This is a genomic window from Fructobacillus sp. CRL 2054 (assembly GCF_028764065.1).
Lineage (GTDB): Bacteria > Bacillota > Bacilli > Lactobacillales > Lactobacillaceae > Fructobacillus.
On sequence record NZ_JACOFN010000012.1, the window covers coordinates 1 to 47,513 of the forward strand.

At 45.6% G+C, this 47,513-nt stretch carries 44 protein-coding genes, 1 tRNA gene and 1 pseudogene; 42 read left to right on the top strand and 4 right to left on the bottom strand.

What is annotated here, in order from left to right; genetic code table 11:
- Positions 1 to 131: 131 nt before the first annotated feature.
- The 12 genes from H7198_RS05690 (at position 132) to glnA (ending at position 11,209) form a co-directional block, all read left to right on the top strand.
- Entirely contained in the window at positions 132 to 770 is a 639-nt protein-coding gene (locus H7198_RS05690; RefSeq protein ID WP_274458803.1) for a DUF1542 domain-containing protein, read from the top strand.
- A gap of 23 nt (positions 771 to 793) precedes the next feature.
- Positions 794 to 1,672 carry a DUF1542 domain-containing protein gene (locus tag H7198_RS05695; protein WP_274458804.1) on the top strand — a complete coding sequence of 293 codons (879 nt, stop codon included), beginning with the start codon at positions 794 to 796 and terminating at the stop codon, positions 1,670 to 1,672.
- Positions 1,673 to 1,896: 224 nt separating this feature from the next.
- Complete coding sequence (locus H7198_RS05700; RefSeq protein ID WP_091501897.1) at positions 1,897 to 2,112, top strand: cold-shock protein; 216 nt, start codon at positions 1,897 to 1,899, stop codon at positions 2,110 to 2,112.
- A gap of 3 nt (positions 2,113 to 2,115) precedes the next feature.
- Positions 2,116 to 2,691, top strand: coding sequence for an NUDIX hydrolase (locus tag H7198_RS05705; protein WP_274458805.1), 576 nt, complete (start codon positions 2,116 to 2,118; stop codon positions 2,689 to 2,691).
- Positions 2,681 to 2,980 carry a hypothetical protein gene (locus H7198_RS05710; protein WP_274458806.1) on the top strand — a complete coding sequence of 100 codons (300 nt, stop codon included), beginning with the start codon at positions 2,681 to 2,683 and terminating at the stop codon, positions 2,978 to 2,980. The genes H7198_RS05705 and H7198_RS05710 overlap by 11 nt, the downstream gene beginning before the upstream one ends.
- A gap of 11 nt (positions 2,981 to 2,991) precedes the next feature.
- The gene (locus H7198_RS05715; RefSeq protein ID WP_274458807.1) at positions 2,992 to 3,672 is read left to right on the top strand and encodes a 5'-methylthioadenosine/adenosylhomocysteine nucleosidase; all 681 of its coding nucleotides are present in this window, start codon (positions 2,992 to 2,994) and stop codon (positions 3,670 to 3,672) included.
- Positions 3,673 to 3,695: 23 nt separating this feature from the next.
- Complete coding sequence (ytpR, locus tag H7198_RS05720; RefSeq protein ID WP_274458808.1) at positions 3,696 to 4,352, top strand: YtpR family tRNA-binding protein; 657 nt, start codon at positions 3,696 to 3,698, stop codon at positions 4,350 to 4,352.
- Between the two features lie 13 nt (positions 4,353 to 4,365).
- Positions 4,366 to 5,700: a UDP-N-acetylmuramate--L-alanine ligase gene (gene murC / locus H7198_RS05725; protein WP_274458809.1), complete on the top strand. Its 1,335-nt coding sequence runs from the start codon at positions 4,366 to 4,368 to the stop codon at positions 5,698 to 5,700.
- 77 nt (positions 5,701 to 5,777) lie between these two features.
- A complete protein-coding gene (locus tag H7198_RS05730) occupies positions 5,778 to 6,503 on the top strand; it encodes a Bax inhibitor-1/YccA family protein (RefSeq protein WP_274458810.1) in 726 nt (241 codons plus the stop codon).
- A 73-nt stretch (positions 6,504 to 6,576) separates the two neighbouring features.
- On the top strand, positions 6,577 to 9,267 hold the full coding sequence (polA, locus tag H7198_RS05735) for a DNA polymerase I (RefSeq protein ID WP_274458811.1): 2,691 nt from the start codon (positions 6,577 to 6,579) through the stop codon (positions 9,265 to 9,267).
- Between the two features lie 211 nt (positions 9,268 to 9,478).
- Positions 9,479 to 9,820, top strand: coding sequence for a MerR family transcriptional regulator (locus tag H7198_RS05740; protein WP_274458812.1), 342 nt, complete (start codon positions 9,479 to 9,481; stop codon positions 9,818 to 9,820).
- 42 nt (positions 9,821 to 9,862) lie between these two features.
- Positions 9,863 to 11,209, top strand: coding sequence for a type I glutamate--ammonia ligase (gene glnA, locus H7198_RS05745; protein ID WP_274458813.1), 1,347 nt, complete (start codon positions 9,863 to 9,865; stop codon positions 11,207 to 11,209).
- Between the two features lie 104 nt (positions 11,210 to 11,313).
- Here the strand turns inward: glnA and H7198_RS05750 are convergent, their stop codons facing one another.
- Positions 11,314 to 12,537, bottom strand: coding sequence for an MFS transporter (locus H7198_RS05750; protein ID WP_274458814.1), 1,224 nt, complete (start codon positions 12,535 to 12,537; stop codon positions 11,314 to 11,316).
- Between the two features lie 249 nt (positions 12,538 to 12,786).
- Here H7198_RS05750 and H7198_RS05755 point away from each other — a divergent pair, with 249 nt between their 5' ends.
- Positions 12,787 to 15,024: a RelA/SpoT family protein gene (locus H7198_RS05755; RefSeq protein ID WP_274458815.1), complete on the top strand. Its 2,238-nt coding sequence runs from the start codon at positions 12,787 to 12,789 to the stop codon at positions 15,022 to 15,024.
- Between the two features lie 33 nt (positions 15,025 to 15,057).
- Positions 15,058 to 15,633, top strand: coding sequence for a hypothetical protein (locus tag H7198_RS05760; protein ID WP_274458816.1), 576 nt, complete (start codon positions 15,058 to 15,060; stop codon positions 15,631 to 15,633).
- A gap of 90 nt (positions 15,634 to 15,723) precedes the next feature.
- On the opposite strand, the gene plsY is transcribed toward H7198_RS05760, so the two are convergent.
- Entirely contained in the window at positions 15,724 to 16,332 is a 609-nt protein-coding gene (plsY, locus tag H7198_RS05765) for a glycerol-3-phosphate 1-O-acyltransferase PlsY (protein WP_274458817.1), read from the bottom strand.
- A 243-nt stretch (positions 16,333 to 16,575) separates the two neighbouring features.
- Between plsY and parE the strand changes: the two are divergent.
- The 20 genes and pseudogenes from parE to H7198_RS05865 all read left to right on the top strand — a co-directional run.
- Positions 16,576 to 18,552: pseudogene (parE, locus tag H7198_RS05770) on the top strand (DNA topoisomerase IV subunit B); the annotation flags it as partial.
- A gap of 318 nt (positions 18,553 to 18,870) precedes the next feature.
- Positions 18,871 to 21,300 (top strand): DNA topoisomerase IV subunit A, encoded by a 2,430-nt coding sequence (parC, locus tag H7198_RS05775; RefSeq protein WP_274458819.1) that lies wholly within the window; start codon positions 18,871 to 18,873, stop codon positions 21,298 to 21,300.
- A 73-nt stretch (positions 21,301 to 21,373) separates the two neighbouring features.
- Positions 21,374 to 22,279, top strand: coding sequence for a manganese-dependent inorganic pyrophosphatase (locus H7198_RS05780; RefSeq protein ID WP_274458820.1), 906 nt, complete (start codon positions 21,374 to 21,376; stop codon positions 22,277 to 22,279).
- 140 nt (positions 22,280 to 22,419) lie between these two features.
- On the top strand, positions 22,420 to 22,569 hold the full coding sequence (rpmG, locus tag H7198_RS05785; RefSeq protein WP_002815032.1) for a 50S ribosomal protein L33: 150 nt from the start codon (positions 22,420 to 22,422) through the stop codon (positions 22,567 to 22,569).
- Entirely contained in the window at positions 22,569 to 22,838 is a 270-nt protein-coding gene (gene rpsN / locus H7198_RS05790; protein ID WP_274458821.1) for a 30S ribosomal protein S14, read from the top strand. Before rpmG ends, rpsN begins: the two co-directional genes overlap by 1 nt.
- A gap of 168 nt (positions 22,839 to 23,006) precedes the next feature.
- A complete protein-coding gene (gene rimP / locus H7198_RS05795) occupies positions 23,007 to 23,483 on the top strand; it encodes a ribosome maturation factor RimP (protein WP_274458822.1) in 477 nt (158 codons plus the stop codon).
- A 22-nt stretch (positions 23,484 to 23,505) separates the two neighbouring features.
- Positions 23,506 to 24,684, top strand: a complete 1,179-nt coding sequence (gene nusA / locus H7198_RS05800) for a transcription termination factor NusA (RefSeq protein WP_274458823.1) — start codon at positions 23,506 to 23,508, stop codon at positions 24,682 to 24,684.
- A gap of 17 nt (positions 24,685 to 24,701) precedes the next feature.
- Complete coding sequence (gene rnpM, locus H7198_RS05805; protein WP_274458824.1) at positions 24,702 to 25,004, top strand: RNase P modulator RnpM; 303 nt, start codon at positions 24,702 to 24,704, stop codon at positions 25,002 to 25,004.
- Positions 24,991 to 25,308, top strand: a complete 318-nt coding sequence (locus H7198_RS05810; protein ID WP_091501856.1) for a L7Ae/L30e/S12e/Gadd45 family ribosomal protein — start codon at positions 24,991 to 24,993, stop codon at positions 25,306 to 25,308. Before rnpM ends, H7198_RS05810 begins: the two co-directional genes overlap by 14 nt.
- Positions 25,308 to 27,755 carry a translation initiation factor IF-2 gene (gene infB / locus H7198_RS05815; RefSeq protein ID WP_274458825.1) on the top strand — a complete coding sequence of 816 codons (2,448 nt, stop codon included), beginning with the start codon at positions 25,308 to 25,310 and terminating at the stop codon, positions 27,753 to 27,755. Before H7198_RS05810 ends, infB begins: the two co-directional genes overlap by 1 nt.
- A 22-nt stretch (positions 27,756 to 27,777) precedes the next feature.
- Complete coding sequence (gene rbfA / locus H7198_RS05820; protein WP_091501852.1) at positions 27,778 to 28,137, top strand: 30S ribosome-binding factor RbfA; 360 nt, start codon at positions 27,778 to 27,780, stop codon at positions 28,135 to 28,137.
- A gap of 161 nt (positions 28,138 to 28,298) precedes the next feature.
- Positions 28,299 to 29,477 carry an aminotransferase class I/II-fold pyridoxal phosphate-dependent enzyme gene (locus tag H7198_RS05825; protein ID WP_274458826.1) on the top strand — a complete coding sequence of 393 codons (1,179 nt, stop codon included), beginning with the start codon at positions 28,299 to 28,301 and terminating at the stop codon, positions 29,475 to 29,477.
- Between the two features lie 123 nt (positions 29,478 to 29,600).
- A complete protein-coding gene (locus tag H7198_RS05830; protein ID WP_274458827.1) occupies positions 29,601 to 30,788 on the top strand; it encodes an aminotransferase class I/II-fold pyridoxal phosphate-dependent enzyme in 1,188 nt (395 codons plus the stop codon).
- 59 nt (positions 30,789 to 30,847) lie between these two features.
- A complete protein-coding gene (gene truB / locus H7198_RS05835) occupies positions 30,848 to 31,759 on the top strand; it encodes a tRNA pseudouridine(55) synthase TruB (RefSeq protein WP_274458828.1) in 912 nt (303 codons plus the stop codon).
- Positions 31,760 to 31,912: 153 nt separating this feature from the next.
- The gene (locus tag H7198_RS05840; protein ID WP_274458829.1) at positions 31,913 to 34,132 is read left to right on the top strand and encodes a KxYKxGKxW signal peptide domain-containing protein; all 2,220 of its coding nucleotides are present in this window, start codon (positions 31,913 to 31,915) and stop codon (positions 34,130 to 34,132) included.
- A gap of 300 nt (positions 34,133 to 34,432) precedes the next feature.
- A complete protein-coding gene (gene ribF / locus H7198_RS05845) occupies positions 34,433 to 35,389 on the top strand; it encodes a riboflavin biosynthesis protein RibF (protein WP_274458830.1) in 957 nt (318 codons plus the stop codon).
- A 188-nt stretch (positions 35,390 to 35,577) separates the two neighbouring features.
- A complete protein-coding gene (gene hrcA / locus H7198_RS05850) occupies positions 35,578 to 36,612 on the top strand; it encodes a heat-inducible transcriptional repressor HrcA (RefSeq protein WP_091501843.1) in 1,035 nt (344 codons plus the stop codon).
- Between the two features lie 12 nt (positions 36,613 to 36,624).
- On the top strand, positions 36,625 to 37,203 hold the full coding sequence (gene grpE, locus H7198_RS05855; RefSeq protein WP_274458831.1) for a nucleotide exchange factor GrpE: 579 nt from the start codon (positions 36,625 to 36,627) through the stop codon (positions 37,201 to 37,203).
- 89 nt (positions 37,204 to 37,292) lie between these two features.
- Positions 37,293 to 39,134 (top strand): molecular chaperone DnaK, encoded by a 1,842-nt coding sequence (dnaK, locus tag H7198_RS05860; protein WP_274458832.1) that lies wholly within the window; start codon positions 37,293 to 37,295, stop codon positions 39,132 to 39,134.
- An 86-nt stretch (positions 39,135 to 39,220) separates the two neighbouring features.
- Positions 39,221 to 40,129 carry a DnaJ C-terminal domain-containing protein gene (locus H7198_RS05865; protein WP_274458833.1) on the top strand — a complete coding sequence of 303 codons (909 nt, stop codon included), beginning with the start codon at positions 39,221 to 39,223 and terminating at the stop codon, positions 40,127 to 40,129.
- A gap of 118 nt (positions 40,130 to 40,247) precedes the next feature.
- On the opposite strand, the gene H7198_RS05870 is transcribed toward H7198_RS05865, so the two are convergent.
- Both H7198_RS05870 and def read right to left on the bottom strand, forming a co-directional pair.
- Entirely contained in the window at positions 40,248 to 41,327 is a 1,080-nt protein-coding gene (locus H7198_RS05870) for a 5-methyltetrahydropteroyltriglutamate--homocysteine S-methyltransferase (protein WP_274458834.1), read from the bottom strand.
- Positions 41,328 to 41,906: 579 nt separating this feature from the next.
- Positions 41,907 to 42,482: a peptide deformylase gene (gene def / locus H7198_RS05875; RefSeq protein WP_274458835.1), complete on the bottom strand. Its 576-nt coding sequence runs from the start codon at positions 42,480 to 42,482 to the stop codon at positions 41,907 to 41,909.
- Between the two features lie 208 nt (positions 42,483 to 42,690).
- Here def and H7198_RS05880 point away from each other — a divergent pair, with 208 nt between their 5' ends.
- The 8 genes from H7198_RS05880 to H7198_RS05915 all read left to right on the top strand — a co-directional run bounded on the left by H7198_RS05880 (position 42,691) and on the right by H7198_RS05915 (position 47,401).
- Positions 42,691 to 42,963 (top strand): UPF0223 family protein, encoded by a 273-nt coding sequence (locus tag H7198_RS05880; protein ID WP_274458836.1) that lies wholly within the window; start codon positions 42,691 to 42,693, stop codon positions 42,961 to 42,963.
- The gene (locus H7198_RS05885; RefSeq protein ID WP_274458837.1) at positions 42,960 to 43,757 is read left to right on the top strand and encodes an inositol monophosphatase family protein; all 798 of its coding nucleotides are present in this window, start codon (positions 42,960 to 42,962) and stop codon (positions 43,755 to 43,757) included. Before H7198_RS05880 ends, H7198_RS05885 begins: the two co-directional genes overlap by 4 nt.
- Before the next feature lie 53 nt (positions 43,758 to 43,810).
- A complete protein-coding gene (typA, locus tag H7198_RS05890; RefSeq protein ID WP_091501831.1) occupies positions 43,811 to 45,652 on the top strand; it encodes a translational GTPase TypA in 1,842 nt (613 codons plus the stop codon).
- 56 nt (positions 45,653 to 45,708) lie between these two features.
- Positions 45,709 to 45,798, top strand: a tRNA-Ser gene (locus tag H7198_RS05895).
- A 192-nt stretch (positions 45,799 to 45,990) separates the two neighbouring features.
- Positions 45,991 to 46,185, top strand: a complete 195-nt coding sequence (locus H7198_RS05900) for a hypothetical protein (protein WP_274458838.1) — start codon at positions 45,991 to 45,993, stop codon at positions 46,183 to 46,185.
- Positions 46,166 to 46,357: a hypothetical protein gene (locus tag H7198_RS05905; RefSeq protein WP_274458839.1), complete on the top strand. Its 192-nt coding sequence runs from the start codon at positions 46,166 to 46,168 to the stop codon at positions 46,355 to 46,357. Before H7198_RS05900 ends, H7198_RS05905 begins: the two co-directional genes overlap by 20 nt.
- An 84-nt stretch (positions 46,358 to 46,441) precedes the next feature.
- Positions 46,442 to 46,738 (top strand): hypothetical protein, encoded by a 297-nt coding sequence (locus H7198_RS05910; protein ID WP_274458840.1) that lies wholly within the window; start codon positions 46,442 to 46,444, stop codon positions 46,736 to 46,738.
- Positions 46,739 to 46,897: 159 nt separating this feature from the next.
- Positions 46,898 to 47,401 (top strand): BspA family leucine-rich repeat surface protein, encoded by a 504-nt coding sequence (locus H7198_RS05915; protein ID WP_274458841.1) that lies wholly within the window; start codon positions 46,898 to 46,900, stop codon positions 47,399 to 47,401.
- The last annotated feature ends 112 nt before the right edge of the window (positions 47,402 to 47,513 follow it).

Here is a 47,513-nt window from a genome sequence, read left to right on the forward strand (position 1 = left end):
AATGGCATCTTTGAATTCCTGTGAGTAACGTGGCCTTTTAGTCATGTGCTGATTTCCTTTTTAGTCTTGGGATAATTATACAGTGGACGATGCATAAAATCTGTCCATTTTATCAGCATACGAGCACTGACTTGGCGAAGGCCCAGGTCGAGCAGATTGAAAAGGATAAGGCGAAGGCAGCGATTGATAAGGCCGCTGAAGAAGCCAATGCTTTGATTGACGGCTTGAAGTGGGATGCGACAAATGCCAAGGATCAAGCTGAGAAGGCGAAGGCGCAGGCCGCCATCCAAAACGATGTCGACCAGGCCAAGCAAAAGATTCAAAACGGCAGCTTGGCGGAAGTGCCAGGTAACCGTGATGAAGGGATTGCCCAGATTCAGCGCGATGCCGCGAAGGCCGCCATTGATAAGGCAGTCGCCGAGGCCCAAGACAAGTTGGCAAAGGATAGCAATATTCCCGACGGCGATAAGTCAAAGGCGGAAGCAGCCATTAATGACGCTGGTAAGCAGGCGAATGAAAAGATTGACGGTCAGACTGATAAGGATGCCATCAACGATGCGAAGAAGAACGGTTTGAATGACGTTCAGGAGGCATCACAGGCTGCGGCGGAGAATGGTCAGAAGAAGGCCGATCCTAAGCAGGCAGTTAAGGACGCAGCGGACAAGGCCAATGAATACATTGACCAGTTGAAGTTGAATGAGGAAGACCAGGCGAAGGCCAAGGGCAACATCACGAACGATGTCAACAAGGCAATGCGGACATTGACTTAGCGGACGCCTCACAGGCCGCTGACTTGGCGAAGGCCCAGGTCGAGCAGATTGAAAAGGATAAGGCGAAGGCAGCGATTGATAAGGCCGCTGAAGAAGCCAATGCTTTGATTGACGGCTTGAAGTGGGATGCGACAAATGCCAAGGATCAAGCTGAGAAGGCGAAGGCGCAGGCCGCCATCCAAAACGATGTCGACCAGGCCAAGCAAAAGATTCAAAACGGCAGCTTGGCGGAAGTGCCAGGTAACCGTGATGAAGGGATTGCCCAGATTCAGCGCGATGCCGCGAAGGCCGCCATTGATAAGGCAGTCGCCGAGGCCCAAGACAAGTTGGCAAACAACGATAAGCTGAACGCAGATGTCAAGGAAGAACAACAAACTGCTATTGATAAAGCAGCGGACAATGCTAAGAGTGATATTAATAATGCTCAGGATAAGACTGGCATTGATAACGCGGTTGATAGTGGTAAGAATGCCATTAACGATTTGAGTAATATCATTGTTCTACCAACTACTGGAGGTGAAACTCGTAAACCAGCCGCCGTTCCAACGCCTGCCGTTTCAACTAATTCTGAAGTTGTGGCAACGCCAACGGTTGCATCTGAACCTGCACGAACAACAACGACTCAGTCAGAGACTCCAGCAACTCAGATACAGACTCAAACTGAAGTTCCTGCGGCAAGTGAAGCTACACAAGCGGAGTTGCCAAAGACGACTGAAGGAAAGAAGACAACAAAGTCTTCAAAGCCAACAAAGACAAATCAAGCAACGAAGTCAGTGAAGGAACCAGAACACGATAACGTGATCTTTAATAGTTTCCTGGGTGCAGTTGTAGCATCGCTAGCTGGATGGCGTGGATTTGTTTGGTTTGCAAAGAAAAAGGAAGAGGATGAAGAACAAAAGTAAATAAGTAGTCTAATTACTTGAATCATTCTTTTAGCACCTCCTATCAATTGATAGGGGGTGATTTTTCTATACATAAAATTAAGGGGAGCTTTTAGACAGTATCAAGGTGAGAGATTGCTCTTATTTAAAACAGTGTTCTGCCTAATATCTAATAAAATCGTGTTCAGAAGGTTCCTGGGCGACTTTTCCGGTTCCTGTAATTATTTTTTTGATATAATGAAGGTATGAAAAAAGGTACAGTAAAAATTTGGCAACAAGACCGTGGATACGGTTACATTACACCCGATGAAAAGGGTGATGACATCTACGTTCACTTTAACGGAATTGCAGGGGAAGGCTTTAAGTCCCTGCATCCAGGTGAACGAGTACAGTACGTGCTTGTACAGGGAAAGGATGCTTTCCAGGCTGCTCAAGTTTCCGAAATTAAAGAGGAGGACTAAGCCGTGGTTAAGAAGGAAGAGTTCTATTCTAACGAGGTCATGTATGAGGGACCAATCTTTAAGATTGATTCCCGTCGCGTCAAGCTCTTTGACGGTACGATTGCACAGCGTGACGTTGTGACACGTGGACCAGCTGTTGGTATTTTGCCATTAGTTGATGAAGACCATGCGGTTTTCGTTAAGCAGTGGCGTGAACCAGTGAAGGACTTCGTGTTGGAGATTCCAGCCGGTAAAGTCGATGCCCGTGATCACGGTGATGTGAAGACAGCTTGCCATGAAGCGGCAATTCGTGAATTGAATGAAGAGATTCGCGTTCATCCTGGACACTTAGAAGAGTTCGCCGATGGCTTTGAAGCCGTTGGCTTCACTGATTCTAAGATTGCCCTTTATGTTGCAACTGATTTGGAACACTTGGATGGTTCAGATCAATTGCCACGTGATGAAGGGGAATTCTTGGATGTCATCACGGTTTCATATGACGAGATGACAAAGATGTACGAGGCCGGTCAGTTGAATGATTTGAAGACTTTGGCAGCTTACTTCCACTGGACAATCCGGAGGCTAAAGAATGGCCGCTAATTTTTTCAATCGAAATAAGGAAAATCGTGAACAGCGTAGCCGAGCACGTGAACGCCGTCGAGTCGAACGTGAATACGCTAGGGAACACGAAGCCGAGATTACAGTTGTTGAACCCGCTAACCGTGCCGAAATGCGCTTAACGCACAAGGGCAAGTTTGAGCTGGGTTCTGATGGACAATTAACACAGCGTGGAAAGACCGACCGACTCTCATGGCGTTATAACCGTCTCATGATTTTGGTCGCCTTCATTACTGTTGTGATGTACACGTTGTTCTTCGCACTACCATAGGAAGGAAGCCCATGAAAGTTGGAATTATTACCCCAATGGCTGAGGAAAAGAAGGCTTTGACTGCTGCGTTGAAGGATGCACAGGTCGTTTCTTTTTCAGACCTTGAAGTTTTGGTTGGAAATTATCAGGGGCAAGAGATTTTCTTAGCCGAATCAGGTATCGGTAAAGTCGCCGCTGCTACCGCAACGACGATTTTGACGCAGGTATTTGATGTTGATGTCGTGATTAACACTGGATCAGCGGGAGCCTTGCAACCTGAATTAGCCATTGGTGATTTGGTTATCGGTCAGGAGTTAGCATACTTTGATGCCGATGTAACGGCTTTTGGTTACGACTACGGTCAGTTACCTGCACAACCCGCACGCTTTGAAGCGGACCCTGATTTGGTTGCTGCTTTTTCTGAATTGACAGATGCCAAGCAGGGATTGATTGTTACTGGTGATACTTTCGTTCAGCAGGCCAAAAAAGAAGTTATTAAGGTTCACTTCCCTGACGCCTATCTAGCTGAAATGGAAGGGGCAGCGGTTGCTCAAGTTGCCACTCGATTTGGTAAGCCATTCATCGTTTTGCGCGGCGTTTCAGATCAGGCAGACGGTGAATCAGACGTGGACTTTGATGAGTACGTTGTTCAAGCTGGACAGCGTTCAGCTGAATTGCTCTTGTCTTACCTAAAATCACTATCAAATAAGTAAACTTATTAAAAAGGACAATAACCATGATTGCAGTTTATAATCAAGCAGCAGAAGGTGACATCCTGATGCTGACTTTTGCCCCATCTACTGGGCGTCAAAACGTTGAAACAAAGGACAATGTGACGGTGGTGACAGACCCTGAATCAGGTGATTTGTTAGCTGTGAACATTGCTGGTTTAGCCGATGAATTAGGCTTAACTGATGAAGCGGGTCAAATCTTTTTGACTGACGAACAAGCAGCGATTGTCACAAAGACAATTAAGGCTGCTGGTTTCGATATTCAAGTTGAAGCGGAACCATCAAAGATGGTTGTTGGTTTGGTTGAAGAAATGACCGAACATCCAGATTCTGATCACTTGCACGTGACTAAAGTTGATGTTGGTGGCGACGAACGACTCCAAATCGTATCTGGTTCTCCTAACATGACGACAGGTATCAAAGTCGTTGTTGCACAACCTGGTTCGATGATGCCTTCTGGTGAAATTATCTGGCCTGGTGCACTGCGTGGTGTGCCATCAGCTGGAATGATTGCTTCTGGGCGTGAATTGAAGTTGGAAGGTGCACCGGATAAGCCAGGTGCATTGGTTTTGCCAGATGACTTCGGACCAGTTGGGGAAGCCTTCTCATTTGAAAAGGCAAAAGACCTATACAACGACGGTCGCATCGATACAGATTATTAAAAAGAAGGGTATTATGCCTAAGAAATATTACTTCATCGGAATCAAGGGAACGGGAATGGGTCCTCTGGCTCAAATCCTCCATGACCAAGGAAACGAAGTCGTTGGTTCTGATATTGATAAGTTTACTTATACTCAAGCGCCTTTGGAAAAGGCTGGAATTAAGATTTTATCTTTTGATGCTAAGAACATTGAGAAGTATAAGGATTACATCTTTGTACGAGGTAATGCCTTCGAAGATGACCAAGTGGAAGTGCGCGCAGCACTTGATGCCGTCGTTAAGATGATTTCTTATCCTGATGCTGTTGCGGAACAGATTGCACAAGCAACAACTATTGCTGTTGCTGGTGCGCATGGTAAGACTTCAACGACTGGTATGTTGGCCCACGTGATGAAGAACGTGGCCCGTACTTCATATTTGATTGGTGATGGAACCGGTCATGGTGTTAAGGACTCACAGTTCTTCGTTTTGGAAGCGGATGAATACCGTCGACACTTCAAGCCATACCATCCTGATTACGCCATTTTGACGAACATCGACTTTGACCATCCTGATTATTACAAGGATTTGGATGACGTTTTCTCAGCCTTTGAAGACTTTGCAAAGGGTGTGAAGAAGGGAATCGTTGCCTGGGGTGATGATCCATCTTTGCAGAAGTTAACGGTTGATGTCCCACTTTACTACTACGGTGATGTGGCAGGGCGTGATGACTTCTTGATTGACCAAATTGATAAGGAAACTGATGGTTCAAACTTCCATGTTTCATTCCGTGGTAAGGATTTGGGTAAGTTCTTTATCCCAATCTTTGGTCAGCACAACATCTTCAATGCAACGGCGGTCATTGCGGTTGCTTACCTTGAAGGTTTGGATTTGGATGGTATTCGCGAACACTTGAAGACCTATCCAGGTGTTAAGCGTCGCTTCTCTGAAAAGGTTGTCGATGGCGTGACGATCATTGATGATTACGCCCATCATCCAACTGAAATTCAGGCTACTTTAGATGCCGCTCGTCAGGAACACCCTGACAAGGAAATTGTGGCCGTCTTCCAGCCTCACACCTTTACCCGTGTGATTGCTTACAAGGATGAATTTGCCAAGGTCTTATCTAAGGCTGATAAAGTCTATTTGACGCCAATCTTTGGTTCAGCTCGTGAAGCAACTGGAACGGTAACGGCCGAAGACATCGCTAAGGAAATTCCTGGTGGCGCTACGATCATTACTGAAGACAATTTGTCACCACTCTTAAATCATGAAAACGGTGTCTTGGTCTTCATGGGGGCGGGGGACATTGAAAAGTACGAGTTCGCCTTTGAAAAGCTACTCGGACAGATTCAATCAGACCGTTCTTAATTAATTTTAATTTTCAATTAGTGTAAATTATTTAGAATATTACAAAGAGATTTATAAAATATACGAGGAGGTATATCATGAATAACTTTGATTTCAACACACGTCGCGATGTGACAGGTGCTGATGAAGGAATGAAGCTCTTCTTCCAAAAGGTTTACGGTTTCATGGCCATCGCCTTGTTGGTAACTGCTATTTCTGGATTCATCGTACAGAAGTTCTTCTTGCCACAGGTCGTAACTTTGTTCACTGGTTCATGGATTGGAACGATTGCGGTCGTTGCCATTGAATTGGTATTGGTTGGTATGATTCGTGGGGCTTCAATTAAGAACAACCCAGCGAAGGCCTTCGGCTTGCTTATGACTTTTGCGGTGGCTCAGGGATTGACGCTTGGAATTCTCTTGGCTTTCTACACGTCAGCTTCAGTTTTGGCAGCCTTTGGTTCGACCGCAGCGCTCTTCGGTGGAATGGCCGCTTACGGTTTCTTCACTAAGAAGTCACTTGCCGGAATGGGACCTATCTTGTTCGGTTTGTTGATTGGCTTGATTTTTGCCTCATTGATTAACATCTTCATGGCATCATCAGGTTTGCAACTTTTGGTTTCCTTTGCATCAGTTATCATTTTTGCTTTGTACACAGCTTACGATAACAACATGCTTCGCCAAAACTACGTACAAATGGCAGGCCAGGGAGCAGATGACTCACAATTGACAGGAATTGCTGTCGTTGGAGCCTTGATGCTTTACATGGACTTCATCAACATTTTCTACTCACTCTTGCAACTCTTCGGAGATCAGCGTGACTAATCATTAATAAAAGAAGCTCGCTTAGGCGAGCTTTTTTTATGCTAAAATCGAAGAAGATAAACAAGGGGTATTTATGAGTAAAAAGATTCTTTTAATTGATGGTAATTCGCTGGCATTTCGTGCTTTCTACGCCATGTACCAGCAGCTCGACCGAATGGTAACACCTGAAGGCCTACATACGAACGCTTTAGTTGCCTTCAATAACTTTATTGAGTCAATTGTTTTACCAATGCAACCTGATATGGCCTTGGTTGCTTGGGACGCTCGTTCCGGAAAAGAAACTTTCCGTGGCGACTTATACCCAGAATACAAGTCTGGCCGTGATAAGACGCCAGCTGAATTTAAGGAGCAGTTCCCATACTTGCACGAAATGGTGGAAGCCCATGGGCTACACAACTATGAGCAGGTTGGCTTAGAAGCCGATGACATTATTGGAACTTTGTCACGTGTTGGTCAAGCCGCTGGTGATCAGGTAATCATCATTACCGGAGATGCTGATTTGACTCAGCTGGTTACCGACGATGTGACGGTGAAGTTGACCAAGAAGGGTGTGACCCAGGTTGAGGTTTACACGCCGGACTTTATCATGGAACAGTACGGTATTACGCCGGCACAGATTATTGATAAGAAGGCGCTGACTGGCGATACTTCTGATAATTATCCTGGTGTGACGAAGATTGGTGAAAAGACTGCCTTGAAACTCTTGAAGCAGTACCATGATTTGGAAAACTTGTACGCCCATGTTGATGAAATGAAGGCTTCTAAGATGAAGGAGCACTTGATTGAGGATAAGGACGTGGCCTTCCGTGCACAAAAGTTGGCAACCATTGTGACCGATGCCAAGTTGCCAATTGGACTCACGGACATCGAATACCATGGACCAAAGGAAAAAGGACTGGTTTCACTCTTTGAGAAGTTGCACTTTAAGCAGGCCTTGAACAAGTTGCGCGCCAACTCACTCTTTGATGACGATGGCGAAGCGGCGGAAGAGGCAGAAGCCAAGCAGGGGAACTTCACGGAAGTCAAGGAGCTAACGGCTGACGTCTTGAAGAAGTTAGTCAAGGAAAAGTCTTTGGCCTTCCACATCGATACAACAGGTCCTAACTACCATACGGCTGACATGTTTGCCTTTGCATTGGGAAATGACACGGTTGGTTATTATGGATCACGCGACTTTACCCTCTTCGATAATGAAGACTTACGTCAAATTATTGAATCAAAGGATATCGCCTTGGAGCTCTTCAATGCGAAGGAGCATTGGGTGCTTTGTCACCGGTTGGGATTGAACCTTGATGGGGCGGACTTTGATTTCTTATTGGTTGCCTACCTCTTAGATACGGTTGATAACGATAATGTTCTGTCCACACTTGCAGGACGCTTTGGCCGTTACTTAGCGAGCGATGAAGAGATTTACGGTAAGGGTGCTAAGTTCGCCGTTCCAGAAGATGATAAAGTCTTGATTGACCATATCGGTCACAAGGTACAGACCATCTTTGACCTGCGTGACCAAGCCTTTGCGGATTTAGATAAGCATGAGCAGGGACATCTCTATCATGATATTGAATTGCCACTGTCCTTTGTGTTAGCAAAGATGGAAGCACAGGGCTTCACGGTGAAAGAGGATCGCTTGGCTAAGATGGGCCAGGAGATGGACGAGCAAATCGCCAATCTGAAGTCTGAAATTTATCAGATGGCTGGCGAGGAGTTTAACATTAACTCAACGAAACAGTTGGGGACCTTGCTCTTCGATAAGATGGGGCTGCCTGTTATTAAGAAGACAAAGACGGGTTACTCAACGGCTGTGGAAGTATTGGAAAAGTTGGCGCCACAAGCACCGATTGTAGAACACATCCTGGCTTACCGTCAATTAGCCAAGTTGAAGTCAACCTATGTGGATGGCTTGTTGGCCGTTGTTGACCCAGCTGACCACAAGGTTCACACGCGTTTCTTACAGACGTTGACGCAGACAGGACGGTTGTCATCTGTTGATCCAAACTTGCAGAACATTCCAATGCGTACCGAAGCCGGTCGTAAGATTCGTCACGCCTTTGTGCCAGCACACGAGGGTTGGGAAATCTTTGGCGCTGATTACTCACAGATTGAGCTCCGTGTTTTGGCCTCAATTACTGGTGACCCAGCCATGGAACACGCCTTTGTCGAAGACGAAGACATTCACGCCGAAACGGCTCGGAAAGTCTTTGGTCTAGCAGACGATGCGCCGGTGGATGCCGACCAGCGTCGTACGGCTAAGGCGGTTAACTTCGGAATTGTTTATGGAATTTCAGATTACGGTCTTTCAAAGAACTTGAACATTCCTCGTAAGGATGCCAAAAACTTCATTGAAACCTACTTCAAGGAGTTTCCAAAGATTCACCAGTGGATGGGTCAAATCAAGGAGCAGGCGCACAAGGACGGTTACGTGGAGACGATTGAGCACCGCCGTCGCTACTTACCTGATATCAACGCTAAGAACTTTAACACTCGTTCCTTTGCTGAACGAACGGCAATGAACTCACCAATTCAGGGTTCTGCTGCCGATATCATCAAGATTGCCATGATTAAAGTGAGTCGGGCCATCGAAGAGAAGGGGATGCAAGCCAACATGCTCGTGCAGGTGCACGATGAATTGGTCTTCGAGTGTCCAAAGGAAGAGTTGGAAGAACTCCGCGAAACGGTGACAAAGGTCATGGATTCAGCGGTAAAGTTAGCTATTCCTTTGAAAGTCGAATCCCACGCTGGACCAACTTGGTATGAAGCAAAATAGTTAAAAATAAAAAAGAGCCAGATTCTAGGCTCTTTTTTGCTATAAATCGTTGATTTTAAGCCATTTAACTGACTTTTTTAAAAATAAAGTTTAGAATGAAACTAGACCAATGACCATACCAATTCAGGGGGTAAGGTCAAGAAACCTGACCAATTATTATACAAAAATATAACTTTCGGCTATTATTTTTAGCAAGGGGGATGGTTGAATCGTGAAAAGTTCAGAATTACAACGAAATAAGGCTGTCTTGCCAATGTCTGTGGTACGTGAGCTTACCTTACTTTCGGATCGCCAGATTCGATATTACGAGGAACACGGGCTCGTAAAACCAAAAAGAGGAAATGGCGGTCAGCGTCGTTTCTCTTTGAACGATATTGACCAACTCTTACGGATTAAGGATCATTTGGATGCAGGTGATTCGACCAAGGATATTAAAGAGCTCTTTGATAAGGCAAACCGTCTGAAGAAGATTCGCGAGGAAGATACCGATTCTTCACTACGTCGTTCTTTGCAAGACGAATTTGCGCAAATTGCCCGTTTTAATCAACCTTAGCCAGAAACGTGCATGAAGAAGTTAAACAAATTGGGGGAAAAGATGTCAAAGCAACTAACCAAAGAAGAAATCAAGCAACGCGTTAAAGACGAAAACGTTGAATTTATTCGCGTGACTTTTACCGATGTTTTGGGAATGATTAAGAACGTCGAAGTGCCAGTTTCACAATTGGACAAGGTCTTGAACAACGATCTAATGTTCGATGGTTCATCAATCGAAGGTTTCGTTCGAATCAACGAGTCGGATATGTACTTGTATCCTGACCTTTCAACTTTCTTGATTTTCCCTTGGGCAACCGATGAACACGGTGGTAAAGTCGCCCGTTTGATTGCCGATGTTTACAACAAGGACCGTACACCATTCGCAGGTGACCCACGTATCGCCTTGAAGAACGCCGTTAAGAAGGCCGAATCTGAAGGCTTTACTGCATTCAACGTTGGTACTGAACCAGAATTCTTCCTCTTCAAGATGGATGAAAACGGCAAGCCAACGATGGAATTGAACGACCACGGTTCATACTTCGATTTGGCCCCAATGGACATGGGTGAAGACGTACGCCGTAAGATTGTTTTGACTTTGGAAAAGATGGGCTTTGAAGTTGAAGCTGCTCACCACGAAGTTGCGGAAGGTCAGCACGAAGTTGACTACAAGTACGCGGATGCCATCGATGCCGCCGACAAGATTCAAACTTTCAAGTTGGTTGTTAAGACAATCGCTCGTGAAAACGGCTACTACGCAACCTTCATGCCAAAGCCAGTTGCCGGAATCAACGGTTCTGGAATGCACGTCAACATGTCACTCTTTACCAAGGACGGCAACGCCTTTGATGGTAAGGATGATGACTACATGGGTCTTTCAACGACTGCTATGAACTTCTTGGGTGGACTTTTGAAGCACGCCCCAGCCATCACTGCCATTGCGAACCCAACGGTTAACTCATACAAGCGTTTGATTCCTGGATTCGAAGCGCCTGTTTACATCGCATGGTCAGCCTCAAACCGTTCCCCAATGGTTCGAGTACCTGCATCACGTGGTATGGCTACTCGTTTGGAATTGCGTACAGTTGATCCAACAACCAACCCATACACTTGCTTGGCTTCAATCTTGGTAGCTGGTATGGATGGAATCGATAACCACCTCGAACCAATGGCATCTGTTGACCGTAACATCTACTTGATGGACGAAAACGAACGTAAGAAGGCTGGTATCAAGAACTTGCCTGATACGCTCTTGGATGCTTTGGAAGAATTGGAACAAGATCCAACAATCATCGACGCAATCGGTTCACACATCACGGATAAGTTTATCGAAGCAAAGCGCATCGAATATGCTTCATACCGTCAATATGTTTCAAAGTGGGAACTTGATAACTACTTCATGCAATACTAAAATAATTTAACTTAAAAAGTCCTCCGAGCATGCTCGGGGGACTTTTTTGTGTGTTTTTATTTCTTTGTTAATTGTTTTGCGACGAATCAGGTAATCTGGTCGTCTTACTTAATCGTTTCCTTACGGGCCACGTTGAAGTAGAAGAGAGTACCGTTAATGACCATGACGATTGCTGAGAAGATAAAGATGGCCCGGTAATCAAAGATGGAAGCAATCAAGGTACCGGCCATTGGACCTGCAACCGCTCCGATATACATAAAGGATTGGTTGTACGAAAAGACTAGTGAAACCATTTCCTTTGGGGTGTTACGTGATAGGAGAGTTTGAACACCAGGCATCAAAGTGGCATCCGCGATTCCAACTGCGAAACGGCAGAAGATTAACCAGAAAACGGTTGAGACAAAGGCCGTTGGGAAGAAGGCGAGGACGGCCAAGATAAAGCCGGCCTGAATCATATACTTGGTTCCGATTCGGTCACCGAGTCGGCCAAACCATGGGGCGAAGATGAAAGTAGCACAACCAGGCATGGCAGCAACAACTCCCGTAATGAAGGTGATGTTTGATTGACCATGGAGTACTTCGTGAACGAAGAGAGCCACGATTGGGTTAATCGACATGTTCACCGTTTGAACAAGGGCAGTTGTAACGAAGAGGCCGAGTAGGAGGTTCTTGTTAGGGAGATCCCGGAACTTGTGGGATGGTGCCGGCTTGTTGTCTTCTGTTGTTTGTTGAGTTGCTTGCGGTGCTTCTTCTTCAACGAATAATAGGATGAAAATAAAGACAATGCCAAAGATGAAGGCCGTGATTAGGAAAATCATCCGGTAGGACATGAAGCTGGCGAGGGCACCACCGACAAGGGGGCCAATTAGGTTTCCGCCGGTGAATCCAGTTGTCACAATTCCCAGTGTTCGACCAACTTGGTCACGTGGTGCTTGAGTGGCAATCAAGGCGTTGGCGTTGGAGACGAATCCACCCAGTCCACCTTGAATGGCACGAAAGAGTAGTAATTGCCAGATGTTTTGAGCGAAACCGTTGAAGGCCATGAGAACTCCAAGACCTAAGGCGGCTCGAAGCATCATGAGCTTACGTCCTTTTTTGTCGGCTAGTTTACCCCAGAGAGGGGAAACGATGGCAGAGACCATGAAGGTTACAGCAAAGGCTGCTCCTGAGTAGAAGTTCAGTTCCTGCCTAGAAAAGTCACCCAGCGTTTTGATGTAAAGGGAAAGGAATGGGAGGATTTCGGAGAAGGCAATCCCAGTCATGAAGACAGCTATCCAAACAATCCACACGTTCCGTTTCCAATTAATTGCTTTGTTATCGTTGGTCATGTATCCCTCCTTTATATAGAATGCTATTTAAATAATATTACTCCTTTTATTTGCAATTTTCAGCTTCGTTCAACGGGTGGAGTCGGGATAGACTTTTATAGTAGATAAAGAGGCTGGGGATTGTATAATAATATGCTCATTTTAGAACATCATAAGGGACAAATTCTAACTTGTGTCCACTGTTTTCTTCTACTATAATTGAGATTAAATACATGTTAAATGGCAATCGCCGTTTTGAAAGGGGGTCCCATGACGAAGCATAAAGATTACAAGGCCAATGAGGTCTTGGAAATGGTCGGGGACTATTTACCAGAGGATCAAATTAAGGCCGTTCATGAAGCCTATAATTGGGCCAATGAACTACATAAAGAGCAGAAACGTCAATCTGGGATTCCCTACATTGCGCATCCAATCCAAGTAGCTGGTATTTTGGCCGAGCTGAAGATGGATGGCCCAACGATTGTTGCTGGCTTCTTACACGATATTGTCGAAGATACACCTGTGACTTTGGAAGACGTTAGCGACAAATTCGGCCCAATTGTGGCACGCATTGTTGATGGCGTGACCAAAATATCAAAGATTAAGTATCAGGATTCAAAGGTTCAATTGGCCGAAAACCACCGGAAGCTTCTTTTGGCGATGGCAAAAGATATCCGTGTGATTATCGTTAAGTTGGCCGATCGCTTGCATAACATGCGTACTTTGGATGCCTTGCGTCCTGATAAACAACGTCGAATTGCACAGGAGACGCTGTCAATTTACGCCCCACTGGCTGACCGTCTTGGAATTTCTGCCATTAAGTGGGAGCTAGAGGATTTGTCACTCCTTTATTTGGAGCCGGATGCTTACCATAAGATTGCTTCGATGATGGATATGAAGCGTGATGAACGCTTGGAAGTGATTCAGGAAGCCGTTGATAAGATTGAATCAAGTATCGACGAACTACATATTGAAGACGTTTCCGTATACGGACGCCCTAAGCACATTTATTCAATTTACCGTAAGCTGGTCGACAAGCATAAGTCTTTTGATGAGATTTATGATTTGTCAGCTATTCGTGTCTTGACGGAAACTATTCCAGATACCTATGCGGTTTTGGGTGCTATTCACGCCCACTGGAAGCCATTGCCAGGTCGTTTTAAGGATTACATCGCCTTGCCTAAGCCAAACGGTTATCAGTCATTGCATACGACGGTAATCGGACCAGCCGGACGTCCTTTGGAAGTACAGATTCGTACTTACAAGATGCACCAAGTCGCTGAATTTGGTGTGGCGGCGCACTGGGCTTATAAGAAGAATAAAGGTTCTGATCAACAGGCCAACGTTTCGGACCAGTCTGAACAAGTCTTGAACATGATTCAAGGAATCCTGGAGTTCCAGGAATCTGCTGAAGATGCTCAGGACTTCATGGACTCCGTTCAAACTGATCTTTTCGTGGACCGTGTCTATGCCTTTTCACCAGCGGGGGATGTTTACGAGCTAGCCGCCGGGGCTGGGCCTTTGGATATGGCCTTTGCCATTCATTCTAATGTTGGTGCACATACAACGGGAGCCAAGGCCAACGGCCGAATTGTTCCATTGGATTACCGAATCCAAAACGGTGATATCATTGAGATTTTAACTAGTCCAAACGCTCAGCCATCACGTGACTGGCTGGATCTGGTTAAGACTCGCAAGGCCCGTCATAAGATTAAGTCTTCTTTGAAGAAGCGTGACCGCGCTGACAACATTCAATCTGGTTTGGATGCTATTTCAAAGGAACTCTTTGACCAGGGCTATGATGTGAATAACTTCATCTCTGATGAACAGTTGCAAGCTGTTGCGGATACATTCCAGTCTGGAACCAAGGATGATTTGCTGGCAGCGGTTGGATACGGGGATGTGACCCGTTTGGCTGTTGTCCGTGAGTTAACCAAGTCTTACCGTGAGGAGCTTGAGGCGAAGGAAGCCGAAGAGTTACAAAAACGCCTGCTCGAAGAGGGTGGTGCCATCAAGAAGGAAAACATTCCGGTTAAGGGGAAGTCAAATAACCCTGATTCAGATGTTGTGATTGCCGGAATTGATAGTCTTTTGGTACATTTGGCCCACTGTTGTACGCCAGTTCCTGGCGACACGGTTACCGGTTACATTACGCAGGGACGTGGTGTTGCCGTTCACCGTTTTGACTGTCCAAACATTCATTCAGCGCAAAAGGCAGGAGAACGTTTGGTCGATGTTGTCTGGGCCGACCCAAACGGTCAACGTCCTGATTACACGGCTGACTTGACCATCCATGCCGAAAATGAACCTGGTATCTTGAATACCTTGTTGAAGTCTTTGAACTCAAAGACCCGCTTTATCAAAGAAATTAACGGACACGTAACCCGTGGCGGCATGGTACAAGTTCAAGCATCATTAGGTGTCTCAAACTTGGCACAGTTGAATGGCATTATTGATTCATTGTCCGCTCACCACTCGGTTTACGACGTAAAGCGTACGATTCACTAAAAATAAACAAAAAGAGAAAGCGAGGAGGACTCCGTGTCCAACACCCCAATCCGCCTGGTTTCCTTAAAAAAGGACGGCCAGGATCAGACTGTTTACTACGATGCAAAAGCACAAAGCTATTATTTGCGTCGGATGCCTAAAAAATCAGGCAATGATTTAGCACTTTTTATTACTTTTTTGATATCGGCCATCATCGGTACGATTCTCTGGATTGGTAAGTTTTTCTTTCCACTACCAACGATTACTTTAAGTAATCCATTACTTTGGTGGATTGGGTTGTTCGTCACGACCATTTTGCCTTTCTACTTTTGGTGGGCAGCTTACCGACAGGTGAAGAAGGTTCAGATTCAACCGAATGACTTTGTTTCTTATCGGCCTGAAGTGTCTGAACGACGACACATCAAACGGAAGTGGGCAATTGAGCGAGCATGGATTATCTTTGTTCTTTTGCTTTTACCACCGACTAGTCTGCTATTTTTGATTCTTTATATCTTCAAGATGAATCTGATTGATGCGGTGCTACTAACACTGCATGCGACCTTATTCTTACGACGTTTGCAGCCGGATGTTTGGCTGCGATTGAAGTTACCAGCACGAAAAATCAAATAAAGAAAAACGCTCCTGATTATTCAGGGGCGTTTTTTGTATTGAGAAGAAAAAAGGCGGCACCCGCAGGTGTCGCCCTTTTATTAATATTCGTTATTTTTTGAGCCAGTAGACTAGTCCGAAAGGAATGGTTGATTCCTGTCCCTTGAAGATTCGTCCTAGGTTTTGGCGGTGTCGGTAGAAGACAAAGCCGGTTAGGACAACTGCCACAATGGAAAGAATCAAATCGTGGTAGTAGAAGATTGACATCACGGTGGCAAATGAGAAGCCGACCATTGATGCAACGGACACCATTGAGAAGAGAACCAGGCAGGTCACAAAGACTGCACAGACCATCCAGAAGAGGGGACCGTTGTAGACGGAAAGGACACCAGCGGATGTGGCGACGGCTTTTCCACCTTTGAAACCAATCCAGATGGAGAAGGTGTGACCAAGAATGGCGAACAAACCAACTAACATGACGTTAATGTCTAATCCGAAGAAGTGGGGTAGCATCGCTGCTAAGGCACCCTTTAAGATATCAAAGGCCAAAACGAAACAACCAGGAACGGGTCCTAAAATTCGAAAGGCGTTCGTTGTACCGATGTTCCCGGAGCCTTCGGTACGAATATCTTTATGGTAGAAAATTTTACCAATCCAGTAACCGGGTACTAATGAACCGATTAGGTAGGCAAGTACAAAAACCATAATCATTTTTTCCATGGGTAAAAACTCCTTTTTGAAACAGCAGATAATATTTTACCACATGGTGGCAAGTTTGGTTCTAAAGAAGACTTTTATTTCGCTTAAAAATGGGGGAATGAATCGAAATGAGATTAAAAAAATCGGAGTAGTGACAATATTTTTTGTTGTCAGTTTTTAAATTTTAATCTATTATAAAGTAGATTGCCAAAAGTAGGGGTAGACCCCGACTTTTGGAATACGAAGATAAAAAGGATGATCACTGTGACAGAGCAAAGACATTACGATGCAGATTCGATTAAAATCCTAGAGGGGCTCGAGGCCGTACGTAAGCGACCTGGTATGTACATTGGTTCAACCGATGTCCGTGGTCTCCACCACCTGGTATATGAAATTGTCGACAACGCCGTCGATGAGGCACTTGGTGGCTATGGTGATGATATCGAAGTTACCATTGAAGAAAACAACGCCATTACGGTTTCCGATCAGGGACGTGGAATGCCAGTGGGGATGCACTCATCTGGTAAGCCAACGCCTGAAGTTATTCTGACGGTGCTCCACGCCGGTGGAAAGTTCGGACAGGGTGGTTATGCCACTTCTGGTGGACTACACGGTGTTGGTTCGTCCGTTGTTAACGCTTTGTCAGAATCATTGAAGGTTTCCATTGTCCGTGAAGGACACCGTTTTGAAGAAAGCTTTGAAAAGGGTGGAAAGCCAATTGGAACTCTTGTGGACTTGGGACCAACCAAGGACCACACTGGTACGACGGTGACTTTTAAGCCGGATGCTTCCATCTTTTCCACAACGGTCTTTAAGTTTGATACCTTAGCGGAACGTTTGCGTGAAGCGGCCTTCTTGATGTCAGGCGTGAAGTTTACCTTGACTGATAAGCGCGTGTCACCAGCCCGCCAAGAAATTTACCACTATGAGCACGGTTTGCACTCCTTCGTTGAATTTTTGAACGAAGAGAAGGAAGGCCTTGGTCCTGTTATGACTTTTGAAGGAAAGTCTGACGGCATTGTGGTCGATGTAGCGGCTCAGTATAACGATGGTTATTCAGAAACGCTTCTTTCCTTTGTTAACAACGTTCGTACGCAGGACGGTGGAACCCATGAAATGGGATTCCGTTCTGCCTGGACGAAGGCCTTCAACGAGTACGCACGCCGTGTGAACCTTTTGAAGGACAAGGATAAGAACCTGGAAGGTTCTGACGTTCGTGAAGGTTTGTCTGCGGTTATTTCCTTGCGTGTGCCAGAAGAAATTCTGCAGTTCGAAGGACAGACCAAGGATAAGCTGGGAACAACGGAAGCCCGTGGGGCGGTTGATTCCGTTGTGAACGACACGCTGGCTCGATTCTTGCTTGAAAACGGGGACTTTGGACAAAAGATTGTCCGTAAGGCACTCCGTGCTCGTGAAGCTCGCGAAGCAGCCCGTAAGGCCCGTGAGGAATCGCGAACTGGTAAGTCAAAGGGTAAGAAGGAACGTTTGCTCTCTGGTAAGCTAGCGCCCGCTCAGTCGAAGAACGCCGACAAGAACGAATTGTTCTTGGTCGAGGGTGATTCTGCCGGTGGTTCTGCTAAGCAGGGACGTGACCGTAAGTTCCAGGCAATCTTGCCTTTGCGTGGAAAAGTCTTGAACACCCAGAAGGCCAAGCTGGTCGACCTGTTGAAGAACGAAGAGCTTTCCACTCTGATTTACGCCATCGGCGCAGGGGTTGGCCCAGACTTCAATATTAAGAATGCCGCCTTTGATAAAGTCATTATCATGACCGATGCCGATGACGACGGTGCTCACATTCAAACGCTATTGCTGACTTTCTTCTATAACTACATGCGACCATTGGTCGAAGCAGGGAAGGTTTATATTGCCTTGCCACCACTTTACCGTGTGAAGTACCGCGGCAAGAAGGCGGACGACTTTGCCTGGACAAACGATGAGTTGGCCAAGGTGACGTCAGAAGCGAAGACGAAGTACGAGTTAACTCGTTTCAAGGGTCTTGGTGAAATGAACGCCACTTTGCTTTGGGAAACCACGATGGACCCAGAGTCACGAACTTTGATTCGTGTCAAAATCGGGGATGCCATGTTAGCTGAAAAGCGCGTGACAACTTTGATGGGTGATAAGGTTGATCCTCGTCGTCAGTGGATTGAAAAGAACGTTCAATTTACTCTTGAGGAAGAAGGGTCAATTTTGGATAACGTGGCCGGTGGTTCTGATTCAAAGCAGGTCTTTGACCAAGTGATGGCTGGCAAGGACCCACACGGCGAAAGCGAAATTGATGAAATCGCCCGTGTTGCTGCGAATAGTCCTGCTGCTAAGGCAGAGCGTGCCGAAGCTGAAAAGATTGCTGCTAAGAAAAAAGAAAAATCTGAAGAAAAAGTCTCAGAAAGTAAGTCTACTGATAAAAAAGTAACTACTGAGGAAAAGCCAAAGGCTGAAAAGACAGCAACTAAGTCTGATGAAGGCCAAAAGGCCAAGGACGATAGTAAAAAAGCTCCCGAAAACTTCGAGAACTTGGATTTGTTTTAATTGATTACGAAAGGATAGGGAATTGCTCACATGGCAGACCGCATTACCGAGCTTTCATTAGAAGCCGTCATGGGCGAACGCTTCGGACGCTATTCGAAGTACATTATTCAAGAGCGAGCCCTTCCTGATATTCGTGATGGACTCAAGCCTGTTCAGCGTCGTATTTTGTACGCGATGGACCAGGATTCAAACACTTATGACCACCCATACCGTAAGTCTGCCAAGGCTGTCGGTAACATCATGGGTAACTTTCACCCCCACGGTGATTCTTCAATTTACGACGCGATGGTGCGACTCTCTCAGAGTTGGAAAGTCCGTGAACCATTGATCGATATGAACGGAAACAACGGTTCGGTCGATAACGATCCGGCCGCTGCGATGCGTTATACCGAATCACGTTTGTCGAAGATTACCGGTGAAATCCTCCGTGACCTGGCGCAGGACACGGTGGAAATGGTTTTGAACTTCGATGATACGACCTACGAACCAACGGTTGTACCATCCCGTATTCCAAACCTTTTCGTGAACGGGGCGACGGGGATATCTGCCGGTTATGCCACGGATATTCCCCCACATAACCTAAAAGAAATTAACGACGCCTTGATTTACCTCTTGGACCACCCTGGTGCAAGTCTGGATAAGTTGATGGAGTTCGTGAAGGGCCCTGATTTTCCAACTGGTGGCATTATTCAGGGACTGGACGGCATCAAGCAGGCCTATGAAACCGGCCGTGGCCGTGTCGTGGTTCGTTCAAAGACCGAAGTGACACCACTTAAGGGTGGAAAGCAGAAGATTGAAATCACTGAGATTCCTTATGAAGTGGTGAAGTCAAACTTGGTTGCCAAGATTGACGGTATTCGCTTGAACAAGGAAGTGGCTGGAATTTCTGAAGTCCGTGATGAATCGGACCGAGAGGGGATGTCGATTGTCATTGAATTGACTAAGGATACTTCAGCTGATGGAATCCTGACCTACCTCTTTAAGAAGACGGATTTGCAGGTTTCTTACAACTTCAACATGGTGGCCATTCACGACCAACGTCCTGTTTTGGTGACTTTGCAAAACGGTTTGAACGCTTTCTTAGACTTCCGTAAGGAAGTGGTCTTGAAGCGTTCAGCCTATGACTTGAAGAAGGCCCAGGCCCGTCAGCACATCGTTGAAGGGTTAATCCGGATGCTCTCCATCTTGGACCAGGTTGTTCAGACGATTCGCTCATCAAAGAACCGTAAGGATGCCACTCAGAACTTGATGGACCAGTATGACTTCACTAAGGCCCAGGCGGAAGCCATCGTGACCTTGCAGTTGTACCGTTTGACCAACACCGATGTGACGCAGTTGCAAGACGAGCACGATGCTTTGGCAAAGAAGATTGCCGAGCTTGAAAAGATTTTGAACGAAACGGCTGCTTTGCACAACGTGATTCGCAAGGAATTGCGTGATGTTTCCAAGGAATACGCCACGGACCGAATGACGGTGATTGAGGACAAAATTGAATCCTTGGTCATTGATACAGCCGTGACGGTTCCTGATGAAAACGTTCGTTTGTTACTTTCACAAAACGGTTACGTCAAGCGTTCATCACTTCGTTCATTCAAGGCATCTGCTGATGAAAACGGCTTGGCCGAAGATGATCCAATCATCTTGAACGAAACGGTTAACACAACTGAGCACCTTCTGGCCTTTACGAACATGGGAAACTTGATTTACCGTCCGGTATACGAGATTGCCGACTTCAAGTGGAAGGAACCAGGGGAGCACTTCTCGCAAACTTTGAGTAACTGGAGCCCAGACGAGACCATCTTGTCGGCCATGGTGATTAAGAACCCTGAAAGCGAAAAGACTTTGCTAATGGCCTCAAACGACGGCTACATTAAGCAGTCAGTTTTGAAGGATTTGATACCAAAGTCCTACAAGAAGAAGTCCGCGACCGTGATGAAGCTGAAGACGGACGAGTCACGAATGGTAACGGTTGCGCCAGTTGCTGAAAACCAAGAAATCATGACGATTTCTGAATCTGGTTTGGCCTTGCGCTTTGCCGCTGATGAGGTACCCGTTGTGGGGGCTCGTACGGCAGGTGTGAAGGCGATGAAGCTGGTTGATGACGACCAAATCATCACGGCGCTCGTGCTGGATGACAAGTTGGCCTACTTGGCTTTGGTAACCAACCAGGGAACCTTCAAGTATTCCCGCTTGGATGAGATTTCTGAATCCCACCGAGCAAACAAGGGAATGCAAATCTTGTCACCGCGTAAGACGGTGCACTACGCTGTTGCTGCGGCGACGGCCATTCCTGCTGACCAAGGAGCTTTGCGAATTGAAACCGACCGCTTGAAGACTTTTGACATTCAGTTACAAGATCACGGTCTATCAAACCGCACGGCCAACGGCTCGGCACTGTTGAATCCATCGTCTGATGGACAGGCGAAGTCAATTAAGGCCTTGAATTTAGAAGAAGACTAGAAAAAGTCTAGTCCTTCTTGATACAATAGGGATGAATTGGAAGCGGGTAACCGCAATTGAGGAGAAATTAATCATGGCAAAGATTCAAGTTTTTGGACACAAGAGTCCTGATATGGATACAGTTGCTTCTGCAATGGGAGCTGCGGACTTGTTGGCACAACAAGGTTTGGATACTGAAGCGGTTGCGCAAGGTAAGCCAAACGCCGAAACACAGTTCGCATTGGATTACTTCAAGTTGGAAGCTTTACCAGTTATTGAGAAGGCAACGACTGAAGAAGTTGTTTTGGTTGACCACAACGAGGCCGCACAGTCAGTTGATAACTTGGCTGATGTAACGGTTTACGGTATCTACGACCACCACAAGTTCAACTTCCAGAACGCAACGCCTTTGTATATCACTGCAAAGCCTTGGGGTTCTGTTTCAACCATCTTGTACTACGAATACAAGCAAGCTGGTTTGACAATTCCTGCTAAGATTGCTGGAATGTTGGCTTCTGGTTTGATTTCAGACACTTTGTTGTTGAAGAGCCCAACCACTACTGACGTTGACCGTGAAGCTTTGCCTGAATTGGCTAAGATTGCTGGCATCGATGATATCGAAGCCTACGGTTTGGCAATGTTGAAGGCCGGAACTGATCTTTCTAAGAAGTCTGATGAAGACTTGTTGGAAGGGGATGCTAAGTCCTTTACAATGGGTGGTCACGACTTCCGTATCGGTCAAGTTAACACCGTTGACATTGATGACGTTTTGAAGCGTCAAGCCGATTTGGAAAAGGCCATGAAGGCTTCTGGATACGAGAACTTCTTGTTGGTTATCACTGACATCTTGAACTCAAATTCAAAGGCTATTTACCTTGGCGATGTGGCAGCAGCCGTTGAAAACGCCTTCGACAAGAACCTTGTTGATAACGTTATCGACCTTCCTGGTGTCGTATCACGTAAGAAGCAAGTGGTTCCTCCATTGGAATCACAATTCTAAGTTGTACATTGGGTAAAACTTTTTTAAGAAAAGTTAAAGAGACCCCTTTACAGTCTAGAAACAAGCATGTATAATACTATTTTGTATTGACAAGCAAATAAATTTTTATCAAAAATTCTAAAAACTGAGGAGCTAGGACTATGCGTATTCATGTCGTATTAGGCAATGATGAAACTGGAGAGCGTATTTACTTGACGTCAAAGAACCGTCGTAACACGCCTGACCGTTTGGAGTTGAAGAAGTACTCACCAAAACTTCGTAAAGTTGTAACGTTTAAGGAGATCAAGTAATGGCTAAGAAATCAAAGATTGCAAAGGCAAAGCAACGTGAAGCAATGGTTGCCAAGTACGCTGACAAGCGTGCTGCTTTGAAGGCTGCTGGTGACTACATCGGTTTGGCAAAGTTGCCAAAGGATTCATCACCTGTACGTGTACACAACCGTGACCGTATCGATGGCCGTCCTCACGGATACATGCGTGAATTCGGAATGTCACGTTTGAACTTCCGCCAATTAGCACACAAGGGTCAGATTCCTGGTGTCCGCAAGGCTTCTTGGTAAACTAAATTAAAACCACAGCCTTGCTGCTGTGGTTTTTTCTTTACCTCCTTGCTTTTCGGCCGTAAATCAACTATTATAGAGGTAAGTTAATTTACAGTCGTAAATGAGCGGGTCGAGAACATTTGACCGGCTCATTTTTTATGGCAAGAAATAGGAAGGGAGCGATAAATGGTGCAAGCAAAGAACCAAGCCCTTGTCGATATCGTTCAACCAATCATTGATGAACAGGGACTCCTCTTATGGGACCTGTCAATCAAGAAAATTGGTGGACAAAAGACAGTTGAGCTCTTAGTTGATCTGCCTAACCATGAGAACATCTCCATGGCGCAGATTACTGAATTTACACAGGCGGTTAACGAGGCCCTTGATACGGCTGAAGTTGATCCAGTTCCTGGTGAATACATGCTAGATATTGCCTCTCCAGGTATGGACCGGGCATTGAATGAACCTTGGCATTTTGCCTGGGCAAAGGAGGCGGGTGATCCAATCACCATCGCACTCTTTGCCGCAAAGGATGGCCAAAAGAAGTGGACTGGTGATATTAACCAGCTCGATGATTCGAAGTTGACTTTGACAGTTGATGGGGAAGACAAGACTTTTACCTTCGACGAAATTGCCAAAGCCGTTGTCTCTGTCCAGTTTTAATAGTTAACAGTGGAGTATGCACATGAGTAAAGAACTAGTACAAGCATTAGACGCCTTGGAAGCAGAACGTGGCATTGATCGCGACGTCGTTGTTGAAGCTTTGGAAAACGCCTTGAAGGCTGCTTACAAGAAGCAATACAATGCGAACCAAAACGTCGAAGCAACATTTGACGACAAGAAGGGCAAGATGACTATCAAGCAGGTGAAGACCGTTGTGCTTGATGAAGATCTCTTGGACCCTGATACAGAAATCTCCTTGACGGATGCCTTGGCAATTAACAAGGCTTACGAACCTGGTGACGAAATCCGCTTTGACGTTACACCAAAGGACTTTGGCCGTATGGCAGCGCAAGCCGCTAAGCAGGTGATCGTTCAAAAGATGCGTGAAGCAACTCGTCAGGCCGTTTATAACCGTTACAAGGATTATGAAGGCGAAATTATTACCGGTGAAGTTGAACGTCAAGACAACCGTTTCTTGTACGTAATGTTGCCAGGTAAGCAAGAAGCCGTCATGACTGCTGGCGACCAAATGCCAAATGAAACCTACCGTATGCGTGACCGTATCAAGGTTTTGGTATCAAAGGTTGATGATTCCTTGAAGGGACCACAAATCTTTGTATCACGTACGGCGCCTGACTTGGTTAAGCGTTTGTTTGAACAAGAAGTGCCTGAAGTATACGATGGAACGGTAGAAATCGTTTCTGTTGCCCGTGAAGCCGGTGATCGTTCAAAGATTGCCGTTTACACGCACGATTCTGACTTGGACCCAGTTGGTGCCCTTGTTGGTCAGCGTGGTGCCCGTGTTCAGGCCGTTGTGACTGAATTGGGTGGCGAGCACATGGATATCGTTGAATGGGTAGAAGACGAAGCACAGTACATTGCGAACGCTTTGAATCCTGCTGAAGTAACGGATGTTATCTTCGACCCTGAAAACGACCAAGCCGTAACGGTTATCGTTCCAGATGACCAATTGTCATTGGCAATCGGTAAGAAGGGACAAAACGCCCGTTTGGCTGCTCGTTTGACAGGCGTTAAGATTGACATCAAGCCTGAATCAGAAGCCAACGATTTGGCTGTATCAATGGATGAAGCATCAGATGATTCTTTTGATAATGCAGCTGATGAAGCCGCTGATACAGATGTTGACGATAGCGTAGACGCTATGGTCGCAGATGATAACGAAGAAAATCCTGAAATCTAATTTCTTGGAGGTGCCTCATGAAGACACGGAAAATTCCGATGCGAAAAGACATTGTCACTGGTGAGATGGTGGCAAAGAAAGACCTTGTCCGGGTCGTTAAGAATAAGGAAGGCGAAGTCTTCTTGGATCCAACTGGTAAAAAGAACGGCCGTGGCGCTTACATTTCCTTAGACCGTGAAGTGGCTAAGGAAGCGCAAGCAAAGCACGTCTTTGAAAAAGCTTTCTCGCAGGTAATTGATCCAAAATTCTACGAGGAACTTTACGAATACGTTGATCATCAGCAAGCCCGAAAAGAGCTTTTTGAAAATGAACAAGACTAAGGAAATGATTCAGGTCTTGGGTCTTGCCCGACGCGCAAATAAGCTCGTCTTAGGGTCAGGGCCGACTTTAAAAGCGATTCAAAACCAGACTGCCCGTGTCGTCTTTTTTCCAAAAGACGGCGGTGCCAGTCAACATAAGAAATTTTCGGACAAAAGTCAGTTCTACCAAGTTACCTTTATCGATGACTTGACCAGGGATGAAATTAGCCAATCAATCGGTTTAAACCGGTCGGTTCTCGCCATTTCTGACGCTGGCTTTGCTAAAAAAATTAAACAATTACTTGAAGAAAAGGAGCGGAATTAATGGCAGAAGAAAAGAAATTCTCTGGCTCAAACCGAAAGACCCGCAAGATGGCAGTGCCAGAACGTAAGGAGTTACCAGCTTCACAACGTCGTCACGCTGCTAAGTTAGCGGATGGAGCGGCTAAGCCTGCATCACCAGCTCGTCCACGTCCAAAGTCAAATGGACCACGTAAGGAACAGGGTGGTCAAGGCCGTCCTCAAAACGGTGGTCATAATGGCGGACGCCCAGGACAATCTGGTTCACGTCGTCCAAACAACCGTTCAAACAACAGCACTGGTCGTCCAATGATTCGTGAAAAGAAGTCATGGTCAACTAAGCCACGTGAAGGTCAAATTAACTATTCTGCAAAGAAGGATGATTCTTTGAAGGAATACGTTGCAGAGAACAAGCGTGCCAAGGAAGCGGCTGCTAAGAAGGCGGCCAAGCCTGCAGCAAAGAAGCCAGCTGCTAAGCCAGCGGCCGCTGCAACGGCGGCCAAGCCAGCTGCTGATGGCAAGGGTCGCTTCGGCGGTTCATTGGCCTCAGGTGGTAACTCACAACGTAACAACACGCGTAAGCGTAATACAAACGGTACTGGTCAACAAACACCACGCCGTAACGACAAGCCACACGGTTCAAAGAAAGCCCGTCGTATTGCTGCAAAGCAAGCTCCTAAGAAGCAACCAACTGTTCGTAAGGAACAGCCATTGCCAGAAGTATTGGAGTATAAGGTTGGCATGAACGTGCAGGACCTTTCAAAGCTCTTGCACCGTGACACTGCTGAAATTATCAAGAAGCTCTTCTTGCTTGGAATTGTGACGAACCAAAACCAGTCATTGGATGAAGATACTATCGAAATCCTTGCGGCTGATTACGGTATCGAGGCTAAGCAGAAGGAAGAAGAAGATTTGGCCGACATCGACCGTTTCTTCGACGATGCTGCGGTTAACGAAGAAAACTTGGAGCCACGCGCACCAGTTGTTACCATCATGGGACACGTTGACCACGGTAAGACAACTTTGTTGGATTACTTGCGTAAGACAAACGTTACTGCTGGCGAAGCCGGTGGTATCACGCAGCACATCGGTGCCTACCAAGCTCGCTTGGATGGCCGTTTGATTACCTTCTTGGATACACCTGGTCACGCGGCCTTTACTGAAATGCGTGCCCGTGGTGCTAACATCACCGACATCACTGTTTTGGTTGTTGCCGCTGATGATGGTGTTCAACCACAGACAATCGAAGCGATTAACCACGCCAAGGCTGCTGGAACACCAATTATCGTTGCCGTTAACAAGATTGATAAGGAAGGGGCTAACCCTGACCAAGTTATCAACCAATTGATGGCTTACGACCTTGTTCCTGAAGAATACGGTGGTTCAACAATCTTCGTTAAGATTTCTGCCAAGATGGGACAAAACGTTGATCAATTGCTTGAAATGATCTTGCTTGAAGCCGACGTTTTGGAATTGAAGGCAGACCCAACGGTTCCTGCCCGTGGTTCAGTTATCGAAGCTCGTTTGGATAAGGGACGTGGTCCTGTTTCAACTGTTTTGGTTCAACAAGGAACTTTGCATGTTGGAGACCCTGTCGTTGTTGGAAACACTTATGGTCGTATCCGTACAATGCAGAACGAAAACGGACAAGACATCAAGGAAGCCAAGCCAGCCACACCTGTTCAAATTACTGGTTTGAACGAAGTGCCTTCAGCTGGTGACCGTTTCGTTGTCATGGCCGATGAAAAGTCAGCCCGTGCAGCTGGTGAAGAACGTGCAAAGCGTGCTCGTGAAGAAGTACGTAACTCATCTTCAGTCGTTACACTGGATACACTCTTTAACACAATGGCTGAAAAGGCAATGAAGTCTGTTCCAGTTGTTGTGAAGGCCGATGTTCAAGGTTCTGTTGAAGCCTTGGTTGGTTCATTGAAGAAGATTGAAGTTGATGGCGTTAAGGTTGACGTTGTTCACGCCGCTGTTGGTGCCATTAACGAATCAGACGTTTCACTTGCTGAAGCATCTGGTGCCTTGATTATTGGATTTAACGTGCGTCCTACGCCATTTGCCAAGAACCAAGCGGCAGCTGACAAGATTGACATGCGCTTCTACTCAGTTATCTATGATGCCATTGATGACGTGACGGCAGCCATGAAGGGTAAGCTTGAACCAGTTTACGAAGAAAAGGTTATCGGTGAAATCGTCGTTAAGGAATTGTTCAAGTTCTCTAAGGTTGGAACCATTGCCGGTGCCACTGTTGAAGAAGGTAAGATTACCAAGGACTCTAAGGTCCGCATCGTTCGTGATGGAACGGTTGTCTTCGACGGCGAATTGGCTTCATTGCAGCGTGGTAAGGATGCCGTTAACGAAGTGAAGTTCGGTTACGACTTTGGATTCACTGTTAACAAGTTTAACGACATCAAGCCAGGTGATCATGTTGAAGCTTACATCATGGAAGAAGTAAAGCCTAAGTAAGCTTTTAGAATTGGAGGCAGATATGGCAAATCCACAACGTGCTGGGCGTTTAGCTCAGGAAATTCAAAAAGACATTTCCGATTTGATCTTGAAGCGAGTAAATGATCCTCGTGTCCAAGATGTCACGATTACGTCTGTTGATGTTTCGGGTGACCTGCAAATCGCCACCATTTACTACTCAATCCTTTCAGACTACGCGTCTGACCGGAAGAAGGCTCAAGCTGGATTGGAAGCAGCGTCTGGATTAATCCGTCGCGAGCTTGGTTCACGTTTGACCGTTTATAAGATTCCTGAATTACACTTCGTATTGGACCAATCAATCCAATATGGTGACCACATCGAATCATTGATTCGTGAATTGCACCAAAAAGAAGGTAAGTAAGAATCACTAAGAAAGAAGTTGACAATCCGTTGACTTCTTTTTTATTTGATATAAATGAATTTTATTCACGTTAAAAGGTAATAGTTTCATCTTTTTCACCTAGGAATTGAAAAGAAGAAGGGGTAGACTATCAGTAATGAATAAGAAGTAGTAAGAAAGGAATGCCAGCCATGACACAGCCCTTGAACCAATTGGTGACGGAATTAGAACCTGATCGTATTTTGACTTTTCAAAAGTCCATCAGCAAGTTCGACAACTTAGTTTATTTGACCTTTGGAGAGCCTGGTTTCGCGACACCAGACGCCGTGAAGCAGGCAACGATTGCAGCCATTGAGGCCGACCGTTCCCATTACGGAAACTCACAGGGTGAGCTGGCATTACGTGAAGCAGCGCGTGACTACTTGGCGGACCGCTATGGTTTGGACTATCCAAGTGTTAATAATTTGATTATGACGGCCGGGGTAACGGAGGCCATTCAATCGGTGTTCAAGACTTTGATTACACCGGGCGATGGCTTGCTGATTCCTGACCCTGCCTATGGTTCTTACTTTGCTGCTTTGTCTTTGGCAGGTGGCGTTGCTTTGCCAGTCAACACGGCGAAGACGGGCTTTAAGTTGACGGTTGAAGGCGTGGAAGAGGTCATTAAAGAGGCGGTTGTACCTGTTAAAGCCGTGCTTTTTAATTACCCAAACAATCCAACCGGGGTAACCTATAGCTTGGCTGAGTTGAAAGAACTGGCCGAGTGCTTTGAAAAGCACGACCTTTGGGTGATTTCAGACGAAATCTATGCGGAGTTAACTTATCAGGGGGAGCACCATTCGATGGGTAAGCTCTTACCTGACCGGACGATTGTGGTGAACGGTTTGTCTAAGTCGCACGCGATGACTGGTTACCGCTTGGGATTAATTGCCGGGCCAGAATGGTTGATTAACGAGATTCAGAAGGTGCACGGTTCTTCCGTCTTCTCACTTCCTACCTTTGTGCAGGATGGCGCTGCGGCAGCCTTTCGAATTCCACGGACCTCCTTGGACTATATGAAAGAGGGTTACCAGGAACGGCGTGATTACGCTGCGGCTAAACTGGAGCAGATGGGCTTTGATCTCGTCAGCCCAGAAGGGGCCTTCTACCTCTATGCAAAGTTGCCTGACAAGGTGCAGGAAGATTCTGACGTCTTTGCTTACCACCTGGCAGAAGAGGGTGGCGTGGCCTTGATTCCCGGAACGGCTTTCTCAATGTTTGATGAAGCCAAGCGCTACATCCGAATTTCCTATGCAGCCGATATGGAACGCTTACAATTAGGTTTGGATAAATTAAAAGTCTATCTAGACGAAAAATATTAGATATATAAATGAGTAAACATTTAAGCGTTTGCTCATTTTTCTTTCATAAAACCTATGAATTAGGCGAAATTTAAGTTAAAATAGAAGCAACGTTTAAACAGATGAAAAGAAAGAAGTGATTCAATGACTAACAAAATTCCAGCATTAAATCCTGAAGTAACGGGCGTCGCAGCCGATAAGATTTTAGGTTTCCAAGAAAGCATTTTGGGTGTTAAGGACTTGCTCTTTTTGACTTTTGGAGAACCTGGCTTTGATACGCCTGAGGCCGTTAAGAAGGCCACCATTGCCGGTGTGGAAGCCAACCACTCCCACTACGGTAACTCACAGGGTGACCCTGAGTTGCGTCAGGCAGTCCTTGACTACATGAAGGACCGTTACAACTTGCAGTACGACTCTATTGATGAAGTGATTGTGACGTCCGGTGTGACGGAAGCCATCTTTGCCATCTTTAAGACTTTGCTCTCACAGGGGGACGGCATCTTGATTCCTGACCCTGCCTTTGGCTCTTACTTCTCATCAATTGAGATGACTGGTGGCAAGGCCATTGCGGTTGATACCTCAAAAACTGCCTTCAAGTTGACGCCTGAATTGCTTGAAGAAGCCATTGCAGCAGCAACAGTGCCAGTGAAGGCCGTGCTCTTCAACTACCCAAGCAACCCAACCGGTGTTACTTACACGAAGGAAGAGTTGGAAGCCTTGGCCAAGGCCTTTGAAAAGGCTGGCGTTTGGGTCATTTCAGATGAAATTTACTCAGAGTTGACCTATGGTCGTGAGCACGTTTCCATTGGCGCTTTGATTCCAGACCGTGCGATTGTCGTGAACGGTTTGTCAAAGTCACACGCTATGACCGGCTACCGTGTTGGATTTGTGCTAGCGCCAAAGGCTGTGGCAGCCGAAATTCAAAAGGTGCACGCAACCTTGGTTTACTCCATCCCAACCTTTGTTTACGACGCTGCATTGGCCGCTTTGAAAATGCCAAAGTCAGACATTCAGCCAATGATTGATATTTATCAGAAGCGTCGTGACATGGCGGTGAAGGTACTCCGTGACTTGGACTTTGACGTCTTGTCACCAGACGGTGCCTTCTATATCTTCGCCAAGTTGCCAGACGACATCGAAGAAGACGGCTGGACTTTTGCAGAAAAGTTAGCCAAGGAAGGAAAAGTCGGGGTCATTCCTGGGGAAGCCTTCTCGAAGTTTGACGGAGCCAAGCGCTACGTTCGAATCTCATACGCAGGGGACACTGACCAACTAGAAGAAGGTTTGTCACGCTTGCAAGCTTACATTGAAAAGGTTCGTGAAAACCGATAAAATAAAAGCCGACGATTTCACTTTGAATGACCGGCTTTTTTGATTGAATGGAGAATGATATGGCAAAGCAAGCAAGTACGTTAACTGGTTTACTTGTGGTAAATAAGCCCAAAGAAATGACTTCTTTTGGCGTGGTTGCTCGTCTGCGCCGCATTTCGGGGCAGAAAAAAATTGGACACGCAGGAACACTGGATCCAAACGTGGATGGGGTTCTCGTTGTGGCCTTAGGTAAGGCAACTAAGTTAATTGATTTACTGCAAACCCGTCCAAAGACCTACAAGGGAACGGTTACTTTTGGCTATGCGACTGAGAGTCAGGATGCAGATGGGGAAGTGGTGGAGAAGAAGCCACTGACCGAAGGACTGGATGAAGAAAAGTTGAAGGCTGCCTTCCAAGCGCTAGAGGGCGACATCATCCAGATTCCACCCATTTATTCAGCTGTTAAAGTCAACGGTCGTCGTTTGTATGAGTACGCCCGCGCTGGCCAAGAGGTTGAGCTGCCTAAACGTGAAGCAACGATTTACGACTTTAAGCCAACTTCCGATTTACGTTGGGAAGAGGGACAGCCTTACCAGTCGATTGATTTCGAAGCCCGGGTGTCGAAGGGAACCTACATTCGGACATTGGCCTATGACCTGGGGAAGTCTCTCGGATTGCCTGCTACCATGACTTCTTTGACCCGTACGGTAGGTTCTGGCTTCTCCATTGACCAGGCGGTGGACTTGGATAAGTTAATGGAAATGTCTGAGGAAGAGTTGGCAAAAGAGCTCTTACCAATCGCCGATGTTTTGGATTACGAGCGAAAAGATCTAACGGATGAAGAATATTTTGCCGTTTCACACGGTCAAAAAATTTCAAAGTGGCCAAAGAATGAGAGCGGTTATTACCAACTGTATTATGACCAGAAGCTGATTGCGGTTTACTTCTATTCGGATGAGGATGAACTCTGGCGTTCTCGTTACCAATTTTAAAAAGATATAATACGAAAATACTGACGCTAGCTATGAAAATAGCTATCTTTTTTATTTATTTTAAGTAAATTCAGATAATTGAAATACTGCCAGAAAGGATTATAATTTCACTTGTGACGATACAAACAATGAATTTAATTTGAGGAGAGGAAAATGAGCTTTGAAAAGCGCGTTTCAAGGGAAAGAGTAGTACGGAAGCAGTTGCGAAAGGTCAAGAAAAATTGGGTGGTGGCTTCGGCGACGACCCTGGCCTTTCTTTTTGCCGGGCAGGCCTTATCTGGACAATCGCTGTCTGCTTCGGATAATCAGCCGGATAAGCAATTGGTACAGGCGGATGGTGCTGGCAAGACTCAGCCAACGGTGGGCTATTCCAACGATGGCTTAAATGTTGATGACAATGACAAAACAACCTATAGTTACTCGAATCCAGGAAACGCGAATAAAAGTGTTTTCCTCGTTGGGATGAACCAGAATATCAAGGTGAATGTTGACGGAAAACTCTACAAGACTTTTTCGGCCCGTGCGGCCTTAACTCGCTACTCCAAAGTTGATGAAAACGGTCATCGTAATTGGTACTTTGATAAAGTCGATGTGAATGGCTCTCAGCCGGGTATTACCTTCGGACCAAATGCCAAGTACATCGCAACAACTGATCAGTCAGTGCGCTTCTTCTTTAGTCCCTTAAACTTTACTGCTGATCAAAAGGTGACTTATCCTGATAGTTATTCACTGCCTGAATTAAAGACCAATCAACTGGATTTTGTCTCCTTGTCTCAGACAGAGAATGGTCAAAACATTGCCGATTATGTACAGACGACTGAAAACGGCCTCTTTGGTTTTATGAATAAGAATTCTTATGCGGATAAGGAAGCCGTTGGTCAGCCATACCGAATGGCCATCGGAAGCAACCAAGATTATTCCGTTTTGAAGCACGGTGAAAACACTGTTGATATCACTTTGAATTTGAAGTCAAAGACTCATGTGGTCACGACTCAGAAAAAAGTAACGCGGACGATTCACTTCCGGGATGCAAATGGGCAGAAAATTGCGGGTATGTCCGACGTTAACTGGCCAGTGACTTTGAACATCTCACAGACGGTGAGCGACTTTGACGGGTCAGCAATTGGGACGCCAACGGTCACGGTGGCGCCTGGTTCAGCTAATCAAGCCTGGTCGGTCTATCAACCAGCGCAAAGTACGGATGACTACCGGTTAAAGAACGTCTTGGATAGTAAGGGGCAGGTTGTATCAGGTAATCAGCTTCCCGCGGTGAATGACTTCGATATTCATTCAGATAACCAAGAATACACGGCGGTTTATGAGGACCGGGTGGGGATGGTATCAGCGTCTGATGATTTACCAAAGTTGATAAAGGAACAGCTACAAAAGTCGATGACTCGTACTGTTCATTTCCAGTCGGCCGATGAGGAACACAAGCAGCTATTGCCGGATAAAAGCGAGACTGTCTCCATGGTTGGAACGGCCCTCTACGACTACCACACAAAGCAGCTGGTTCATCCTGACCAGATTACTTGGAAGCTAGCGGATGGATCAGCTCAAAGCTGGTCGGATATTAACTTAGATAAAAAGATTCAAAACAAGGGTGATGCCTACGTCAATCCGGTGGTTCATTCTGGTTCCTTGCAGGGCCGGACTTTTGCACCCACAGACCCAGCCGTAAACGAAGAAGTTATCGTTTACTATGACTCGCAGGCGAAGATTGATGGGCAAAAGAAAGAGGCCAAGAGTGGTCTCGAACAGTATGCACAGAAGACGATTGATTCAATTCAAAAGGATGACTCGCTGTCAACAGCTGAGAAGGCAAAGCAAAAGGACGCCGTCAATGGGGTACTCGGAGAGCTAGAGGATAAGCTTGCTGATTTGAATACATCCGAAGCCATTGATCAGGCAGTAAACGAAGGAAAAGCTGCTCTTGATAAGGAACACCAGCCGGGTGAAAAGATCGCGGATCAGAAGAAGGATGCGGCAAAGGCATTGGACGAGGCTGCCAAACAGGTTATCGATGAAATTCAGCAAGATCAGAACTTGTCACAGGATGAGAAAGCTAAACAAGTTGATGCTGTGAAGAAAGCCTTGCAAAAGCTCGAAGAAGACCTCACCGGCTTAAAGACGGCCGATGAGATTAATCAGGCCATTGACCAAGCTAAGAAAACATTAGCTGACCAGTATCAGCCTGCGTCAGATGATGGTAAGAAAGGTCATGATGCCGACAATGACCAGCCGGGAAACAAGGATGGTGATGACCAACCTGGCACTGATGGAAATGGTCAGCCAGATGCCAACGGAAAAAAACCGGACGGTACGGATTCCAATAAGGACGGTCAAGCTGGCAATGGGGATGACAAGAAGTAGCCAGCTCAGCCAGCAAAGAAAGATAGAGATCGTGCAGATAGTTCTCAGAAAAAGGAAAGATTTAACCAAGACGGAACGAAGTCGATTCAGTCAGGCTTACCAGAAACTGGCTTGAATAAGAAAGTTGATTTGAAGGAGACGGTGCTAGCTGTGATTACTTGGACAGCGATGGCAGCAGCGACGGTTTATACTATTTTTAAGAAGAACCAAAAGTAAGTTTTCATCATCAGAATGGCAGAAGGGCAGTTTCATTAAGTTGAAACTGCCTTTTTTATTCATAAAAACGTTATAATTAAAAATATGACAGAACTATATAAGATTCACTATCCTTTGGATAACAATACCTATAAAGCCACGGACCAGGTTTTGGTCATGGGTTATTTTGATGGCGTGCATAAGGGCCATCAGGCCGTGATTCGGGCGGCTAAGGAAAGGGCCGACGAATTAGGTTTACCTTTGGCTGTTTTAACTTATACGCCATACCCGGGCGTGGTTTTTGAAAAGCAAAGCCTACCTTGGCATGATTTGACACCATTGGACGAGAAGGTGGCCTTGTTGGGGAAATTAGGCGTGGACCGCGTCTACTGCTTGAATTTGACCTCGAGACTGTCTGCACTTGAACCAGAGAACTTTGTTGAGCAAGTGCTACTGCCTTTGCAGGCCAAAGTGGTGGCTGCCGGTTATGACCATCTCTACGGACGCCCTGCGGATAAGGCCAACATGGCGCATTTGTCAGGATACGCCCAGGGACGCTTCGAAGTTTTGACTGTTGGTAAGAAGACGCTTGCTGGGGATGAAACTGCTGAAAAAGTCGCCTCCCGGGACATCCGGGCAGCACTGGCGGATGGTGACTTGGACTTTGCTAATGCTAGCTTAGGGCGTGCCCATCGGACAACGGGGATTGTGGTTCATGGGGATGCTCGCGGACGGACGCTTGGTTTTCCAACGATTAACGTTTGGACGCCGGAGCTGGAAACACTGCCAGCACTGGGAATCTACGTGGTGCGCGTTCAAATTGCTGGTCAGACGGTGCAGGGGATGGCCTCGATTGGCCGAAACGTGACTTTTGAAGCCAACCGGCCGGTCACGGTTGAGATTAACCTACTGGATTTTAACCAGGCTGTTTATGGTGAACCCGTGAAAGTCGATTGGTTGCAGTACCTGCGTGGGGAAGTGGCCTTTGATTCAGTGGACGATTTAGTGGCGCAATTAGAACGTGATCGAGAAGATACAAGAGAATATTTCAAGAAAAACTAGTCGGAAGGCTGGTTTTTTATTTTGTATAAAAGCTTTGATAGCAGGCTTTAAGGTGAGATTTTAATCTTCATTTAGCACTCTTTCAAAAAGACTGCTAAAAAAGGGTTGCATTCTATACAAGCTTGCGTATAATAAGAATTAGCAGTTGAGGTAATCGAGTGCTAAACAAAGAAAGGTCGGGTGCTTTGGTGTTAACGGAAAGACAAAAGCGGATTCTAGCCGCCATCATTTACCAGTACACACAAACCGCCCACGCCGTTGGGTCGAAGACTTTACACGACGAGTTAAACTTAGATGTTTCGCCGGCGACAATTCGTAATGAAATGTCTAGCCTGGAAGCAGCTGATTTGATTAAGAAGTTACATACTTCGGCTGGTCGTGTTCCTTCACTTGAAGGTTACCGTTACTACTTAGACCATCTAATGGGAAAAGCTGGTGTTTCTGACCAGGAAATCCAAATGGTGGCCAAGCAGATTCGGGGTAACTTCCACGAGTTGGATGAGTTACTAGATCAAACCGCGAAGTTATTGGCAAAGGAAACCGGGTTAACAGCCTTGGTGCTAAAACCTAAGCCAATTAACTTGAAAATTTCATCCTTTCAGTTAATTCCGATGGAGAACCGGCAAGTGATTGCTGTTCTTGCAACATCGGATGGAAAGGTGACATCGCAGACTTTCCGCTTACCAAAGGAATTACCTTTGGATTCGCTATCAGGCATGGTGGCTTACATCAACGCGCAGATGGTTGGACGACCTGTTCACGAAGTTCTCTCACTGATGACTTCCGAACAGTTGCCAGTCTTACTATCCCGCAAGATTGAAAGTCCCGCTGCTTTCCTTCAGTTGTTTGGCGACGTCTTAGCCCGGTCGGTTTCTGAAACCGTTCACCTGGGCGGTCGCTTCAACCTCTTGGAAGTGGCTGACGATGCCTACATGGATGTTAAATCAGCTCGTAAGATTCTAGAGCTCTTTGATTCACCTGATGCTGTCAGGCATTTGGCGAAAGCCAAGCCGGGTCAGGTAAACATCCGATTGGGCGAGGAATTACACACGCCGGTCTTAAACGACTTTGCCATGTTGTCAACGGCCTTCACGGTTGGACAGGATGACAGTGGTGTGATTGCTCTAGTTGGTCCAATGCGATTACCTTACGCCGAACTGTCGCGTTTGCTTTCAGCATTCGCTTCGGCCTTGGATTCAAAACTCATCGAATACGATAGATAAAAGGAGGCTCTTGTGGCCAAGAAGAATCAAGAAGATAAAGTCGAAGAACAAGAAATCCAAGAGGAAGAAAAGGCCCAGGATTTCGCTGGTGAAAACCCAGAAGCTAAGCCAGAGGAAAAGGCAGAAGAAAAAGAAGCCGACCCAATGGCTGAGTTGAAGCAGCAATTGTCCGAGAAGGATGACGCACTCTTACGTGCACAGGCTGAGATTCAAAACATCCAGACTCGTAACGCCCGTGAGATGGCCAACATCCGCAAGTATGACGGCCAAAAGTTGGCCGAAGCCATCTTGCCAGTTGTCGATAACTTGGAACGCGCTTTGGCTGTGGATGCGGAGGGTGACGAAAAAGTCGCTCAAATCCACAAGGGTGTTCAAATTACTTTGAAGACCTTGAAGTCAGCATTGACTGCCAACGGTATTCAAGAAGTTGGTCAAGTTGGCGACGACTTTGACCCACAAACGATGCAGGGTGTCCAAACGGTTCCTGCTGAAGGTGAGTTGAAGGCAGATCAAGTAGCAGCGGTTCTCCAAAAGGGTTACATGCTACAAGATCGTGTTATCCGCCCTGCAATGGTTGCGGTTGCACAGTAAGATAACTTACATACATGGTGAATCAACGTTCAACGTACCACACCGAAAAAAGCTAAAAATTGTTTATTAAGGAAAAAGGAGTATCGAATATGTCAAAGATTATTGGTATTGATTTAGGAACAACGAACTCTGCTGTTGCTGTTTTGGAAGGTGGTAAGCCAAAGATTATCACCAACCCTGACGGTGGACGGACAACACCATCTGTTGTCTCATTTAAGAACGGGGAAACCCAAGTTGGTGACGTGGCAAAGCGCCAAGCCATCACAAACCCTGACACGATTTCATCAATCAAGTCACACATGGGTGAAGCTGGATACAAGGTTAAGGTTGACGGCAAGGAATACACACCACAAGAAATCTCAGCCATGATCTTGCAGTACATCAAGGGCTATGCTGAAGATTACTTGGGTGAAAAAGTCGACCAAGCGGTTATCACAGTTCCTGCTTACTTCAACGATGCACAACGTCAAGCCACTAAGGATGCTGGTAAGATTGCCGGTTTGAAGGTTGAACGTATCATCAACGAACCAACGGCCGCTGCTTTGGCCTATGGTTTGGACAAATTGGACAAGGATGAAAAGATTCTTGTTTACGATTTGGGTGGTGGAACATTTGATGTTTCTATCCTTGAATTGGGTGACGGTGTCTTCGAAGTTTTGTCAACAAACGGTGACACTCACCTTGGTGGTGATGACTTTGACCAAAAGATTATCGACTACTTGGCTGATGAATTCAAGAAGGAAAACGGCATTGATTTGAAGCAAGACAAGTTGGCCTTGCAACGTTTGAAGGATGCTGCCGAAGCTGCTAAGAAGACTTTGTCATCAGCTTCAGAAGCACAAATCGATTTGCCATTTATCGCTTCTGGTGACCAAGGCCCATTGCACTTGCAAATGTCATTGTCACGTGCAAAGTTCAACGAATTGACTGCTGACTTGGTTAAGAAGGCTGAACAACCTGTATTGAACGCCTTGAAGGATGCTGGATTGTCATTCTCTGACATCGATGAAGTTATCCTTAACGGTGGATCAACTCGTATCCCAGCCGTTCAAGAATCAGTTAAGAAGTTGACTGGTAAGGAACCTAACCACTCAATCAACCCTGATGAAGCCGTTGCTTTGGGTGCCGCTGTTCAAGGTGGAGTTATCACTGGTGATGTGAAGGACGTTGTTCTTTTGGATGTTACGCCATTGTCACTTGGTATCGAAACCATGGGTGGTGTCTTCACGAAGTTGATTGACCGTAACACGACGATTCCTACGTCAAAGTCACAGGTCTTCTCAACTGCTGCTGATAACCAACCAGCCGTTGATATCCACGTCTTACAAGGTGAGCGTTCAATGGCTGCCGACAACAAGACATTGGGTCGCTTCCAATTGGCAGACATTCCTGCTGCTCCACGTGGTGTCCCACAAATCGAAGTTACCTTCGATATTGACCGTAACGGTATCGTAAACGTTTCAGCTAAGGACCTTGGTACTCAGAAGGAACAAAAGATTACCATTCAAGCTGCCGGTGGATTGTCTGACGAAGAAATCGAAAAGATGATGAACGACGCCAAGGCAAACGAAGAAGCCGACAACAAGAAGAAGGAAGCAGTTGAAACTCGTAACAACGCGGATCAATTGATTTTCCAGACTGAAAAGACTTTGGAAGAAGTTGGTGACAAGTTGTCTGAAGAAGACACAAAGCCAACCAAGGATGCTTTGGAAGCCTTGAAGAAGGCCAAGGAAGATGCAGCTGCTGAAGATGCTGATTTGACTGACTTGAAGGAAAAGTCAGACGCCTTGTCAAAGGTTGCCCAAGAATTGGCTGCAAAGCTTTACCAACAAGCACAAGCTGCTCAAGGTGCTGCTCAAGGTCAAGCAAAGGATGACAACACTGTCGACGGTGACTTCGAAGAAGTTAACGATGACGACAAGAAGAAGTAATTTCAACCTGAAATAACTTTTTATATCAAAACAGGCTAGGGAAACCTAGCCTGTTGTACATACTATGAATTAAAGGAGCTGAGCTTGTGAATAATACGGAATTTTATGATCGACTTGGTGTTTCAAAGGACGCCAGTCAGGACGAAATCAAGAAGGCCTACCGAAAGTTATCCAAAAAGTATCACCCCGATTTGAACCATGAACCAGGGGCTGAGGATAAGTATAAGGAAGTCCAGGAAGCCTGGGAAACACTTGGTGACCCTAAGAAGCGTCAGCAGTACGACCAATTTGGTGCCGCTGGTGCTAACGGCCAAGGCGGATTTGGTGGCTTTGGTGGCGCACAAGGTGGCTTCGGAGGAGACTTCTCCGACCTTGGCGATATCTTCTCACAGATGTTCGGTGGTGGCTTCCAGCAGGATCCGAACGCCCCTCGTCAAGGACGTGACTTACAGTACCGCATGCAGTTGACTTTTGAAGAAGCCATCTTCGGTACTGAAAAGCACGTGAAGTACACGCGTTCACAAAGCGACCACAAGCAAACTGAAGTCAAGGTGAAGGTGCCTGCTGGTGTTGAAACTGGTCAGCAAATGCGTTTGGCTGGTCAAGGTGAAGACGGTGTTAACGGTGGGCCACGTGGTGACCTTTTCGTTGTCTTTACTGTTGGTGCTTCAACGAACGGCTTCGAGCGTGATGGTGCGGATATCTATGTTCAACAGGACATTGATTTCGTAACTGCCACATTGGGTGCTGAAATTCCTGTGAAGACGGTTCACGGTGACGTGAAGTTGAAGATTCCAGCTGGAACTCAAAACGGCCGTCGCTTCCGTTTGGCAGGCAAGGGTGCACCACGCTTGCGCGGTGCCGGATTTGGTAACGAGTACGTCATCGTTAACGTTGTCGTACCAACCAAGTTGAATAAGGAGCAGAAGGCTGCCATGGAAGAATTCGCCAAGGCATCTGGAAAACCAGCCGGTAAAAAGGGTATTTTTAAGTAATTAATGTATTAAAAAAAGCGTTCGAGTTTAATGGCTCGAACGCTTTTTTGTGTCTTTTTATAATGAGAAATTAGCCCCAAATCTTCTTTGCTGTATCAATGACCAATTTGATTTTGGCTCACTGCTCAGCTTCGGATAGCTTATTTCCTTCTTCGGTAGAAGCAAAGCCGCACTGGGTACTCAAGGAAAGCTTGTCTAAGTTGTGGTATTGCGTCGCTTCTTTGACGCGCTTAATAAGACTTTCTTCGTCTTCTAGAGCTGGGTCCTTTGATGAAACCAGTCCCAAGACAACTTCTTGGTTATCATGGACTTTTTCAAGGGGGGAGAAGTCACCGGCACGAGGAGTGTCGAATTCCAGGTAAAAGGCTTGAACCTTTTCGCGGGCCAGAAGGGTGTCTTCAACTAATCCATAGCCTCCGGCAGCAGCCCAGGTTGAAGCGTAGTTACCACGGCAGACGTGGGTGGAAACAGCTAGATCGTCGGGAAGGCTTTCTAAGACGCTGTTATTGATTGAGAGGAATTGTTCGGTTAAAGTCTTCACGTCTTCATCTTTGACATGGGTCAACTTACGGAAGTTTTGATCAACAATCATGCCCCAGGTACAGTCGTCAAACTTGAGATCGCGGCAACCTTCATCGTATAGTGCTTGGATTAACTCTCGGTATGCTTGAGCGATATCCTTAATTGCTGCCTCTTCCGTTCCGTATACGTCTAGCAAAGCCTTGGTATTTTCTTCACCGCGGGTTAGTTCTTTATAACACTGGGCGGGGGAAGGGATGCTTTGACGAGCAATCACGTCTTCACCAGTAGTAATCTTTTTGAGGTAGGCAAAGGCCTGTAGGTCGGGATGGTTTTTATTAAAGCGAATCTTACCGGTTACACGAGCGGATTCGGGACGGGTGTCCGTGTCATGGAAGTGATAGCCTTCAGGCACTTTGACTTTTTCGATTCCGTCAAAGCCCCAGAATGTGTCCAAGTGCCACCAGGAACGGCGGAACTCACCGTCGGTCACAAACTTTAAGCCGCTCTCGATTTCCTTTTGGACGAGTTGACTGATTTGTTCGTCTTGAACCCGCTTTAGTTCATCGGCTGAGAGTTGGCCTGCTTGGAATTTCTGTTGTGCTTCCTTCAGGGCCTCTGGACGAAGGAATGATCCGACGATATCATAGTGGATTTCGGTGTTCTTAAATGCTGGCATAGTGTGCTCCTTTGTTTTCTAATACGTGAGTTTCTCTGTTATTTGTTCTTATCTTTTAGCAGTCATGGTGGATTGGTACAGGCTTTGTGTTGAACCTGCTTTTTATTCTTTCTTCTGTACATTGCTTCTCTCCAATTTTGATATAAAGGCATTAAAAAAGTCCCGCAGTCTTTGTTAAAAAGACTACGGGACGATTGGCTCGTATTACCACCCTGATTCTGCTCCCTATCGCTATGAAGCACTCAACAAGTACGTCTAAAAAAGAGATACTCTAACGCGGTAACGGGCGCACCCGAAGCTGGCTCATACGAGACGACTCACCAACTTGTTTAACTCCGGGACCATTTTCATCTTCTAAGCAAGGCGAACTCTCACCAAAATGTTCGCTCTCTGATTCATGCCGCTGAAAATCACTTATTCCATCAACGTGTTGTTGCATACACAATACCGAGTCATTCTAAACTTGTCAACATTTTTTATCATTTTATTTTCATAATCTCATTAAAAATAAATATAAAAAATGCTTAGCATTGCGGTTTAAGGCAAATAAAAAAGCCCGAAAAAATTTCGGGCATTTTTTTAAACGTACTTTGTATTGTCGTCGACCTTCCATGGTTCAGCCTTATTGATGTGATCGTAGTAAAGCTTACCGTGAAGGTGGTCGATTTCGTGTTGGAAGACAATGGCAGGGTAGTTACGCAATGTCTTTTCGTAAGTATCACCCTTTTCGTCTTGGTAGCGAACCTTAATCTTCTTTGAACGGGGAACGAAACCAGGAACATCTTCGTCAACGGAAAGACATCCTTCTCCCGTTTCAAGGGCGACACGGCCAACTGTTTCTGAAATAATCACTGGGTTGAAAATAACACCCTTGAAGTAAGGTTCGTCATCTTCTTCCGCTGGATCTTCAGAAGGAATGAGAATGGCCGTCATTTGAAGTGATTCGCCAACTTGGTTGGCAGCTAATCCAACACCGGGACGTAGTCCGTATTTCTCGTTTTGTTCAGGGTCCTGTGACACAACCAAGTAGGTCATCATGTCTTCTGCTAGCTGACGGTGTTCTTCCGAAAGTGGGAAGGACACTTTTTCGGCTGTCTTCCGCAAGACTGGGTCGCCATCTTTTGTAATCTTATCCATGGTAAAGCGAATTGTCATGGGCAAAGCCACCTTTCTTTTCATACCTTTTAGTATAGCAAAAAAGGCGGGGAATGTGAAAGCAGGCGCAGGACTTTATCAGTATCATATTATACAGTTTAGCAATAAGTGTGCTTATTATTTATTAAAAGTCAGACGGGCATCGTCTGGATATAGTGGACAGTCCTTGTTAAAATGTATTTAGAAAAAGAAATCAAAGGAGTCAAGCATGGCTGATAATTATCAACTACCAATTGATGGTAACTGGGATGTGAATGACATGATTGCTGTTTCAAACCTAGTGGATGCTGTTTTGCAGGTCTACGAGGGCGGCTGTGACCGAGCATTACTATTAGATGCTCATCAGAAGTTCAGCCAGGTGATTCCATCTAAGGCAGAGCAAAAGCGCTTTGACCGCGACTTCGAAGAACAAACTGGTCACTCCATTTATCAGACAATGAAGTTGGCGGCCAACGGTAGTAACCGGGTGATTGTTAAGTGATTGACTTAAGTAGTCTTGAAAAAATAAAAGAAATTGATGCCTTGGTTTCGGGCTGGATTAAGGACTTAGCTGCCCAAACAAAGAAAGAGCGAGCCCAACATGCACTAAAAGTTTCCAATAAAGACGGGGACCGTCGTAATCTAGTGACCAATATTGACCGGGATAACCAGAAGGTGCTAATTGACAAGATTAGCTCGCTGGATGCCAATGCCCGCTTTGTCTGTGAAGAAGCCGGGGAGGCCCGGGCCCAGTCGATGGACGGACAGGTTTGGTTTATTGACCCAATTGATGGTACCCTAAACTTTGTGCTTGAAAACCGAGATTACGCCATCATGATGGCCCTTTATGAAGACGGGGAACCCGTCTTGGGCTGGATTTGTGATGTGCCCGCTGGGCGACTTTTTCATGGGGGCCCACGGACAGGTGTTTATGAAAATGAGCACTTATTAGAAAAGATTTCGGATAAGGCATTGTCTGATTCGGTTGTCATCGTTTCGGGTCGACGACTAGTGGTCGGCGAAAAACCGTACAGTGCACTGGCTCAAAGAGCTTGCGCATTCCGTGTTTTGGGATCAGCAGGGATTTCCTTCACCCGACTTTTCGTTGGTTCAGCACAGGCTTATCTTTCTAAGCTCTCGCCTTGGGATTTAGCAGCCGGAAGAGCACTAGCTGAAGGATTGGGCTATCAAGTGAAAAACCTTGACGGTACCCGTCCTAATATGCTATTATCTAACTCAGTATTAATCGCTACAAGCAGTATTCATCGCGAGGTAGTCAAGATGGTGAAAGACTAGGGGATACCTCCTAGTCTTTCTTGTGAGTAGCTAAGATAAAGGAGCACAAGAAATTGGCAAAACTTCGCGAAGATATTCGTAATATTGCAATCATTGCCCACGTCGATCACGGAAAGACGACGTTGGTTAATGAAATGTTGAAGCAGTCAGACACAATGGACGCCCGTAAGGAAGCAGCTTTGGGTGACCGTGCCATGGACACGAACGACATTGAAAAGGAACGTGGAATCACGATCTTGTCAAAGAACACGGCTGTCCGTGTTGGCGACCGTCAGATCAACATCTTGGACACACCTGGTCACGCCGACTTCGGTGGAGAAGTTGAACGTATCATGGGAATGGTTGACGGTGTTCTTTTGGTTGTCGATGCCTTTGAAGGTACGATGCCACAGACTCGTTTTGTTTTGAAGAAGGCCTTCGAACAACACTTGACACCAATCGTTATCGTTAACAAGGTGGACCGTCCAGGTGCACGCCCAGCCGAAGTCGTTGATGAAGTCTTGGACTTGTTCATCGAATTGGGTGCCGATGATGATGATTTGGACTTCCCAGTTGTCTTTGCATCAGCTATGAACGGAACCACTTCATTGGATCCAGAAGTTGATACACAAGAACACACAATGAAGCCTATCTTCGATAAGGTATTCGAAACAATCCCAGCCCCAGTTGACAACTCTGACGAACCATTGCAGTTCCAAGTTGCCATGTTGGACTATAACGACTTCGTTGGTCGTATTGGTATCGGACGTGTTAAGCGTGGAACTATTAAGGTCGGAGATAACGTTCGCGTTATGAAGATTGATGGTTCAACTCAGGACTTCCGTGTTACTAAGTTGGCCGGATTTATCGGTTTGGACCAAGTTGACATCACAGAAGCTAAGGCCGGTGATTTGATTGCCGTTTCAGGTATGGAAGACATCAACGTTGGTGAAACTGTTGTTGATCCAGAACATCCTGAAGCATTGCCATTGCTTCGTATTGATGAACCAACTTTGCAAATGACTTTCCGTCAAAACGACAGTCCATTTGCTGGTCGTGAAGGTAAGTTCGTGACTGCCCGTCAAATCGAAGACCGTTTGCACCGCGAATTGCACACTGATGTGTCATTGCGTGTTCAAGACATGGACCAAGCTGGTGCATGGTTGGTTTCTGGTCGTGGTGAATTGCACTTGTCAATCTTGATTGAAACAATGCGTCGTGAAGGCTTCGAATTGCAAGCTTCACGTCCACAAGTTATCTTCCGAGACATCGACGGTGTGAAGTCAGAACCATATGAATCAGTTCAAATCGATACTCCTGATGAATACTCATCATCAGTTATCGACTCATTGAACCAACGTAAGGGTGAAATGCAAAACATGGAGTCAGTTGGAAACGGCCAGACTCGTTTGACTTACATGGCTCCTTCACGTGGTTTGATTGGTTACTCAACTGAATTCATGACTGCTACTCACGGTTACGGTATCTACAACCACACGTATGCAGAATACCGTCCAATGGTTAAGAACTGGGAACCAGGTCGTCGTAACGGTGCCTTGGTCTCAATCAACCAGGGACAGACTACGAACTACGCCATCATGGGTGTTGAAGACCGTGGTCAAATGTTCGTTGGTGCCGGTGTTGACGTCTACGAAGGTATGGTTGTTGGTATGAACGCTCGTGACAACGACATCTCTGTTAACGTTACGAAGATGAAGCCACAGTCAAACGTTCGTTCATCAAACAAGGACCAAACTGCTTCTATCAAGACGCCTCGCGAAATGAACTTGGAAGCATCACTTGAATTCTTGAACGATGATGAATACGTTGAAGTAACGCCTGAAAATGTTCGTATCCGTAAGGCTATTTTGAACACTTCAGAACGTGAAAAGGCTGCAAAGCGCAAGAACAAGTAATTTAATAATTAAATTCGCTGCTCTAAATTTTGAATAAAGATTTGGGGCAGTTTTATGGAGATATGGCACAATCTGGTACTGCAGCGGACTCGAAATCCGTCGAGCCGTCGTATGGCGGTGTGCGGGTTCAAATCCCGCTATCTCCTTGACTATAATCAAGAGAGGGTAAGAAAGCTGAAAGGCTGTTCTTATCCTTTTTTGTGTTGTCATAAGTGGTCAATTTACTTTACTTCTTGAAAAGGACTTTATATTCTTTAGGTATATTAAGGTGAATGAATATGATTTATAACCTTAGTTTTATTTCTCTGTTTATAGACCTAAAAAGGGAGGATGCTAACATGATTAGTAATAAAAAACATGTTGTTTTCGATTTAGATGACAAGGTGCAGGCAGAACGATACCGTAAAATTTTTCATCCAACGAAGGCAGAACAAGAAGCCAATGTGTCTAAAGTTAAGAAAAGTTTTGTTAAAGCTGACGAAGGCTTAGAACGTTTTAAGGAATTGGTGGAGAATGGAAAGATTAAGCTTTGAAGTTTTTCCTATTGCTGATCTAGTGGATACCTCTCAGTTGAATGCTTATAGTTGTGGTGTTGTAGGGCTTGATGACTTTATTCAATATAAATACCAAGAGTTTGAAAAGATGCATTTAACTAAATTAAGTGCTGTTTACGTAGGACATATACTAGTAGGTATGTTTGCTTGATCGGCTGCAAGTAGTTCTGCTTCTTTTGCCGACATTAATCGACAGAGAGTATTTGGCGAGGCAAGCAAGAGTAAAGTTTTACCGATGGTTAGTATTGACCATTTGTCGGTTAATAAACCGTTTCAGTTTGGAAATTCTTCTGTCAATTTACATCTCGGTACCACTATTCTTAAGTATATTTTTAAGCTATTAATTGATGTTGGAGTAGAAAAGGGAATAGCCTTCGCCGGTGTGCTGGTTGAGAGCTTGCCAGATCCGGTCGACTTTTACTTAAATAACGGTTTTTATTTTATTGATAAATACGAAGAAAATGCCTTGAGTAAAGAGACATATACATTAGCAATTAGTTATGATGATATGGTTAAGGTGTCTGAATATTAATAAAGAAATATTGGGTCAATTTGTGGATTATTTTTTGACAGAGGGTAAGAAAGCTGCTTCTTATCCTTTTTTATTTACATAAGTGGTCAAATTTGCATTTTATTCCTTGAAGTTTTATAACGAAGTTGTACTTTTAAATATTACAGAAAGGGATAAGTTATGGTTGATTTGAATACTAATGTTGATAGAAAAAACGTACATGTTAAACGATGGATGGCCGCTTCACTGGCTTCCTTTGCACTACTTGGGGCTGTAAGTGTTAGTCCAGTTACGCACAATGTACTTCCAGTTTCACGAGTTACTGCTAGTGCAGATACGACGAATGGAACTTTCGGAACTGTTAATTATACTTATGACAATTCGACAAATACTTTGACCTTTACCAGTGGTGGAGAGTTGGCTGCTAATTCTAGTTCAAGTCTTGCAACTCTTTTCCCAAATGTTCAACACATTGTCTTAACGCAGTCTGTTGCAGCACCAAAAGATTCAAATCATTTATTTGATGGTTTAACTAAACTAACTGATTTTGCTGGTCTTACAAATTTGGATACTTCGAACACGCAATTTATGGGAAGTTTATTTGCAAATGACTCTTCTTTGACTGCGGTTGATTTAAGTAAATTTAATACGGCTAACGTTGGTGAAATGGTGCTCGTATGCTGATAAAATGGACAGATTTTATGCATCGTCCACTGTATAATTATCCCAAGACTAAAAAGGAAATCAGCACATGACTAAAAGGCCACGTTACTCACAGGAATTCAAAGATGCCATT

Bases quoted from the DNA above. Each gene is read 5' to 3' on its own strand.
- H7198_RS05700 (WP_091501897.1), top strand. From the start codon at position 1,897: ATGAAAAAAGGTACAGTAAAAATTTGGCAACAAGACCGTGGATACGGT.
- H7198_RS05710 (WP_274458806.1), top strand. From the start codon at position 2,681: ATGGCCGCTAATTTTTTCAATCGAAATAAGGAAAATCGTGAACAGCGT.
- H7198_RS05715 (WP_274458807.1), top strand. From the start codon at position 2,992: ATGAAAGTTGGAATTATTACCCCAATGGCTGAGGAAAAGAAGGCTTTG.
- ytpR (WP_274458808.1), top strand. From the start codon at position 3,696: ATGATTGCAGTTTATAATCAAGCAGCAGAAGGTGACATCCTGATGCTG.
- murC (WP_274458809.1), top strand. From the start codon at position 4,366: ATGCCTAAGAAATATTACTTCATCGGAATCAAGGGAACGGGAATGGGT.
- H7198_RS05730 (WP_274458810.1), top strand. From the start codon at position 5,778: ATGAATAACTTTGATTTCAACACACGTCGCGATGTGACAGGTGCTGAT.
- polA (WP_274458811.1), top strand. From the start codon at position 6,577: ATGAGTAAAAAGATTCTTTTAATTGATGGTAATTCGCTGGCATTTCGT.
- glnA (WP_274458813.1), top strand. From the start codon at position 9,863: ATGTCAAAGCAACTAACCAAAGAAGAAATCAAGCAACGCGTTAAAGAC.
- H7198_RS05750 (WP_274458814.1), bottom strand. From the start codon at position 12,537: ATGACCAACGATAACAAAGCAATTAATTGGAAACGGAACGTGTGGATT.
- H7198_RS05755 (WP_274458815.1), top strand. From the start codon at position 12,787: ATGACGAAGCATAAAGATTACAAGGCCAATGAGGTCTTGGAAATGGTC.
- plsY (WP_274458817.1), bottom strand. From the start codon at position 16,332: ATGGAAAAAATGATTATGGTTTTTGTACTTGCCTACCTAATCGGTTCA.
- parC (WP_274458819.1), top strand. From the start codon at position 18,871: ATGGCAGACCGCATTACCGAGCTTTCATTAGAAGCCGTCATGGGCGAA.
- H7198_RS05780 (WP_274458820.1), top strand. From the start codon at position 21,374: ATGGCAAAGATTCAAGTTTTTGGACACAAGAGTCCTGATATGGATACA.
- rpmG (WP_002815032.1), top strand. From the start codon at position 22,420: ATGCGTATTCATGTCGTATTAGGCAATGATGAAACTGGAGAGCGTATT.
- rpsN (WP_274458821.1), top strand. From the start codon at position 22,569: ATGGCTAAGAAATCAAAGATTGCAAAGGCAAAGCAACGTGAAGCAATG.
- rimP (WP_274458822.1), top strand. From the start codon at position 23,007: ATGGTGCAAGCAAAGAACCAAGCCCTTGTCGATATCGTTCAACCAATC.
- nusA (WP_274458823.1), top strand. From the start codon at position 23,506: ATGAGTAAAGAACTAGTACAAGCATTAGACGCCTTGGAAGCAGAACGT.
- rnpM (WP_274458824.1), top strand. From the start codon at position 24,702: ATGAAGACACGGAAAATTCCGATGCGAAAAGACATTGTCACTGGTGAG.
- H7198_RS05810 (WP_091501856.1), top strand. From the start codon at position 24,991: ATGAACAAGACTAAGGAAATGATTCAGGTCTTGGGTCTTGCCCGACGC.
- infB (WP_274458825.1), top strand. From the start codon at position 25,308: ATGGCAGAAGAAAAGAAATTCTCTGGCTCAAACCGAAAGACCCGCAAG.
- rbfA (WP_091501852.1), top strand. From the start codon at position 27,778: ATGGCAAATCCACAACGTGCTGGGCGTTTAGCTCAGGAAATTCAAAAA.
- H7198_RS05825 (WP_274458826.1), top strand. From the start codon at position 28,299: ATGCCAGCCATGACACAGCCCTTGAACCAATTGGTGACGGAATTAGAA.
- H7198_RS05830 (WP_274458827.1), top strand. From the start codon at position 29,601: ATGACTAACAAAATTCCAGCATTAAATCCTGAAGTAACGGGCGTCGCA.
- truB (WP_274458828.1), top strand. From the start codon at position 30,848: ATGGCAAAGCAAGCAAGTACGTTAACTGGTTTACTTGTGGTAAATAAG.
- H7198_RS05840 (WP_274458829.1), top strand. From the start codon at position 31,913: ATGAGCTTTGAAAAGCGCGTTTCAAGGGAAAGAGTAGTACGGAAGCAG.
- ribF (WP_274458830.1), top strand. From the start codon at position 34,433: ATGACAGAACTATATAAGATTCACTATCCTTTGGATAACAATACCTAT.
- dnaK (WP_274458832.1), top strand. From the start codon at position 37,293: ATGTCAAAGATTATTGGTATTGATTTAGGAACAACGAACTCTGCTGTT.
- H7198_RS05870 (WP_274458834.1), bottom strand. From the start codon at position 41,327: ATGCCAGCATTTAAGAACACCGAAATCCACTATGATATCGTCGGATCA.
- def (WP_274458835.1), bottom strand. From the start codon at position 42,482: ATGACAATTCGCTTTACCATGGATAAGATTACAAAAGATGGCGACCCA.
- H7198_RS05880 (WP_274458836.1), top strand. From the start codon at position 42,691: ATGGCTGATAATTATCAACTACCAATTGATGGTAACTGGGATGTGAAT.
- H7198_RS05900 (WP_274458838.1), top strand. From the start codon at position 45,991: ATGATTAGTAATAAAAAACATGTTGTTTTCGATTTAGATGACAAGGTG.
- H7198_RS05905 (WP_274458839.1), top strand. From the start codon at position 46,166: ATGGAAAGATTAAGCTTTGAAGTTTTTCCTATTGCTGATCTAGTGGAT.
- H7198_RS05910 (WP_274458840.1), top strand. From the start codon at position 46,442: ATGGTTAGTATTGACCATTTGTCGGTTAATAAACCGTTTCAGTTTGGA.
- H7198_RS05915 (WP_274458841.1), top strand. From the start codon at position 46,898: ATGGTTGATTTGAATACTAATGTTGATAGAAAAAACGTACATGTTAAA.